Genomic DNA, 56,172 nt, shown 5'->3' on the forward strand with positions numbered 1-56,172 from the left:
GCGCGGTCTATCGCGGCGCGCCCGCCGCCCTCGATCCATCCTGCGCGCCGGCCGTCGCCGAGAGCGCCGCTGCGGTCGCCCGGATCCTCGCCCGGGGCGAGCCGGTCTACGGCATCAATACCGGATTCGGGAAGCTGGCGAGCGTGCGGATCGACGCCGCCGACCTCGCGACGCTCCAGCGCAACATCGTGCTCTCCCACGCCGCCGGCGTCGGCGAGCCGAGCCCCGTGCCGGTGGTGCGCCTGATGCTGGCGCTCAAGCTCGCGAGCCTGGCGCAAGGCGCCTCCGGCGTGCAGCCCGCCACCCTCGACCTGCTGGCCGCGATGCTCGCCCGCGACGTGATCCCGGTGGTACCCTGCCAGGGCTCGGTCGGCGCCTCGGGCGACCTCGCGCCGCTCGCCCACATGGCGGCGGTGATGATCGGGGTCGGCGAGGCCTTCACCCCGGCGGGACGCCTGCCCGCCGCCGAGGCGCTGGCGGCGGCCGGCCTCGCGCCGGCCTCGCTCGGGCCGAAGGAGGGCCTGGCGCTCCTCAACGGCACCCAGTTCTCGACCGCCAACGCGCTGGCCGGCCTGTTCGAGGCCGAGACCCTGCTGCGCACGGCCCTCGTCGCCGGGGCGCTCGCGACCGACGCGGCGCGCGGCTCCGACGCGCCGTTCGATCCGCGCATCCACAGCTTGCGCCGCCACCGCGGCCAGATCGAGACCGCCGCGGCCTTGCGCGCGCTGATGGCCGGCAGCGCCATCCGGGCCTCGCACCTCGTCGGCGACGAGCGGGTGCAGGATCCCTACTGCCTGCGCTGCCAGCCGCAGGTGATGGGCGCCTGCCTCGACTTGTTGCGCCAGGCCGCCGACCTGCTCGCGACGGAAGCGAACGGCGTCTCCGACAACCCGCTGATTTTTTCCGAGACCGACGAGGCCCTGTCCGGCGGCAACTTCCACGCCGAACCGGTGGCCTTCGCAGCCGACATGATCGCCATGGCGCTCTGCGAGATCGGCTCCCTGTCCGAGCGGCGCATCGCCATGCTGGTCGATCCGGCGCTGTCGGGCCTGCCTGCCTTCCTGACCCCGAAGCCGGGGCTGAATTCCGGCTTCATGATCCCGCAGGTGACGGCCGCGGCCCTGGTCTCCGAGAACAAGCAGCGGGCGATGCCGGCGAGCGTCGATTCGATCCCGACCTCGGCCAACCAGGAGGACCACGTCTCGATGGCCGCCCACGGCGCCCGCCGCCTCCTGCCGATGGCCGAGAACGCCGCCGCGGTGGTGGCGATCGAGGTCCTGGCCGCGGCGCAGGGCTGCGACTTCCACGCGCCGCTGACGTCCAGCCCGGCCCTGGAGGCGGTGCGGGCGCGGCTGCGGGCGGAGGTGCCCCATCTCGACGACGACCGGCATTTCCACCCCGACATCGCAGCGGCGCTGGCGCTGGTGCGGGATGGGAGCCTGGTCGCGGCGGTGGGTGACATGCCGTTGCCGGTCCTCGGCTGAGCATCCATTCAACCCACGAGCGCAGTCTTCATAAGTATCCTCCTCCTCGCGACCTCATCCTGAGGTGCCGGCCGATCGAAGATCGGTTGGCCTCGAAGGAGGAGTCCAGATAGCTCCGAGACTTCTGGAGCCCTCCTTCGAGGCTCACTTTGTTCGCACCTCAGGATGAGGTTGCGGGTGGGATGAGTCAGACAACGATCGAACCCCCTCCCGCCCGGAGCCCCTTCCCATGACCCGCATCGACAACGCCCGCATCGTCCGCGCCCCCCACGGCACTGATCTCACTGCGAAGAGCTGGCTCACCGAGGCGCCGCTGCGGATGCTGATGAACAACCTCGATCCCGATGTCGCCGAGCGGCCGGGCGAACTGGTGGTCTATGGCGGCATCGGCCGGGCGGCCCGGGACTGGGCGAGCTTCGACCGCATCGTGGCGGCGCTGAAGGATCTCGACGATGACCAGACCCTGCTGGTCCAGTCCGGCAAGCCGGTCGGGGTCTTTCGCACCCACGCCGACGCCCCGCGGGTGCTGATCGCCAACTCGAACCTGGTACCGCACTGGGCCACCTGGGAGCATTTCCACGAGCTCGATCGCAAGGGCCTGATGATGTACGGCCAGATGACCGCCGGGTCCTGGATCTATATCGGCAGCCAGGGCATCGTGCAGGGCACCTACGAGACCTTCGTCGAGATGGGCCGCCAGCATTACGCCGGCGATCTGTCGGGCCGCTGGATCCTGACGGCGGGCTTAGGGGGCATGGGCGGCGCGCAGACGCTCGCCGCCACCATGGCGGGCGCCTCCTGCCTCGCGGTCGAGGCGCAGGCCTCGCGCATCGAGTTCCGCCTGCGCACGGGTTACGTCGACGTCCAGGCCCGCGACCTCGACCATGCCCTGGCGCTGATCGAGGAATCCTGCCGCACCAAGACCCCGCGCTCGGTCGCGCTGCTCGGCAACGCGGCGGAGGTCTTTGCTGAACTCTACGCCCGCGGCGTGCGCCCCGACTGCGTCACCGACCAGACCTCGGCCCATGACCCCGTCAACGGCTACCTGCCGGCGGGCTGGACGGTCGCCGAATGGGAAGCGAAGCGCGAGACCGACCCGGCCGCGGTGGCGGCGGCGGCCAAGCGATCGATGGCGGTGCACGTGCGGGCGATGCTCGATTTCCACCGCGCCGGCGTGCCGGTGGTCGATTACGGCAACAACATCCGCCAGATGGCGCTGGAGGAGGGCGTCGAGGACGCCTTCGCCTTTCCGGGCTTCGTGCCGGCCTATATCCGCCCGCTCTTCTGCCGCGGCATCGGGCCGTTCCGCTGGTGCGCCCTCTCGGGCGACCCGGAGGACATCTACCGCACCGATGCCAAGGTGAAGGAGCTGCTGCCCGACAACCACCACCTCCATCGCTGGCTCGACATGGCGCGGGAGAAGATCCGGTTCCAGGGCCTGCCGGCGCGGATCTGCTGGGTCGGCCTCGGCGATCGCCACCGGCTCGGCCTTGCCTTCAACGAGATGGTGCGCAAGGGCGAGCTGAAGGCGCCGATCGTCATCGGCCGCGACCACCTCGATTCCGGCTCGGTCGCCTCGCCGAACCGCGAGACGGAGGCGATGCGCGACGGCTCCGACGCGGTCTCCGATTGGCCGCTCCTGAACGCGCTCCTCAACACCGCGTCCGGCGCCACCTGGGTCTCGCTCCACCATGGCGGCGGGGTCGGGATGGGCTTCTCGCAGCATGCCGGCATGGTGATCGTCTGCGACGGCAGCGAGGCGGCCGACCGACGCCTGGAGCGGGTGCTGTGGAACGACCCTGCCACCGGCGTGATGCGCCATGCCGATGCCGGCTACGAGGATGCGGTCGCGTGTGCCCGGGAGCATGGGCTGGATCTGCCGTCGCTGGTCTGATACCGCCGCGCCTTCGAACGGGCGCGTTCGAAGGCGCCAGGCAAGCCCGAATGGGCGCCGGCGCTGATGCGCCAGTCGCCTTCGCATCGACATGTCGAGGCGAAGGCACGAGGGTATGAGAGCGTCTTCGACGGTCGTTGCGGTGATCGGACAGGTCACATGGTTGTCACTCCGTGAGTGCCTTTCCGATTGCGAAGGCCGCAACGCCGAGTGCGGTTCTATCCTGCTCGTGACCTCATCCTGAAGGGCCGGCCGATCGAAGATCGGTTGGCCTCGGAGGAGGGCTCCAGAAGTCTTGCAGCGATCTGGAGCTCTCCTTCGAGGCTCCCGTTGGTCCCACGTCAGGATGAGGTGGGGGCGGGAAAGAAGGATCGCCCGAGATATCGACGTTCCGAACATTAGGAATAGCGTGACCTGATTGCTATCCACGAACCGCCCGAATGGCGCTCGGCGTACTTCGGGAACTCCGCGACTCACCCGCTTCGAGTGTCGCTGGAGGCTTCATGGCCGGCGAGGTCGTCGTACGCTCGAATTGTCACTTCCGGTTCCCGCGTCGCCCGTCTCGTGCCCGCCTGATCCACACCCTCACTGTCCGGGATTGCGGGGAGACCGTGCATGACCGCTGCCCCGCTTGCTCGTTCTCCCCGCTGTCCCCGATGTACGTCCTCTTCTCGCCGGAGCCAGTTTCATCGTTCCGGCGATACCGCGCAGCCGGTGACCCGCAACCCTGATCGCGACGATCAAGCCACCCTCCCCTCCTGCGGCGACGGCCCGGATCGCCCATCCGGCCCATCACCTGTCGCCGGGGCGTACTTCACGAACGGTCCACCATGGCGAGACGCCTCTCCGTCCCGACGTTGCGCATCGCCGTCCGGTCCCATCGCCACCTTGAATCCGCTCGTACGATGCGAGGTCTGACGAGTCGAGATCGCGATCCTCCACCCCGGAGAGTCCCACAGGAAAGCTTTCTCGAGTCGAGTCCAGCTTGGCCACCTCGTTTCGACAGATGCCGTGGCTGCCTGATTCGTTCCGATGAGTCCCGTCGACTCCTGTGGGTGCGCTGTGGACCCTGCCTCGACTCGCGACTGTGAGCTCCGACTCGGGCCCGGACTCGTCGTCCGGCTTTTCCCCAGAATGCACCGCTTAGAGTGTTACAGGAATCTTTATCGATTTAGGCGCTCCGGCGGCGACGATTCCTGGAACTCGCCCAAATGCTTAATGCCGGTGGGCCGTTCCCGATGTGCCGAGGATTCGTCCCCGTTGTACCGCGCGTCCTGTCCCCGAAGTACCGTGCCGGCGTTCCCGATCGCACGGTGCCTGTTCCCGAAGTGCCGATCTCACCCCCGGGCGTTCCCGAAGTGCCGACTCCGGCCGAGTCATTCACAGGGATTCCGGGGATTTCCCCTCGGGCTCAGCCCTCTCGCCCGCCGTCTTCCTCGTACATCGGGAACGGGCGGGCCTGTGGATCAGTTGGCGTCGCGCACGAAGCGCTCGGCAAACCCCAAGAAGGCGCTCTCGTAGTTCTTCGGCTCCCGGTTCGCGTCGCCCTCGAGCCAGTGGTCGAACTCGGTCTTCAGCCCGTACACGTCCCAGCCCGGATGGGCCTTACGGCACAGCGCGATCGTCTCGTCGGAGAGGTGGCGGAAGAGCGGCAGCGCCGGCGCTGCCTTCGGCTTGCGTGTGCGTTTCGGCTTCGGGGCCGCTTCGACCAGCACCTCGTCGGTGACGAGGTCGCGGCGGATCATCCGCAGGTGCGGCTCGCCGCGCTCCTTGTCCTCGAGCCGCAGCACGAAGCCTGGCAGCTCGTCGGCCTTGGCGATCTTGGCGATCTCGAACTTGAACCGGCGATAGGTGCCCTCGGCGCCCGACTTCTCGAACAGGGTCGGCAGGCTGATGGCGAAACCCCCCTCCCCTGCCCCGCCGGCATGCTTGCGCGCGATGCGGTAGAGCCAGCGCTCGCGCCCGCCGGTGATGCCGAAATAGGCCGGGTCGATGGCGAGCACGCCGCCATCCATCAGCACCCCCTCGTAGAACCAGTCCGACAGGGTGATCGACATGCCGCGGCTGGCATTGGTCTCCTCGTCGATCGTGTCGTCGAACGAGTCGATCCAGCTGAACTGGCGCTCCTTGCGCTTGGCCTTCTCGGCCCGGATGTTGGTGCGCACCGAGGTCGATTGCAGGCGAAACAGCGCGTCGCGCAGGAGCTTGTACTGCCGCCCGCCGGTCTCGCGGCCGATCCCCTTCAGGAGGTCGTAGGGCATGAAGTGGAGCTTGCGCGGGATGTCGTTGCGGCCGCGCTTCTTCATCTCGCAGATCGTCGAGGCGGCCCAGATCAGGATGTCGGCGTCCCAGATCGTCGCCATGCCGTAGGCCTGGTTCGGCAGCACCCGCACCCAGACCGAGCCGTCGGGGCTGGTATAATCGATCTCCTTCAGGCGCTTCTGCTTGGCGATCGAGAAGAACGGCCGCTCCATCGTCTCCCGCTGGTCGCGGAAGTGCACGAAGGGCACCACCATGTCGATCTGGTCGTTGCGCCGATGGCTCATCGTCACGCCCGTGTCAGGCCCGTGGCCGGCGCGCACGGCTCCCGTCGCGCCGTGCCGCCCCCTGCCGCCCTGCCGTTTCGAATCCACACGCTCATGCCGAGGAGGCTAGGAGCCGCCCGCCTTCCAAATCGTGGACGGAACAGGGTTTTCGGATGTCGTCCCCGATCCTCTTCAATCGCGGTTAACGCAGAATCCGGGAGGGCCGCACCGGAACCTCCCCCGCCGACCCGCCGTTCTCCCGCAACAGCCAAGCTCTCCCCGAGATTCCGCCATGCGCCTCGCCCTCGCCGCCCTCCTCCTCGCCACCGGCGTCTCCGCCGCTCACGCCCAGGGCACCGCCCGCGGGGCGCAGGACGGCGCGGCGCGGGGCGAGGCGATCGCCGGGCCGGTGGGCGCGGTGGTGGGCGGCGCCATCGGGGCCGCCGTCGGCACGGCGAACAGCATCCTGGGCATCGACCGGCGCGAGCGCTTCCGCATCTACGCCGCCGGCGAGCGCCGGCCGTCCTTCCGCCACGAGGGGCCATTGCGCGTCGGCACGGTGCTGCCGCCCGAGGGCGTGATCTACTACGACGTGCCGCCGGAATTCGCCCTCAAGGGCTACAACTACACCATCGTCAACGATCACCCCGTGCTGGTCGAGCCCGGCACGCGCCGCGTCGTCGAGGTGATCGACTGATCCGACCGACGAAAGCGTGGACCACCCGCGAACGACCGTGACGCGGGGGCCGTGTTCGAGCTAAGAGCCGGGGTCGAAGCCCCCGGCCCGGAATGTCCCGCCCTCCCGACCCGCTGAACGCCGCGTGCGACCCCGACCGCCTCGCCGCGCTCGAGGCCTACGCCATCCTCGACACCCTGCCCGAGCAGGGGTTCGACGATGTCGTGCGCCTGGCGAGCCGGCTGTGCGATACGCCGATCGCGCTGGTGAGCCTGGTCGCCGGCACGCGGCAATGGTTCAAGGCCCGCACCGGCTTCCCCCTCCCGCAGACCGATCTCAGCCGCTCGGTCTGCGCCCACGCCCTGGCGCAGCCGGATTCGCTCCTCGTCATCCCGGACCTGACCCAGGACCCCCGCACCCGCGACAACCCGCTCGTCACCGCCAATCCCGGCATCCGGTTCTATGCCGGCGCACCCCTGCGCACGCCGGAAGGGCACGTGCTCGGCACGCTCTGCGTGATCGACTACGTGTCCCGGCCGGCGGGCCTTGACGCCGCCGAGGCCGACGACCTGCGGGCGCTCGCCCGGCAGGTGACGGCCCAGCTGGCCCTGCGCCGGGCGGTGGCGGACCAGGAGGCGGCCCTGCGGACGGCGCGGGCCACCGAGGAGCGCTACCGCCGGGCGGCGCAGGCCACCAGCGACGCGATCTGGGACTGGGACTTCGCCGCCGACCACGTGCTGTGGAACGAGGCGCTGGAGGCCGCCTACGGCCACGCGCTCTCGGACGTCGCGCCGACCGGCGCGTGGTGGATCGACCACATCCATCCCGACGACCGCGCCCGGATCGACGCCTCGATCCACGCCGTCATCGACGGCACCGGGACGGTCTGGAGCGACGAGTACCGCTTCCGCCGCGCCGACGGCACGTTCGCCCACGTCTTCGACCGCGGCTCGGTGATCCGCGCCGAGGACGGCCGCGCGGTGCGGATGATCGGCGCCATGCTCGACCTCACCGAGCGCCGGCGCGCCGAGGCCGACCGGCGCGAATCCGAGCGCCGGCTCGACCTGGAGCGCGGCCTGCTCGAAGCGGTCTTCCGGCAGGCGCCGGTCGGCATCTCGGTCGCCGGGATCGGGCCGGGCGCGCCGAACCTCGTCAACGCCCGGGCCGAGGCGATCCTGGGCCACGGGCTGGGCGTGCCCGGGCTCTCCCGCTACGAGTCCTTCCGCGCCGTGCATGCCGACGGGCGCGCTTACGCGCCGGACGACTACCCGTCCCTGCGCGCCCTCCGCGACGGCGCGATGGTGACCGGCGAGGCGATGCGCTACCGCCACGCCGCCACCGGCGCCTTGCGCCTGCTCGAGGTCTCGAGCGCCCCGGTGCGGGACGAGGACGGGGCGATCCGGGCGGCGGTCACGGTCTTCCTCGACGTGACCGAGCAGCGCGAAGCCGAGGCGGCGTTGCGCCGTCTCGCTCTCGTCGCCGAGCAATCGAGCGACTTCATCGCCATCGCCGACGCGGAGGGGGCCATCGACTACGTCAACCCGGCCGGCCGGACCCTGGTGGGCGTGAGCGAGGCAGCGGCGCGGGACGCGCGCCTGACCGACTTCTTTTCCCCCGAAGACCTGCCCTTCGCCGAAGGCACGATCCTGCCCGCGATCCGGGCCGGCAGGAACTGGAGCGGCGAGTTCCGCATGCGCAACCTCGCCACCGGAGCCGTGGTGCCGGTGCGCTACAGCCTGTTCCCCCTGACCGGGCCCGGCGGGGCCTTCGAGGGCTTCGCGGCGGTGAGCCACGACATCTCGGCCCGCAAGGCGGCGGAAGCGCAGCAGGAGATTCTCAACCGCGAGCTGAGCCACCGGCTCAAGAACACCCTGGCAATGGTGCAGGCCATCGCCGTGCAGACCCTGCGCAACGCCACCGACCCGGCGGCGGCCCGCGAGGCGCTGGTGGCCCGGCTGGTCGCGCTCGGCAAGGCGCACGACATCCTGCTGACCGGCGCGGGCGAGAGCGCCTCCCTGCGGGCGGTGCTCGAGGGCGCGCTGGCGATCCACGACGACGGCCGGCTCGGCCGCTTCCGGCTCACGGGGCCGCCGGTGCCCTGCGGGGCACCGGCGGCGCTCTCCCTCGCCCTGATGGCGCACGAGCTCGCCACCAACGCAGTCAAGTACGGGGCCCTGCGCACCCCTGACGGCCACGTCACCCTCGACTGGACGGTCACCGACGCCGCCGCGCCGGTCCTGGCCCTGCGCTGGCAGGAGCATGGCGGTCCGCTCGTGACGCCGCCCGCCCGCAAGGGCTTCGGCTCGCGCCTGATCGAACGGAGCCTCGCCGGCACCGTCGACGGCGAGGTCGCCACGCATTACCCGCCCGAGGGGGTGGTGTGCACGCTGACGGCGCCGCTGGCGGAGCTGCGGCGCGGGGAGTGAGGGACGGCCTCCCTGTTCGAACCAGTTCGAAGAGCCAACAGGCCTGTCCCACCCTCGACCTCATCCTGAGGTCGAGGGTGGGAGCAGACACCATCTCGGCATTGTTGAGATCGGGCGTCAGGGCGCGTGTTCAGAACCGCACCACCTCGCTCCCGTTCACCGCCCGCACCATCCCGCTCGGCCGCCCTCCCGTCCCGGTGAGCGCGAGGTGGCGGTCTCCCCCCGGCGCCAGATGGAACCAGTTGTCGGACGGGCGCCCCACGCCGTCGAGCACCACATGCACCCCCAGGGCGTGCCGCTCGGCCGCGACCCGCAGCACGAATCCGTCGCCATCCTGGTCGAGCGCGGCAGAGAGGCCGATCTCCCGCGGTGTCGCGTCCCGACCGGCCGGAAAGTGGAACGCCTCGGCGAGGGGCACCCCGTCGGCACGGTCGAGCCGCAGATGCGCCAGCGCATGCGCCGCCGGGCCGAAGCGGTAGGCTACGGTCGCGTCGAAGAAGCGGCCGAGCAAGGCGGCCGAGGATAGCGAGACCGCCGCACGGGGCTTGAGCGACAGGGTCCGCTCCGCCTTTGCGGCGACCTTGCCGATGGCGCTGGTGAAGGTCAGCGTGAGGGCGACGTCGAGGCCGTGCGCGGTCTCGTTCAACAGGTGGACGTGGAGGCCGTTCAGCCCCTCGTCCGACAGCACCGCCTGCACCGGCCGGAAGGCGCGCTTGAGGGCGTACCAGGCCGATTTCGGCCGCCCAGCGACGTCGAGCACGCCCCAGCCCGCCCCCGGCGCGACGTCGTGGATGAGCCAGACCAGGCCGCCGGCGGTGATCGAGCCGGTGCGGCGCCACTCGGCGAAGGTCGCCTCCATCACCTCGGCGACCGCGGCGCGACCGAGCGTCAGGTAGCGCTCCGGATCGTCTCGGCGCAGGGTTTCGGGATCGATGCCGTAGAGGGTGCCGACATAATGGTCGCGCACGCCCTCGAAGTCCCAGTCGGCGCCGCGGTCGCGCGGGACGCCGAGGCCCCAGGCGGGCTCGCGCGGGTCGGTCAGCCCTGCCTCGCGCAAGGCCACGGGTTCGGGCACGTTGGCGAAGGCCAGGCACTCGGAGGCGAAGCGCACCTCGGCGCGGCGTGCATCCTCGAACGGCCGGCCATAGGCACCGACGCCGTAATAGTGGGTCACGCCCGCGTTGGTGGAGAACGGCAGGTCGCCGCCCGAGGGCGAGTTCGGCACCACGACGAGGTCGGGCCGGCGCGCGGCGACACCCTCGCGCAGCATCGCCTCCACCGCCGTCGCCCGCCAGACCGATTCGGGAAAGCCCAGCATCGCGGCCTGCTGCTCGACCTCGCTGCCGCCGCCGACGACGCAGAGCGAGGGCGAGGTCTGGAGCCGGTCGAGGAGGTGCGCGATCTCGGAGTCGAGCGCCGTGCGGAAGGCAGGATCGTCGACGGGATAGTCGAAATTGGCCAGCATCAGGTCCTGCCAGACCAGGATGCCGAACTCGTCGCAGAGGTCGTGGAAGGGTTGCGCCTCGTAGAGCATCGTGCCGCCGACCCGCAGCATGGTCATGCCGGCCTCGGCGGCGAGCGCCAGGAGCGGGGCGTAAGCCGCGCGGTCGCCCGGCAGCCCGACGAGGTCGGGCGGGGTCCAGCAGGCGCCGCGGCAGAAGACCGGCACGCCGTTGACCGCGAGGCTCAGGCCCTCCGCGAAGGGGCGGGCCTGCGTGATGGTGCGGAAGCCGACGCGGCCGAGGTCGAACGTCGCAGCCCCGGCCTCGACCGCGACGGCGTGCAAACGCGGCTCGCCATGCGTGTGCGGCCACCACAGCGCGATGCCCGGCAGCGCGAGCCGGCCCTCGAACCGGCCGGGTGCGGTCTCGGTGAGACCGAGCGCGCGGCCGTCGCAGTGCAGAGTGACGGGACCGCCGGCATCCGGAAAGCTCAGGCGAACGGCCAGGATCCCTGTCCCGTCCTCGACGCTCGCCCGCAGGTCGATGTCGGTGGGCCGCCCCCCCTCCCCTCTCCGGGTGATCGGCCGGTACGGGCCGACGGCGTCGACGCTCGGGCACCATCCCGGCATGAAGCCGAGCAAGGTCGTGCGGGCGTGGCGGAGCGATCCGGGGGTGGCGAGCTGGGGCCGCCAGCGGCCGCGCTTGTGCGGCCGGGCGAGGTCCTGCGCCAGCGAGCGGAAGGCGAGCGCGAGGCTGTGGGTGCCGTCGAGGTCGACCGCGACCTCGTGGGCCAGGAACATCGAGCGCGAGGCGAGCAGGAGCCTTCCGTCGAGCCAGACCTCGCAGAGCGTCGCCAGGCCCTCGAAGCGCAGGATCTCGCGGCCCTGGCCTTCGAGCTGCGTGCGGTACCAGATGTCCGAGCCGTGCAGCGGCCTCGGCTCGCGGTCCGACCATCGGCCGGCGGCGCGCAGGGCACCCGCGGCGGTGCCGGGCACCGGGGCGGGGATGAAGCCGGTCAAGGTGTCGAGGTCGCCGGGCTCGGCGCAGGCACCGGGTCCGCTCACGATCATCTCCCACGGACCGTCGAGGGTCCGGTCGACGGTCCGCAGAAGGGCCATGCTGTCGCCAGTGTCCGCTTGATGAAATTGGTCAAGAATATCCCACCCGCGACCTCGTCCTGAGGTGTGAGCGAAGCGACCCTCGAAGGAGGGCTCCGGAGAGCGCTGATACCGCCGCACCTTCGAACAGACGCGTTCGATGGTGCAAGGCAAGCCCGAATGGGCGCCGGCGCTGATGCGCCGGTCGCCTTCGCATCGACGCGTCGATGCGAAGGCGCGAGGGTATGAGACTTCCGGAACTCTCCTTCGAGGCCGCTGCGCGACACCTCAGGACGAGGTCGTGGGTGGGAGTGGAAGAACAAGCGGGCTCTCAGCCCGTCGCGAGCGCCCGGTCGAGGGCGGCGAACACCGCCGCGTAGGTCGCCTCGGCGGACGACAGGCGCTCGGGCAGTCCCGTGAGCTTCCCGCGGGCGAAGGCGCGGGCGAGCTGGAACTGGAACGCCTTGGCCTCCTGCGCGAGCCGTGTTGCCGCCTCCGCCGCCTCGCCGAACGGCCCGGCTCCCGCCTCGGTCAGCCAGGCGAGATGGCTGCCCAGAAGCTCGAAATTCGCCCCGAGCTGGCGCGTCGTGTTGAAGGCGTAGGCGTGGAAGGCGGAGAGCGGACGCTGCACGAAGGCGTCCTCCTTCGCCGCCAGAGCCTCGCGGAAGGCGCTGACCGGATTGCGCTCGGGCGCGTGGGCGCGGTGCCGGCGCAGCAGCGCCAGGGCGGCACCCGGCAGTTCAGGCCCCGTCAGCGCCGGACCGCACGGCTTCACGAACTCGGCATAGGGCAGGAGCCTCCCCCTCGCGAAGACGCCGTCGTAATCGGCCCCCTCGAGCTGGAAGCGCCCGGCATTGTGGATGTAGTCGAGGAAGCGTTTCTCCGGATCGAGGGCCAGGATCGCGATGGTGGTCTTCGAGGCCTCGCGCCCGTAGGTGGTGCCGGCCGTGTCGGGCAGGTAGAAGGCGTCGACCTCGACCAGGACCGGAAGCCCGCGCACCGCCTGAACTTGGGCGTGGCTCTCCAGATTCTCGTAGAGTGCCAGCTCCAGGATCTCCAGGCCGTAGAGCGCCTCGACGTCGGCGGCCTTCGGCTTGAAGAACGTGAACTGGTCGCCCTCGAAATCCTGCCGCAGGGTGAAGCCCAGCATCGCTTCCGGCGCGAGCCCGCGCAGGTGCAGCAGCTCGATCCACAGATCGACGTAGCAGTTCGTCTCCGGCCAGGTCCGGTCGGGGGCGTGGAGCGCGTGCGGGACGTAGCGGGGGGCCGCGGACGTCTCCGTCCGCGGCGCCTCGATCGGAAGGGCGAGGGCGGCCGACATCGCGGCCTCAGCCGAAGAGCTGGGCGCGGACATCCGCCGGCCAGGCGTCGAGGTCGAGGCCGTGGTGGCGCAGCAGCGCGAGGGTGATCCGCTCCAGGCCGAAGCCGACGCAGGCCGTGTGGGCGACCGAGCCGTCGGCCTGATGGATGCCCCATGTCGTGCCGAAATGGTCCTGGTGGTAGTTGAAGCTGAGGCAGGCGGTCGGCTTGTCCTCGCTGTTGACCGGCACGTTCAGCTCGAACTTCAGCGCCTGGGCGCGCTGGTTGTTGGCGAGCATCTTGCCGGCGCGGCCGAAGAACGGATCGTTGGCCGGGTCGATGGCGAGCGGGAGGCCGAGATCGCTCATCATCGTGGTGCCGCGCTGGAGCCACAGCTCGCGGAAGGCCAGCACCTGCTCCGGCGTGCCCATGCGGACGTATTCGCGCATGCGGAAGAGCTGCATGCGGGTCGGCTCGAGGGAGGGCTCGTGCCGGAAGCAGTAGGATTGCAGGTCGAACAGCAGCCCGTCCTCCGGCAGCCGGCCGCGGGCGGCGGCGACGGGGTAGAGCGGGTAGCAGGCGGCCGGCGTGAGCACGATGTCGGTCGCGGCCTGCTTGGCGGTCCAGTCCTCGCCGGCGTCGAGACAAGCGAGCAGCCGGGCGTGGTCGGCCTCGTTGCCGCAGAAGCTGTGCACCGTGCCGGCGAGGTGCGGGAAGCCCTTGAGATAGCCGCTGCGCTCGAAGCTGGAGCGGGCCATGCCGGGCGGAAAGCGCAGGGCCTCGGCGCCATCGGCTCCGCCGATGCGCGAGACCAGGCGGTCCAGGGCTTCGACCACGCTCTCGAAGGCGCCGGAGCGGCCGTAGAGCCCGTCGACCCCGGTCCGGATCAGGAGGCCGCGGTCGAACAGGCGGTCGAGGAACGAGCGCGGCTCGGGGGCCGCATCGGTGAGCGCCTCGTCGGCGACGGGCAGGAGATCGGAGGAGAGGCTCTGGTCCATCACGCGCTCAGGAGCTTGCCGCTGCCCTTCTGCACCAGCAGGAGGTTGGCGGTGTTGGAGAGGATGCGGTCGTTGCTGATCATCAGCGGCGCCGAGAGGACGTCGCGCAGCTGCCGGCCGAGGCTGAACGGGGTGCCGTTCTTGTAGCCGGCGATGCCCACCACCGAGAGGGCGCGCTGCACGATGTCGACGGCCTGAGCCGAGACCGTGGTCTTGACGTTGTTGAGCATGATCGAGAAGCCGATCGCGCTGAGCGCGTCCGGGTCGCCCTTGGCGGCCTCGTAGCGCGCGAGCCCGGCGACGACCGTGCTCTTCATCGCCTGGAGCGCGTTGGCGGCTTCGGCGAGACGGAGCGCGCCCGGAGGCACCTGGCCCGGCTTCTTGCGCGCCTCGCCCTGCACGAAGGCGCGGGCGCGGTCGACCGCGTAGCTCGCGATTCCGAACCACACGCTGCCCCAGAGCAGGTGGGAGGCGGCGAGCATCGATTGCGCGGCGATCTCCGCGAAGGGCTTCTGCAGCACCTGGGCGAGCGGCAGACCCTCGGCCTTGAGCAGGAAGCCGTCGCTGCAGGTGCCGCGCATGCCGAGCGTGTCCCACACGCTGGTGCGCTCGAGCGTGATCTGATCGGAGAGGAGCGCCACCAGCACCTGGTCAGAGGTCGCGGCCTCCTTGTGGCGGCGGGCGGTCGCCAGAATCAGGTCGGCCTGCGCGCCATAGGAGATGACGCTCGCCTCCTTGGTCAACCGGAAGGTGTCGCCCTCGGCCTCGACCGCGCAGAGGCTGTTGCGCAGATCGCCGCCGATGCCGGCCTCGGTGGTCGAGGAGGCGATCAGCAATTGCTCGCTTGCGATCCGCTCCATCAGCGTGCAGTGCCAGGCGCTATCGAGCCCGTGGGTGACGAGGCTCGCGAGCTTGATGTGGTGCATCGCGAACACCATCGCGGCGGCCGAGCAGGCGCGCCCGAGGATGGCGCAGAGCTCGGCGATCTCGCTCATCGAGGCCCCCTCCCCTCCCAGGGAGCGAGGCACCTGGATCCCGAGCAGTCGCTCGGCCTTGAGCGCGGCGACCGCCTCGGCCGGGAACCGGCCCGCGCGGTCGACCGCGTCGGCATGGCGCGCGGCTTCCTCCGCGACGCGCTTGGCCCGCGCGTCGAGGGCGCCCGCCGCGGCGGCCGCCGCGGCGGGCAGAGCCGCCGCGACCTCGACGTGCACGTTCATGCGGCCTCCTGCCGGGCGAGACCCGCGACGGTGTCCCGGATGATGCGGATGGTCGAGAACGAGCGCCGACCGAGGGCCGAATCGGGAAACTCGATGTCGAACCGCTCCTCGAGGGCCAGCATCAGCTGCACCGAGCCGAAGGAATCCAGGCCCTTCTCGAACAGGTCGTCGTCGTCAGACAACCCGTCGACCGCGCCCTTCAGCGATTCCAGCGACTTCAGCACGTCCCGGATGTCGGAGATTTCGACCATGAGGCACCACCTTCCTGTATGAGACAAGCTTCTCATCCGGCAGACGAGAATGCAATCTCGGACGCAAGTCTTGGTAAATTTTCGAGTGTCTATTTTAGGGAAAGATTTGATCCACTGCGGGGCGGGCCGGTCGATCCGAGCGGATATGGGACACTCAACTCCGAACAGCTTAACGGCTGGCAAACCGCCGCGCGGACGCTGGGACAGGATTCCGTCAAGCTTACGGATTTCCCGGTGGGGATTAGGCCTTTTGCTTCGTAGGATCCCGCGCCGCCGCGATCCGGCGGCGCGCCATGACCGGTGTGACGTCACGCCTGTGCTCCGGCGTCGATGCGGACCCTAGCGCCGGCGGGACGCGCGATGAAGCGGTCGGCGCCGCCCTCCTTCGAGGTAGGCCGTATGCCCGTCCGGAGGGCCCGCTTCCGCTTCGGGTGGAGCGGAAGCCCCCTACCCTCCCCTGCCGGAGGCCTCCGCCCTGGGGCGCCCCTGGCGCCGGACGCTTGCGCAGGGCTTGCGCCGGTGGCGCGGCCGCGATTGCGAATCGGGGCGGAAACGCGCCAATTGCAGCTTGAACGCCGAACCGGCGAATTTTCTGCAAACAGGGCAAGCGAGGATGAATCAGCACACGCCGCCGCAACCCCCCGCCCCGGTGGCGCCCGCCGCGATGATCGGTGCCCACGCCGCGACGCTCCGCGAGCAGCTGCAGGCGATCTCCTCGGGCCTGTTTCCGCCTACCGCCGCCAAGGGGCTGCGCCGCTTCACCTCGACGGAGGCCGCCCGGATCATCGGCGTGACGGCGTCGCGCTTGCAGCAGCTCGCCGCCGACGGGCTCGGGCCGCAGCCGGAGGTCTCGGCCAACGGGCGCCGCTCCTACTCGCTGGCCGATATCCACGGCTTGCGCGCCTATCTCGACGAGAACACGCGGGGCGGCCGGCGCTACCAGCCGCGGCGGTCCGCGTCCGAGCACCTGCAGGTCGTGGCGGTGGCGAACTTCAAGGGCGGCTCAGGCAAGACCACCACCACCGCCCACCTCGCCCAGGCCCTGGTGCTGCGCGGCTACCGGGTGCTCGCCATCGACCTCGATCCCCAGGCCAGCCTCTCGGCCCTGATGGGCGTGCAGCCGGAGCTCGATGTCGGCGCCGACGAGACGCTCTACGGCGCGATCCGCTACGACGACGCGAAACCCCTGCGCGACGTGGTGCGACCGACCTACTTCACCGGCCTCGACCTGGTGCCGGCCAATCTCGAATTGATGGAGTTCGAGCACGAGACGCCGCGGGCCTTGAGCCGCCGTCGGGCCGGCGAGCCGCTGTTCTTCGACCGGGTCGCCCACGCGATCGAGGCGGTGGCCGACGATTACGACATCGTCGTCATCGATTGCCCGCCGCAGCTCGGCTACCTGACGCTCTCGGCGCTCTGCGCCGCGACCTCGCTGCTGATCACCGTGCATCCGCAGATGCTCGACGTCGCCTCGATGAGCCAGTTCCTGGCGATGACCGAGGACCTGCTCGGCGTGGTGGCCGAATCCGGCGGGCGGCTGCAATACGACTGGCTGCGCTACCTCGTGACCCGCTACGAGCAGCAGGACGCGCCGCAGACCCGCATCGTCGGCATGCTGCGCACCCTGTTCGAGGACGCCGTGCTGACCGCGCCGATGCTGAAATCCTCGGCGGTGTCCGATGCCGGCCTGTCGAAGCAGACTCTCTACGAGATCGGCCGCGAGAGCGTGACCCGCTCGACCTACGACCGGGCGCTCGAATCGCTCGAGGCCGTCAACGGCGAGATCGAGGGCCTGATCCGCCGCGCCTGGAGCCGCCCATGAGCCGCAAGTCGAACCTCGACGCGCTGTTCGGCGCCAAGCCGCAATCGAAGCCCGCCACCTCCCCCGAAGCGCCGCCGGCGCCGGCGCCGGAGCCGGAGCCGTTTGCAGCTGCAAACCCCAATCCCCCCGAGCCCGAGTTTGCAGCTGCAAACCCCCGCGCCCAGGAGTCCCGTGTCCTCGAGCGCAGCCGCAGCGGCGCGGTGCGGGCGATGAGCAGCACCCTGCGCGGACTCGCCGCCCGGGCCGACGCCGCGGCGGAGATCGAGGCCGGCACCGTCGTCGTCGAGATCGAGCCGGAGCGGATCGACGATTCCTTCATCGCCGACCGGGTGGCGGATGCCAACGATCCGGGCCTCGCCGCGCTGGTCGAGAGCATTCGCGAGAGCGGCCAGCAGGTGCCGATCCTGGTCCGGCCGCACCCGGAAGTGCCCGAGCGCTACCAGGTCGCCTATGGCCGACGCCGCATCCAGGCGGCGCGGCGCCTCGACCGGTCCGTCCGCGCCGTGGTGCGCCCGCTCACCGATGCCGAGTTGGTGGTGGCGCAGGGCAAGGAGAACCTGGAGCGGCAGGACCTGAGCTACATCGAGCGGGCCTTCTTCGCCCTGCGGCTCGAGGAGCACGGCTTCCCCCGCGCCACGATCACCGCCGCGATGGGTGTCGGCAAGGGCGATCTCTCCACCCTGATCTCGGTGGCGCGCACGGTGCCGGCGGAGATCGTCCGGGCGATCGGCCCGGCCCCGGCCGCCGGACGGCCGCGCTGGATGCTGCTCGCCGAGCGGATCAAGGCCGCCCGGCCCGGCCGGGTCGCGAGCCTTCTCGCCGATGCCGGCTTCCAGGAGAGGCCCACCAACGAGCGCTTCGCCGCCGTGCTGAACGCGCTGGCACCCCCTGCCGCGAAGCCGCCGGCGCCGCAGGTGTGGAGCGACGAGGCGGGCCGCGGCATCGCCCGGATCGAGCGCAGGCCCGACCGGGTCGCCCTGTCCTTCGACGAGACCCTGGAGCCCGGCCTCGCCGATTACGTCCTCGATCGGCTGCCGGAGATTCTGGCCGCCTACCGGGCCGGCCGCGCCAGACCCTGACGCCGTCACTCCGGCTCGAAGGCGGTGATGATCGGGCACGGCCCGGTCTCGCTCGCTCCGCAGGCCCGGGCGAGACGCTCGAGCGCATCACGGGCCGCACGCAGCTCGGCGATCCGGGCATCGAGGGCGTCGATGCGGAAACGGGCGAGTTCCCGCGCCCGGGCCCGGTCCTCGCCGGCATCGAGCGCGAGAAGCTCTGCGATCTCCTCGAGGGTGAAGCCCGCCCCTTGCGCCGAGCGGATGAAGCGCAGGCGCCGGATCTCATCGGCCCCGTAGCGCCGGATGGCACCCGCCCGCGCCGGCACCGGCAGCAGGCCGCGCCGCTGGTAGTAGCGGATCGTCTCGACCCCGACGCCGCCGGCGCGGGCGAGACCGGCGATCGTCAGGTCGGACGACATCGGGAGGGACATGGCTTGACTCCGTAGCACGGTACGGATGCTACGCCCTCGGCCTCCCGTTGGCACGAGACGAGATCGCCCGATGAGCACCTTGCCCGCCCGCACAGCCACGCTCTACCGGATGGAGACGGACAGCCATGTCTGTCCCTACGGCCTGAAGGCCCGCCACCTGCTTCGGCAGGCCGGCTACACGGTCGACGACCGCCCCCTGACCAGCCGCGAGGCGACCGACCGCTTCAAGGCCGAGCACGGGGTGAAGACCACGCCGCAGGTCTTCATCGCCGGCGAGCGCGTCGGCGGCTACGACGACCTGCGCCGCCGCCTCGGCGAGGCGGTGCGCGATCCGAACGCGGTGAGCTATCGCCCGGTCGCCGCTGTGTTCGGCATGACGGCCCTGATGGCCATGGCGGCGAGCCAGGCCGCCTACGGCACGCCGCTCAGCGTGCGGGCAGGCGAATGGTTCATCGCCTTCAGCATGTGCGTGCTGGCGATCCTCAAGCTGCAGAACGTCGAGACCTTCTCCAGCATGTTCCTCGGCTACGACCTGCTTAGCCGGCGCTGGGTGCCCTACGCCTCGATCTACCCTTACGCCGAAGCGCTCGCCGGCCTCCTGATGGCCGCCGGGGTGCTGACCTGGATCTCGGTCCCGGTGGCCCTCGTCATCGGCGGGATCGGCGCGGTCTCGGTGTTCAAGGCGGTCTATCTCGACCGGCGCGAGCTGAGATGCGCCTGCGTCGGCGGCGGCAGCTACGTGCCCCTCGGCTTCGTGTCGCTGACCGAGAACCTGATGATGGTGGCGATGGCCGTGTGGATGGCCGCGACGGCCCTCTGATCATCGCGGGGGAACCATCAGGCGGGAGCGACGATGGACCCGAGAGATCCATCGTCACGAAGATCCGCTCGCATCGAGGCCCACCATGCGCCACACCCTCCTGATCCTCTCCCTCCTGGTACCCGCTGCCGCGACGGCCCAGACCGCACCCGATCCGGCCCCGGCGGAGGGGCGCCAGGTCTGCGAGGCCAAGGCCGACCAGAACGGGATCACCGGCGACAACCGGGCGACGTATCTTCGCGAATGCGAGGCGGGCGAGCGCCTGGTGCGGGGCGACGCGCCGCGCTGAGGCGAACGGCGGCAGGCCCGGCGCGTTGGTTGTCGCACAGGCACTCGCCGCGGAGCACCCGATGACCGATTGGAGGCCCATCGATCGCGCCCCCCAGGATGGGCGCTGGATCATCGCCATCCACCGGGACGAGCCGGACCGGCGCGCCGTGATCCGCTGGGATCCCGGGCGGGTCGGGGACGGCCGACCCTGGCACGTCGCCACCACCGAGTACGGCTATGCGCCGGACGCGTTCACCCACTGGACGCCGTTCCCGGACCCGCCGGAGCCAGGGCAGGGGGCCTGACCCGTGTCATGCCGCCCGACGCCACGGCCTTCACTTTCGGGGAACTCGTCGCCCGCCTCGGCGCCGCGACCTTGTGCGGTCTGCTGCTCGGCCTGGAACGGGAATGGCGGGCCAAGGATGCGGGCCTGCGCACCCACGCCCTCGTCGCCTTGAGTTCGGCCGTCATCACCACCTCGGCGCTCAGCCTCTACGCGGCGGTGCGCCGGGAGGGTGGGGACGCCGACCCGCTCCGGGTCATCCAGGGATTGGCACAGGCGATCGGCTTTATCTCGGCCGGCACCATCTTCGTCGCTCGCCGCAACGTGAGGAACCTGACCACCGCGGCGAGCCTCTGGTTCTCGGCCTCCACCGGCATCGTCGCCGGGGCGGCGCAGTTCACCCTGCTCGCCGTCGCGATGGGGTTCGGCCTGACGATCCTGATCGTGATGAAGCTGTTCGACCGCGTCGGTCTGCAGGGCGGCGAGGAGCGGTGACTGGCGCCCACCCGGCGCGGGTTTCGCGTCTGCCAAACGGGTTTTGCAGGCGGGTCTTGCCCTATTGGCCGGGTTGCGCGGCCCGGGTCGGCATGGGACAAAATAACAAGCACCGCCGCGATGGCGTCGCGGCGGTGCTCACCCTCGACGAGGGCCTTCCTCCCCAGACTTCGGGCCGCTCTCGAGGGCGACCTGTTTCGTGTCTGTGATCACAGTGGTACCCGTCGATTTGCGCCCGCACAAGCACAATTGTGCGTCATTCGCGGGCATCTGGCATTTTGATGCGCAAACGGCGGGGAGGGGAGGGGGCCTGCGCGCCCCATCCCGGATCCACCCTGACGGCGCGCGAGCCGGCCGTCAGATCGGATGCGCCGCGTGCCCGGTCGGCTCGCGCCGGCTCGTCTTCGGGCCGCCGGCCTCCGGCCGGATCCGCACCGGCACCGATTTCGCCGCTGGCGTCCCCGACTGTACGTCGTGGTGCGAGAGCGCCATCAGCGGGTTCATCTCGGGGTAGTAGGCCCCCAGGCACCCGTCCGGCAGGGAGAACGGCGTCACCGTGAGGCCGGTCACTTCCCGGGCGATCCCATCGCCGGCATCGCTGACGAGGGAGACGACCTGGCCCTCGCGCAAGCCCGCCCGGCGGATCTCGCCCGGGTTCATCAGGAGCACGTCGCGGGTGCCCTCGATCCCCCGCAGGCGGTCGCTGTAGCCGTAGATCGTGGTGTTGAACTGGTCGTTCGAGCGCATGGTGATGAGCCGGTAGCGGCCGGGCTCGTCGTCGAACCCGGTGGCCGACATCACCTGGGGTGCGGTGAACTCGGCCTTGCCGCTCTCCGTCTTCCAGATCCGCTCGCGCGCCGAGTTGCCGCGGTAGAAGCCGCCGGGGATCCAGAGCCGGTCGTTGAAGTCGTGGAACTCTTCCCGGTAGGTCTTGGCGATCTCGTCGCGGATCAGCCCGTAATCGCCGACCCACGCGTCCCACGTCACCTTCGGGTTCGGCGCCAGCGTCGCCTTGGCGATGCCGGCCACGATCGCGACCTCGGACTTCAGGAAATCGCTCGCCGGGGTGCGGCGCCCTTGCGAGCCGTAGATGCAGCTGAACGTGTCCTCAATGCTCACCGCCTGCGGCCCGCTCGCCTGGCGATCCTCCTCGGTGCGGCCGAGGCAGGGCAGCAGGTAGGCGATCTCGCCGTTGACGAGGTGCGAGCGGTTGAGCTTGGTCGCGACCTGCACGGTGAGGCGCATGCCGGTCCAGGCCTTCTCCATCCGGTCCTGGTCGGGGATCGCCCGCACGAAGTTGCCGCCGAGCCCGATGAAGCTGCGGATCTTGCCCGACAGGATGCCCTCGCAGGCCTCGACGGTGTTGACGCCCTTCTCACGCGGCGGCTCGAAGCCGAACTGCTCAGCGAGCCGATCGAGGGGCACCAGCTCCGGCTTCTCCGAGATGCCGACGGTGCGCTGGCCCTGCACGTTGGAGTGACCCCGCACCGGCGACACCCCGGTGCCCTCGCGCCCGATATTGCCCTTGAGCAGCAGCAGGTTGACGACCATCGCGACGTTCTCGAAGCCGTGCACGTGCTGCGTCAGGCCCATGCCGTAGAAGGCACAAGTACGCTCGGCCTCGACGTAGACCTGCGCGGCCGCCTCGATGTCGGCGCGGCTGATCCCGGACTCGCGCTCGATCTCCTCCCACGGCGACGCCCGGACACGCGCCTCGAACGCCTCGAGCCCAGTCGTGTGCTGGGCAATGAAGTCGACGTCGAGGACGCGGGTGCCCCGCGCCTTGGCGGCGTCGTCGGCGGCAAAGACGTGCTTGCACAGGCCGAGCATCACCGCGATGTCGCCGCCGGGCCGGACCTGATGGTACTGCGTGCTGATCTGCGTTGCCTTGCCGGTCAGCATCTCGATCGGGCTCTGCGGGTTGGTGAAGCTCTCGAGCCCCCGCTCGCGCACCGGGTTGAAGGTGATGATCTTCGCGCCGCGCTTCGAGGCTTCCTGCAGCGGGTGCAGGAAGCGCGGCGAGTTGGTGCCGGTGTTCTGGCCGAAGAAGAACAGCGCGTCGCATTTCGACAGGTCGTCGAACACGACCGTGCCGACGCTGGCGCCGATCACCTTCTTCAGGGCCACCGAGGTCGTCTCGTGGCACATGTTGGAGGAATCGGGCAGGTTGTTGTTGCCGTAGAGACGGGCGAACAGGGCGTAGAGATACGAGGTCTCGAGGCTGGCCCGGCCGGAGGAGTAGAACACCACCGATTTCGGATCGAGCAGGCGCAGCTCCGAGCCGATCTCGCGAAAAGCCTCGTCCCAGCCGCAGGGGACGTAACGGTCGCTCGCGCGGTCGTACCGCAGCGGGTGGGTCAGGCGGCCCTGCTGCTCGAGGTCGTAGTCGCTCCAGCCGCGCAGCTCGGTGAGCGTATGCTTGGAAAAGAAGTCCGGCGTGCAGCGCCGCGTCGTCAGCTCCCACAGGGTCGCCTTGGCGCCGTTCTCGCAGAACTCGAAGGGATGATAGTTCGCCGGCTTCGCCCAGGAGCAGGACACGCACATGAAGCCTTTCGGCTTGTTCTGGCGAAACAAGGTCTCGGTGGCGAGCGGCGTCGCCCATTCCTTGCCGAACACCTCGGCGATGCCGCGCACCGAGCCCCAGCCGCCGGCCGGGCTGTCGTAATGGACCGTGTTCTCCTCGACCGACATGCTGGCTCTCCCGTACGGCAGGCGAAGGCTCGCCGCCGACAAGGAACCCGCAGGGAGTAGGAGAAGTTCGCGGGGAGCGGCCTCAGCCGCCCTGGGCGTTGCGCCGCAGCCGCACGAGGGCCCGGTCGAGGGCGCCGAGGAAGGCGGAGCGGTCCTTCGGGGAGAACGGTCTCGGCCCGCCGGTCACCGCGCCCGCCTCGCGCAGGGACTGCATCAGGTCGCGGGTGGCGAGCGCCATGCCGACGGAAGAATCGGTGAAGGCCTTGCCGGTGGGGCTGAGCACGCTGGCCCCGGCCTTCACGCAGCGGCTCGCCAAGGGAACGTCGGCGGTGACGACGACCGCCTGCGGCCCGGCCCGCTCGGCGATCCAGTCGTCGGCGGCGTCGAGCTTGTCGGAGACGATCACCCGCTCGATCCACGGCTCGCGGGGCACGTTCAGGAAGGCGTTCGCCACCACCACGACATGAGCGCCGTGCCGCCCGGCGACGCGGTAGACCTCGTCCTTGACCGGGCAGGCATCGGCGTCGACGTAGACCGTGATCGCCGGCGTGGCAGGGCCGGTCATGGCGTCAGCTGCCCGGGTTGAGGAACAGGCTGTCGAATTCCGGCGGCGCGTAGTCCCGGCCGGTGATGTCGGTGATGACGACGTGGTCGTGGCCCTCGGCCTCGAGTTCCTGCGCCTTCTCCAGGGCGTCCTCCGGCGAGGTGCGCTGGTGCGAGAGCGGGCCGTTGGCGGTGTGGGCGGTCACGACGAGATGCATTGTCATCCTGTGGCAGGCGGGTCTCGGGCGCTTATTGCACGATCGCCTGCGACGCGGCGAGCACCCGGGGCAGGGGAGGGGAGCGCGGCGGCCCGGCGCTGGAAGGGGGCTGACTGCCGGACCGCCGCTCTCGCCGCCCCGGCATCAGCCGGTGCGGCCCGGCCAGGGTCGTGGATGAGGGTTAACGGTGTGTTGACGGGGCGGCATGCGGGAGAGCATGCGAGCCCTCCCCCTGCGAGGCAGGGTTCGGGCGCACCGCCCTTCGCCCGAAACCGTGTCACGCCGCCGTGGCGGCCACCACCTGCCCGGCCTCGGCGAGCGCCGCCTCGTAGACGGCGACGTAGCGCGCCGCGACGCTCGACCAGCGGTAATCCGACAGGTCCTCCGCGCCGCGCGCGATCTCCCCGCGCTCCAGGCGATCATAGGCGCCGCGGATCGCCCCGGCCGCCGCTTGCGCGTCGGCGAAATCCGCCAGCGTGATCGAGGGGTGGCGGTCCTTGAGCCAGGCGAAGGCGTCGTTGGGATGGGCCACCGTGACGAGGCCGGCGCTCAAGGCTTCGATCAGCGCGATCCCGAATCCCTCGTACTGCGAGGCCGAGACGAACAGGCTCGATTGCCCGATCAGCCCGCGGACCGCCGGGGCGTCGAGGCCGGTATGCAGCGTCACCGCGCCAGAGAGGCCCAGGCGCTCGATCTCGGCGGTGAGCGCTCCTACCGTGACGTCGGACGGCACCCCGACGATCCGCAGCCGCCAGCCGGCACCGTCGGCTTTCAGGGCCTGCATGGTCGCGAGCAGGCGGTCGAGGCGCTTGTTGTGGGCGAATCGCCCGATGGTTAGGAGCGCACGGCGAGGATCTGGCGAGGCGGCGCCGGCGAACTTCTCCAGGTCGACACCGTTCTGGATCACCGCGACGCCGCCGGGCGTGATGCCGTCGAACAGCCGGGCGTCGCTCTCGCTGCAGGCGACGATCGCCTCGTAGCCGCGCACGCTCATCCGGGTCGGGCCCTCGAACCAGAGCTTCTTCAGCCGCGAATGCGCGCTGGTGTGGAAGAAGCCCCCGTGGGTCGTCGCCACCATCGGGCGGCGGTGCAGGGGCCTGGCGAGCGCGAAGGCGTCGAAGAAAAAGTCGATGGCGTGGACGTGGACGAGGTCGGCGTCGCCGAGGTGCCGGAACACGGAAGGCGCGACGGGGTAGCGGTGCGAGCCGAAGAACGGGATCCGCTCGATATCGATCCCCTCCAGGCGCTCCTGCGCCGGCAGCCGTGCGTCGGGCTGCGAGAACAGCCGGTCGAGGGTCAGTACCCGCACGCGGTGGCCGAGGCGGGCCTGCTCGCGGGCGAGGTTGGCGACGAAATCCTCGAGCCCGCCGCGATTGGGCAGGAACTGGCGGACCACGTGCAGGATCGAGAGGGGCGCGGCGGAATTCGGCAAGGGACTCACCATGGGGCTCACGATGGCGCTCACGGCTCGCAGGAGGGTTTGGCCCGGGCGGCGGCCTGGATCGCGCTCACCACGGGGGCGGTGGCTCCGGCGGGATCGAGCCGCAGGGGATAGTCCGGCGCCCACAGGTCGCCGGCAGCCCAGACGGTCCAGCCGACCCAGGCTTGCGGGTTCGCGTTGACGTGGCGCAGGATCGCCGCCAGGCGCTCCGCGCAGCCGCGGTTACCGGGAGCCCCGATCTCGCCCAGGAAGGCGCGGCGCCCGTTCTGCGCCAGCCAGCCGGTCAGGCGCTCTACCGCCTGCAGGGCGTCGGCGCCCCGGCTGCACTCGGCGTGGGTGCCGGAATAATCGGCATCGAGGTACTGGTGCACCTCGTAGGCGAAGTTGTTTCCAGGATCGATCGTGCCGAGCATCACCGCGGCGTTGTTGCCGGTCGGCAGGTCGGCGGTCCAGCTATGCGCGCCGGTCCAGCCCGAGCCTGGCACCAGCACCAATTGCTTGGCGCCCACCTCCCGGATCGCCGCGATGGCGGCGTTGGCGGCGGTGAGCCAGCGCTCGGCCGGGATGTCGTGCGGCTCGTTCATCAGCCCGAACACCACCGAGGCATCGCCCCGGAAGTGGCGGGCCAGGCGCCGCCAGACGTCGGCGAAGGCCTCCGGCGTCACCATCTCGGTGCCGATGCGCGCCTTGCCGTAATAGGCGTAGTTGTGCAGGTCGATCACCGTGCGCATGCCGCTTTGCGTCGCAGCCGAGACCGCGGCTTCGAGGCGGGCGAGCTCCTCCGGATCGAGCGGCTGGCGCAGGGCCGGCTGCAGCCGCTCCCAGCGGATCGGCAGCCGCATCGCCGTCAGCCCCAACTCCGCGAAGCGGCCGATCGTCGAGGCCGAGGGGTAGAGATAGTCGAAGCCGTAGCGCCCCGGCACGGTGCCGAACTCGGCGCCGCTGATGTTGACGCCGCGCAGGCAGGTGGGGGCGGCCGCGGCGGGGGCCGACGGGAGCGCCAGGATCAGGCAGGCGAGGGTGAGGAGACGGCGCATCTCATTCCGCCGCGTGCGCGGGAGCTTGGGGGAGGGCGGGGGGAACGGCCTGCGCCGGGAGCCAGGCCCGGCGGGTGAAGAAGGCGGTCGCGCGGCTGTCGATGTCCCAGTTCGCCCGCACCCAGCGGGCAAGCACCAGGTTGATGACGATCGTCCAGCCGACATTCGCCACCGCGACGCCCATGATGCCGAACGGCACCGCCACGAGGCAGAGCAGGACCGCGTATCCGGAGTACAGGACCGCGTTGCTGATCAGGATGTAGCGTTCGCCGCCGCCGATCGTCAGGAGCGTGGGGCCCGGGCCGAAGAACGCGCTCACCACCGCGGACAGGCTGAGCACCATCAGCACGTCGGTGTGCGCGGCGAAATCCGGCTTGAACAGGGTGAGCGCGAAGGGCGCGCCGACCGCCATCACCACCGCGCCCACCGACGAGATCGTGAAGCTCGCGAGCGACAGCCGGCCGATCAGGCGCTGCGCCCCATCCCGGTCGCGGGCCTGGAAGTGGCTCGCGATCATCGGCATGCTGACGGTGTCGATCGCCGCGCTCGGCAGGTTGATCAGCGTGGCGTAGCGCAGGGCGACGAAGTAGAACGCCGCCTGCTCCATGCCGAGAGCCGCGCCGACGATCACGGTCTCGAGGAAGGCTGCCGCCGCCACGATCACGTTGTTGGCGGTGAAGAGCAGGCTCTCGCCGCGCCAGGTCGGCGCCTTCTCCGGGTGCCGGAACCCGCCGCGCCAGGAATCCCAGCCGTGCAGCCCGGCGAGGTGGCGGATCTGGTAGAGCGTCATCACCAGGAGCAGCCCCAGCACGATCTCCATCGCGACCGTCGCGCCGCTGAGAAGGCCGGCGAGCGAGGCGCCCCAGAGCACCACCGAGCAGGCGCCGCGCCAGATCACCTCGCGGGGCAGCAGCGCGAGCCAGATCCGGCCGTGGACGCGGAAGTAGTTCTGCAGGTATTCGGAGAGGGCGAAGACCCCCGCGAAGGCGCAGGCGAGATGGAGCCGGTGATAGGGGTCGGGCAGGGATTCCTCGGCGACGAAGACCACTGCGCTCGACGCGAGCATCAGCCCGATCGCGGCCGTGACCCAGCCGAGATTGTAGCGCACCAGCGCGTCGTTGTGGGCTAAGACGCCGTCCCGCGCGCGGTAGTGCTTCAGCACCAGGTTCTGCTGGCCGAACGCCGCGATCAGCCCGAGCCCGCTGCCGAACGTGAACAGGAACACGTAGACGCCGTACTCGTAGGTCGTGAGCAGCCGGCTCGCGACGAGCAGCATCAGGAAGCCGAGCACGGCGCTGGCGATCCGGGCGACGAAGGCCGAGGCGAATTGCTGCGAGCGGCCCGATCGGCGCAGCCGCGCGACGAGTGTCAGCATCGTGTCCGTCGCCTCATCGATGGCGCGGGGTTCCGGCCCGCCGCTCCTGATCCCGGGGTAGCAGCCATCCCCTATCGGGACTTTAACGCGATCTCTCGTACCCACGGCGAAAGCCGCAAAATCATCGCAGCGTTCGGCCTGGGACTACAAGCTTAGCCATTCGCAACGGCCCCGATACGGCCTTGCCGGCATTCGCCCAATCCATCGTTAACCCTGCGCTGAATTAAGGCTGCATCTCGGGTGGGGGAGGCTGCATTCACTTTGCGCGGGGTACGACCGGCCGGTAAATCTTCATCGATCCCGGCGATGGTCTTGCCTCGACACGGATCACCTCAACTCCAACCGGAAGCGTCCCATGCCTGACCGCGCCCTCGACACGGCGCCCGGAGCCGCGAGCGTCGACCGTCTCGACCTCGAGGGCGTCAGCGTCAGCGACCTCACCCGCGACGAGCTGTTCGGCCGCCTGCGCGACGCCCTCGACCGACGCGCGCAGCTGTGCCTCGGCTTCTGCAACGCCAACATGCTGCTCAAGGCCCTGTGCACGCCAGCCTATGCCGCGTCCCTGCGCGGCTTCCTGCTCGTCAGCGACGGGCTCGGCATCGACCTGTGCTCGGCCCTGTTCCGCGGCCGCTTCTTCCGCCAGAACCTCAACGGCACCGACCTGATCCCGGCCTTCCTGGCCGCCGAGACGGCGCCGCGCACGCTGTTCCTGCTCGGGGCCAGGCCCGGCATCGCCGAGGCGGCGGCGCGCAACCTGGCGCTGCTCTATCCCCAGCACAGGGTCGTCGGCGTGCGCGACGGCTACTTCCCGGCCGGGGAGCTGGAGGTTGTGCTCGCCGGGATCAACGCCGCCTCGCCGGACATCCTGCTCGTCGCCCTCGGCAATCCGGGCCAGGAGACGTTCATCGCCGAGCACGCGCACCGGATCGACGCGCGCGTGCTGATGGGGGTCGGCGCCCTGCTCGACTACGCTGCCGGCGCGTCGGTCCGCGCCCCTGCGGCGTTCCGTCTCGTGCGACTCGAGTGGCTGTTCCGTCTTCTGCGCGAGCCGCGCCGCCTCGGGCGGCGCTACACCGTCGACGTCGTGGTCTTCGTGGCCATGATTCTCCGGCTGCGGCTCGCGAGCCTCAGCATCCTGCGCCGGAGCGATCATCGGTTCGGCGACGAGAACGATGCAAAGACAAGAGCCTGAGCAGCGTTGCGCCAGGCAGATCTGCTGACTGCGCGGCCGCCCCTTCCGCCTCGTCCGCCGGCCGGGGCGGAAGGGGCCGGCACGTCGTAGATAATTCGGCAAACTTGAAGACCTAGAACAGTCTACGCGGGCCACGGGATCGGGCGCTGCTCGGCTGACAGGAAAAGGAAGTGTGCAGATGCTGACCGACGGCGCGGGCAAAGAGCTCATCGGGGGGGGCATGGCAGGGCCTATCGCGGCGGAGCCGGTCCCCGTCGTGCTCGGCGACGCGTTCGGCTGGTACAGCCCGGGCGCGCGCCGGCGCGGCGTGCTCCTGTGCGGCACCTTCGGGTTCGAGCAATGGTGCGCCTACCGCTCGTGGCGCGAACTCGCCGCGATGATCGCCGGCGCCGGCTGTCCGACCCTGCGCTTCGACTATCCGGGCCAGGGCGATTCCCGCGACCCGGCGGACCCGGAGATTCCCGCGGCGCTTGCTGCGATCCGGGCCGGCATCGCCTACCTGCGCGAGCAGGCGGGGGCGGAGGAGATCGTGGTGGTGGGCCTGCGCCTCGGTGCGACCCTCGCGGCCCTCTCGGGCGGGAGCGTCGACCGGCTGGTGATGCTGGCGCCGTTCCTTACCGGCAAGGCCTATCGCCGCGAGATGGCGATGCAGTCGCGGCTCATCGACATGATGCCCGACCGCACGCCGCTCCCGCAGGAGCCCGACACGCTGATGGTCGGCAGCTTCCTCCTCGGGTCGCAGACCCTCGCCGACCTCGCCCGGCTCGACCTGATGGCCCCGGAGCGCGCCCCAGCGCCGCGGATCCTGATACTCGGACCGAAGGTCGACACTCTGGCCGAGCGCTACCGGGCGCTCGGGAGCGCGGTCGAGACCGGCCCGCTCCCCGATCTGACCCAGCTCGTCTCCGACCCGCTCTTCCCCCGCACCCCCGGCCAGACCTTCGCGCTGGTGCGCGACTTCGCCGTGGCGCAGGCGCCCGCGCCGGTCGCGCCCTTGTCCGCGCCTTTGCCCGCGTCCCTGGCGTCGTGCCGGCTCGCCGACGCGGCGTGGCAGGAGGAGGTGTCGCAGTTCGGCCCCGGCCTCGTCGGCATCCTGTGCCGGCCGCGAGGGCCGTGGAGCGGCGGCACCGTGCTGATGGTCAATTCCGGGCGCAATCCGCGGGCCGGGCACGGCCGGCAGACGGCGCGGCTCGGCCGGCGGCTGGCCGAGGCCGGCATCGCTTCGTTCCGCTTCGACCTGCGCGGCATCGGCGACAGCGCCGAGCGTCCGGACGGGTCCCTGCCCCTCTACACGGTGGACGCGGTCGCCGACGTCCAGGCTGCCCTCGGCCACCTCGAGGCTCGGCAGCACACGCCCTGCGTGGTCCTCGGCGTCTGCAGCGGCGCCTTCCTGGCCTTCCAGGCGATCTGCCGGGACGAGCGCCTCTCCGCGGCGGTCCTGGTCAACCTCTACTGCTTCGACGTCGAGCCCGGCACCGACATCGAGACGATGATCCGCGATTCCTTCCGGGGGGAGGTGAGCTATGCGGAGCGGGCGCGGCAGGGTGACCTCTGGCGTCGCATCCTCGGCGGCGAGCTGGGCGTCGGCAAGATCCTGCGGGCGGTGGGGCGCGACGCCCGCGCCCGCGTGACGGCCTGGACGGCGCGCATCCCCGGCCTCGCCCCGGGCGGCGAGACCGTCGCCCGGCGCTTGTCGAGGCTGCGTCGCCGCGGGGCGCGGATCCACCTGGTCTATGGCCAGGGTGATCGGGGCATCGCCGCGCTCGCCGCCAATCTCGGCAAGTCGCACGAGGGCGCGGCGCGCAAGCTCGGCTATCCGGTCACCATCCTGGACGGCGTCGATCACAACCTGAGCAGGGCGGCCGACCAAGAGCGGCTCTTCGCGATCGTGAGGGACGCCGTCGAGGACGCGCGGCGCTCCCGGAATCCGGAGCACGAGGCTGGTCTGGCGATCCGTCCGCGCGACGTCCCCGACCCGGGCGGTCCCCCTTCGGCCCCCGTCGCGGCGGTCCGGGCATGAGCAGGGTCGGCACCATCGACGGTCCGGAGGCCGCGCGCGCGACCCTCGTCGTGACGGCGAAGCCGGGAGCGCGCTGCGGCGTCTCCGATTACACGGAGAAGCTGCGCACGATCATCAGCGAGCGCGGCCTCGACGTCAGGGTGGAGCGTCTGCCCACCTGGTCGTTCCAGGGATTGCTGCGGGTCTGGCGTCAGGGCGGCGCCGGCCGGCGCTCGGTCGTGCACGTGCAGTACCCGTCGATGAATCTCGGCCGGTCGCCGGCCGTGGCCCTCGCCCCGCTCCTGATCGGCGGCGCCCGCCTCTACCTGACCCTGCACGAGTTCACGATCTTCAACCGGGTCCGGAAATGCTACTTCCTGACCTTTGCCCTGTCGCGGGCCACGGTGATCTTCTCGAACGAGTTCGAGCGGCGCGCCTTCGAGACGGCCTTCCCGTTCCGCCGCTGCCGCACGATGGTGGTGCCGATCGGGTCGAACATCACGGTCGGCCGGCCAGCAGTCCCCTCCGAGGCACGCGAACCGACGCTCGTCTATTTCGGCCAGATCGGCCCGGACAAGGGCCTCGAGGCGTTCCTGGCGGTCTCGGAACGTCTTCGTGCCGGAGGCGAGAGCCTCGCCATCGTCGTCATCGGATCGCCGTCGGGACCCGATTGCCCGGTCTTCCGGGACGTGTCCGCGAGGGCCGATCAGCTCGGCATCAGGCTGGTCCTCAACGCCGAGCCGGAGCAGGTCTCCGACGAGCTGTCCCGGGCGCGCGTCGCCTTCCTGCCCTTCCCCGATGGCGTGAGCGAGAAGCGCGGATCGGCCCTCGCCTGCCTGGAGCACGGCCTGGTGGTCGTCACCACCCACTCGGCCAAGACGCCGGACTGGCTGCGGGCATCGACGGTGCCCCACGTCTCGGTCGAGGAGACGGCGGCCGCCCTCCGCACCCTCGTCTCGGCGGATGGTCACCGAGCGGCCGTCGCCGGCCGTGACCCGGATGCCTTGCGGGCGCGCACCTGGCCGAGCATCGCCGAGCGGCACCTCGCGCTGTACGGCCTGGCGTGAGGGCGGCGTGACCGGCGCAGCGTCCCGGGTATCGTGGGTTGCGTCGGGTCTCCCGTCGCGATCGCGTTCCGCGTGATCCCTCGGGGTCAGAGCCCGGTCACCGCCGCGAAGGTGCGGCTCAGGCTCTGCCACACCTCCCTCCCGTACATGATCTCGCTCCCCGGCGGCGGCCGCGAGAAGTCGTAGGTCGGCGCGGCCCGGAAGCGCTCGGGACCGAACCCGAACAGGGTGAGATTGGGGGTCTGACTGCGGTGGCAGGCCAAGGCCGCCTCCTTGCGGCGGGCCGCCTCAGGCGTCAGCGGGACGACGATCTCCGGAAGGTCTGGGTCTTCGAGGAAGCGCCCGGTGCGCAAAGTGCCGTTCACCTGGTGATAGCTCGTGAACTCGAGCCGCGCCGGCGCGTGGCTGCCCTGGCGCGCGAGGCGCGCGCAGGCCTCCTGCACCGCGAAGGCCGCCGCGTCGTGGTCGAAATGGCCCCCCTCGTAGGGGTGGGTCAGGACGGCGTCGACGCAGATCAGGTCCTCGACCAGCCGCTCGACCACCACCGCCAGATGGTCCGCCAGCCGCCCGTCCGGGATCTCGTAGAAGGCCTGGCGGGCGAGGCGGCCCTCGACCAGCACGGCGAGCGCGTCGACGAGCTCGCCGCGCCGGGCCGCCGCATAGGCCCGGCGCGTCGGGAAGCCCGCATTCGCCGCGAAGGCCGGATCGAGCGGCGCCCCATCCGAGATCTGCAGCAGGGTGAGGTCCCGCAGGTGGACCAACACCCCGCCGAGGCCGATCGTCTCGTCGTCCGGATGCGCCGTGACGACCGCGACCGCCAAGTCCAGGGGCTGGCGCGCCGCCAGCCCGTGCAGCACCCGCTCCCGGGTCGTGGCAGGGTCCATCGTCATCGCGGTTCCGTTAGAAAAGTCATGGCTTCGCAGGGCCGGGCTGGTCGCCGCCGTCGAGGCGGTAGCGAGCGAGGTCGGCCAGGCCCGGGCGGGTCGCCTTGCCGGACCACGCATCCGCGATCGACCCGATATCGACGGCGACGCCGCCCCGGGCGGCGATCTCGTGGCAGTAGAGCTTGCCCAGGTAGCCGGCCGCGACGAGCCAGAGCACGCCCGTCCAGTCCCGGTTCCGCAGGCGCGTCGTCACCCGCCCGAACGCGTCCGGGTAATGGGCCCCCGGCATCCCGGTCGCGCCGATGATGGCGGCGAAGCGCTTCTCCTCCGGCACGAGCAGGGCGGCCGCGACGCGGATGCCGGGCCGGCGCATCAGCGCGGCGGCCAGCGCCGGGTGGCAGGAGATCAGGCCGATCGGGTGGCCGGCCGTCGTCAGGCGCTGCAGGGCGCCCGAGAGGTGCAGGTCCAGGTGGATGTCGTGGGTGCAGAAGGACGTGTCGCCACGGTGCAGCAGCGGCGCCACGTGGCGCAGCACGTTGGTGCAGGACGGCACGCCGTCAGGGCTGGCGATGCCGTATTCGTGCCGGATCCGCTCCGGGTAGGTCACGCCCACCACCGAGGCGGCCGGGATCGTCGCCAGGAAGCGCTCGCGCAGGTCCAGGAAGTCCCGCCGGTCGATCAGGGCGTCGGTGCCGAACCAGGTCCGCAGGATGCGCTTGCGGTTGCGGCGGTAGAGGCTGCGGAAGCGCCCGCCCTCCTCGTCGGGGTCGCTGATCCAGGCGCCTTCGCCGTCGCCGAGCCGGATCAGCGAGAAGGGCTGCCGCCCGGCGAGCGCCGCGCCGATGCGCGCCTCCACCGACGCGGTGTCGAGGTGGCGCGGGCTCGAGCGGACCGCCATGGCGAGCCGCATCGCCTCCGCCTCGGGATGCTGCCGCAGATAGGCGAGGAGCTGGTCCAGCCGCTCCACCCGGCCGGCCTGGTCCGGGGTGGCCGGGAAAGCCGACAGGCAGGTTTCCGCCTCGTCGAGCCTCCCTGCGCCGGCGAGCTGGCGCACGGACTGGACCAGCGTGAGGAGGTTGCCCGGATCCGCCGCCCGCGCCCGCGCGAAGTCGTGCGCGGCGCCCGATCCGTCGCCCGCCCGCCAGCGCAGGATCGCGCGCTCGCGCCAGCCGTAGGGCAGATGGGGAAACAGCCGGCACAGCTCCGCCATGATCGCGGCCGCGCCGAGGATATCGCCGCGATCGCGCAGAGCCTCGGCCGCCCTGACCGCCGCGACGGGGTCGGCACCGGCCCGCGCCCAGCCGGTGCGCGATGCCCCCCGCGGCTTCAGCGCGGCCCCCGTCATGGCGCGCCGGTCGGGGCGAGGCGGGACACACTGAAGGTGCGCACGCTCATGGCGCGTCGCCCGCGATCTTCTCGACCTCGAACACGAAATGCGTGCAGAACAGGAGCCGGAGCAGGTTGATGGTCCGGATGTCGAGGCCGAGCCGGCGCCCGGTCTCGATCAGGCTGCGGTGGACGACGCCGTCCGGTCCCATCATGCCGTTGAACGGGGTGTCGTCGCTCGCCGTCAGGGTGATCAGCAGGCGCCGGAGCAGGAACACGAAGGCGTCGTGCTTCGGCTCGACCCGGGTCAGCCGCAGACCGGCTCCCTGCGCCGCGATCTTCAGGCCGTAGGGCGTGAAGTTGAAGGTGCCGTAATCCTGCATCTGCTCCAGATAGGCGATCTGCCCGATCAGCTTGCCGCCGGGGCGCAGCACGCGGGCGATCTCGCCGAAGCTGAGATCGATGTGCTGCACGTGGTGGAGCACCACCATCGCCCAGACCACGTCGAAGTCCCCGTCCGCGAAGGGCAGCACGCGCCCGTCGTAGAAGCGCACGGCGTCACCGAGGCGCGCCACGTCGTCCCGGACCGTGGCCGAGACGCTGTCGAGGTAGTCGACGCCCTGCCACGCATAGCCGAGCGACTCGATGAAGGGCCGGCTGTGCATCGCCCCGCAGCCGAAATCGAGGAGCCGCGCGCCAGGCCGGAAGGCGGCGGCGAGCAGGTCCTCGGCTGAAGCCGCCTCCAGGCTGTCGCCGTTCACGGCCGGGCCGACCTCGTGGTAGAAGGAGCCGTCCATGGCGAGCGTCGTCGCCCGGTCGGTGATTCCGGCGATCAGGCGTTCGAGCAGCGCGTCCAGGGTGTCGGGCACCGGCTCCGGCGGCGCGACCGGCACAGGGTCCGGAACCGCGACGGGCGCCGGCGCGGGCCCGCCGCGGTCGGGGTCGAGGATCCGCGCGAGGGCGCGGCGCAGGGCCGTGAGGCTGAGGCGGGTCGATGCGTTCGTCACGGCCGTCGGCTCCGGAGGGCTTCGATCATGGTGCGGTACTCCTCCGCGACCGCCGCGGGCGCGTGCGTGTCGCGCAGGCGACGCGCCGCCGCCGCGCCGAGCGCGGCGCGCCGGTCCGGCGCGGCGACGAGCGCGGCCAGGGCGGTCGTCCAGGCCTCCCGCCCCGAGGCGAGCTGGACATCGACCCCGTCCTGCAGGGTTTCGCGGTGGGCGGGGGTGTCGCCCGCCAGCGTCGGGATCCCGAAGCGCGCGGCGGCGAGCCAGCTTGTCGGCGCCAGGCAGGAATCGGCCTCGCTCCCGTCGGCCGGAACGAGGTTCAGGTCGCTTCCCCGCAACGCCTCGTCCCAGTCCGGGACCGGCCCGGCTTGAGTGATGCGGTCGGCGAAGGGCGCGAAGGCGTCGTCGAGCAGGGCGAAGCCGGCCGTCGTCAGCCTGGCCCGCGGCTCCAGCCGCAGGACGTGCAGCAGCGCCGCGCCCGTCGCATCCGCCGCGCTCACGGTCCGCGATCGCGGCGCGTAGAGGAACAGGCGGATCCCGTCACCCGTCGCGGGCGAGCGCGCCCCCGGCATCGCGACGTCCCGGACGACGAAGCTGCGGCCCGTCGCGACGATCCGGTCGAGATGCCCGGCCAGCGCCCGGGTCGGCGCGAGGCCGTGATCGCAGAGCGCGGCCGCCCCGCGGTAGAGCGCCACCCCGAAGACGAGATCCTCGTGGACCCGCTCGCCGATCCGACCCTCGAAGGCCGCCAGCGGCGGCGGCGCGTGGCGCGGGTCGATCGTCAGCTCGTCGGTCTCGTACAGGGTCGGGACGCCGAGCCGCCGGGCGCGCACGAGGGCCTGGACGACGGTGGGCCAGGCCGGCATCCGCACCACCACGGCGGCGTCGGCCGCAGGCAGCGCCTCCTCGAAGGCCCGGACCGTACCGAGATCGAAGACCCGTACGGCATGGCCGTAGAGGTCGATCGATCGTTCCAGCCGGCGCCGGGCGCTGGCCGGAAGGCTGTCGGCCAGTACCGCGACGAAGGGCTCGGGCGACGGCTCCCGCGTCCCGGCGGGCAGGCAGGCGGCCGACAGGTCGGCTACGCCGCGGATGGCTTCGGCGAGACAGGCATCGCCCTCCTCCCGGCGTCCTTCCGTGTAGAGCGCCCGCGCCGCGCGGCTGCGCTCGGCGAAGTAGCGTTCGGCACCATCGCGGACGAGGGCGTCCCCCACCGGCGCGGGCACCGGGCCGGCGAGCGCCCGAGGAAGACGGGCGAAGAGCCGCGGCCAGGCGGTACGCGCCGCCGCGGCGGTCACGAAGCCGCGCAGGGCGGCCTCGTCGACCGTGCCGCGGGCCAGCAGGTTGTCCAGAAGGCCGTCATAGACATCGAGGGCGGCGCTCCAGGCGCCGGCGCGGCCATAGGCCTCGGCGAGCCGGGCCTGCGTGGCGGGGGAGGGCTCCAGCGCCGCGGCCAGCTCGTAGGCCCGGATCGCCGCGGGGTCGTGACGTGCGGCGAAATGATCCCCGACGGCGGTCAGGAACGACGCCGCGTCCTCGCCGTAGGGAGCCGGTCGCCGGTCTCGGCGAAGCCCTCGCGCAGGAAATGGGCGAGGGCCGCCCAGCGGTGGGCAGCGGTGCGCGGGTAGAGGCGCGTGTAGAAGCGCCACGGGAACGCGGCAGGATAGGCCCTCAGGGACAGGCCGAGACGGCCGAGATGCGCCGCCTGATGACCCGGGTCGCCCTCCGGTCCGCCCTGCGCCTGCCAGGCGGCCTGGCAGGCCGCGTCGTCGGCATGGGCGAAGGCCGGATGGGTCTCGCGGAAATGATCCGGATCGAAGCCCGCCACCTGGTCCGGCCGGTAGGCGAGGCCCGAGACCTTGCCGATCGTGCCGTAATGCCGGCGGATCTCGTGGTCCGACAGGTCCCGGACCTCCGGGTTGCGGTCGCGATAGCCTTGCGGGCTGAAATCGGCCGGCAGGCTCGGGGTTTCGCGCGCCGCCGCTCCGTCGGGTCGCCGCTGCTTCGTCTCGGCGTGATCGGCGGGAAGTCCGGTGCCGACCCGCGGCGTATCGGAACCGTTCGGGCCGTGATGAGAATTTTCGCTTAAAATTGTGCTCGATTTGTTGGGGAGATCGCGATCGTTACCCGGTGTTGCCGGGCGATTGCTGCGAAGCAGGTGAATATTTCTTGTTATATTCTTGAGTAGTTTCATGCTTCGTCGCACAAGATTTACGCCTGCTGAAAGTAAAAACTTGCCGACTTGCTGGCTTGCGATCTGCTCGCTCTATCAGGCCGAGGATAGTCTGTAAAGTAACGAGGGTGTGGATGGCGACTTGTCGCCTGGTCGAGATCGAGGAAGAGACTGTCGTGCAGTTAAGATGAGACAGTGATCGCGTGTTCGTGCAATCCACGATTGCGGTTTCGTGCTGCACTCATCGTGATGCGCGAGGGATCCGCTCTCCTCGTCCAGTTGCCGCCGGCCCGGCGCGAAGTTGTGCCGACGGACGAGGGCTGTTCGCCGATCCGCGATCTCGCGCGATCCGGCAGCCGGAGGAGGGCGGGCCGGCGATGACCTGGGTCGACGTCTATGGGTCGACGTCTATGGGCTGACGACGATGGTTGCGAATGACGTCCGTTAAGGCATCGCCGGCGGGCCGGACGGCGCGCTGCGCTCAACGGAGGCGAGCGACGGCGAGGCCCGCCCCGCAAATCCGTCCCGGTCTTGTCGCGCCGCGCTACCCCGCGCGGGAGAGGAGGGCGGCCTCGTCCGCCGCACCGGTCCGCTGCAGGAAATCCGGGATTGCCTCCCCGAACACCTGGTCGGCCGCCGCCCGGTCGTCCGCCGCCACAGCCGCCGCCAGGCGGTCGAGCCAGGCGCTGAGCTGGGCGCGGTCGGCAAAGACGGGTTTTGCCGCCATCACCCCGTCGATGCCGGCGAGGTTCACCATCGGCTCGTCGCGGGCGAACAGGATCTCGTTCAGGCGCTCGCCCGGGCGGGCCCCGGTGACGACCACGTCGATGTCCTCGCCGGGCTCGAAGCCGGCGAGGCGGATCATCCGCTCGGCCAGGTCGCGGATGCGCACCGGCTGGCCCATCTTGAGCACGTAGACGGCGGCGCGCTGGTCGCCGGCCCCCGGGTCGCGGGCCTCGCGGTCGGCATGGGAGGCGGCGGTGAGCACGAGGTCGGCGGCCTCGCGCACGGTCATGAAGTAGCGCACCATGTCGGGATGGGTGAGCGTGACCGGACCGCCGCGGGCGATCTGTGCCTTGAACACCGGCACCACCGAGCCGACCGAGCCCAGCACGTTGCCGAAGCGCACCGCGACGAGGCGGGTCTCGCCGGCCTCGTGACCGGCCTCGTGGCGGCCGGCATCGAGGGCCTGGGCGTACATCTCGGCGAAGCGCTTGGTGACGCCGAGCTGCGACACCGGCTCGATCGCCTTGTCGGTCGAGATCATGACGAGCGCACGCGCGCCCGCCGCCAGCGTCGCGTCCGCGACGTTGACCGAGCCGAAGACGTTGGTCTTGATGCCCTCGCTCCAGTCGCGCTCCAGGTAGGGCACCTGCTTGAGCGCGGCGGCGTGGAAGACGTAGTCGGGCCGGAACTCCTTCAGGACCCGAAACAGCCGGTCGCGGTCGCGGATATCGGCGATGACGCCGCTCACCCCCTCGCGGCCGGAGAGCCCGGGGCGGCTCAGGACCCCGTGCAGGGCGGGCTCGGAACTCTCGAGCACCAGCACGGCGCTCGCCCCGAAGGCGACCGCCCGGGCGCAGATCTCCGAGCCGATCGAACCGCCGCCGCCGGTGACCACCACCCGCTGCCCGGTCAGGAAATGCTCGAGCCGCGGCCGGTCGATGGCGACGGTCGGGCGCAGCAGCAGGTCCTCGATCTCGATCGGGGCGAGCTCCGCCCCGCGGCCGGCGTCGCCGAGGCTCGTCACCCGGGCGAGCGGCAGGCCGAGGCGCCGCGCCCGGGCGATCAGCGCCTCGGGCTCGGCCTCGGGGGCGAGCGCGCTCGGCGTCGCGACGAGGCGGCGGATCGGCACGCCGCGGGCGCCCAGGCCGGCCACCACCTCCTCCAGGTCCGAGACGGCGCCGAGCACCGGCACGCCGCGCATGGTCTGACCCTGCTCCTCGGCGCGCGGCGAGAGGATGCCTTTCGGGTCGAGCTTGCGCACGGCGCCCGATTCGATTGCGCGGAGCACCACCTCGATGTCGTGGCCGCGGCCGATCAGCAGGGTCGGCGTGCTGGCGGCCCGCGCCAGGCTCTGGCGCGAGCGGCTGTATTTCAGGTAGCGGAACGCCAGCCGCGGCCCTCCGAGCAGGAAGACCTGCAGGACGAAGTAGAGCCCGATGGCAATCTTGCCGAAGAAATAGATGCCGAACGCGACCGGCGAGACCAGCACGTAGTCGAGCACCAGGAGCAGCAGCGTGAGAACCGCCACCGCCCGGACGATGTTGGCGAGATCCGGCAGCGAGGCGAAGCGCCACTTGGTCCGGTAGAGCCCGAAGGCGCGGTAGACCAGGCCGGCGCAGGCCACGAAGGGCGGCAGGAGCACCGGCAGATGGGCGAGCCGTTCGGTGAGCAGCGGGCCGTCGAACCGGATCACGAAGGTGAGGAGCACGGCGAGGGCCGTCGCCACGAGGTCGTGGACGATGATCGTCGCGGTCTTGAGGATCTGTCTGCGCATCGGGAGCCGGGCGCGGTATCGGCCGGAGCTTCCGCGGTGTCAACGCGGCGAGGCCGCCTGGTTTCTCAAGGAGCGGGATTTGCCAAACGCCGCCGCTCCGCCATCTGGGCATACAGTCAGGGAGCATCGCGGGAGCGCGGTGCCGAGAGGGAGATCCCCGCGCCGCATGCCCAGCCTCGCCTTCTACGGCTCCAGCCTGCTCTCCGCCTATTGGAACGGCGCCGCCACCTATTACCGCGGCCTGATCCGCGATCTCGCCGGCCGGGGCTGGCGCACCACCTTCTACGAGCCCGACGCCTTCGAGCGCCAGCAGCACCGGGACATCGACCCGCCGGACTGGGCCGAGGTGGTCGTCTACCCGGCCACCGAGGCGGCGGCCCGCGGCGTGATCGCCGAGGCGGCCAAGGCCGACGTGGTGGTGAAGGCCTCGGGGGTCGGGGTGTTCGACGACCTCCTGCTCGAGGAGCTGGCGCGGACAGCCCGGCCCGACGCGGTGCGGTTGTTCTGGGACGTCGACGCCCCGGCGACGCTCGCCGAGATCGGCGCTGCCCCCGACCACCCGATGCGTCGGATCCTGCCGGATCTCGACCTCGTCCTCACCTATGGCGGCGGGCCGCCGGTGGTGGCGGCGTACCGGGGCTTCGGCGCCCGGGACTGCGTGCCGATCTACAACGCGCTCGATCCCGACACCCACCACCCGGTGCCGGCGCAAAGCCGGTTCTCCGCCGACCTCGCCTTCCTGGGCAACCGGCTGCCCGACCGCGAGGCGCGGGTGGAGGAGTTCTTCCTCAATGTCGCGGCTGGCCTGCCGGAGCGGCGCTTCCTCATCGGCGGCAACGGCTGGGAGTGGCGGGCGCTGCCGGAGAACGTGCGCCGCATCGGCCACGTGCCGACGGCGGACCACAACGCCTTCAACACCTCGCCCCGGGCCGTGCTCAACATCGCCCGCGATTCGATGGCGGTCACCGGCTGGTCGCCGGCGACACGGGTGTTCGAGGCCGCCGGCGCCGGCGCCTGCCTGATCACCGATGCCTGGACCGGTCTCGAGATGTTCCTGGCCGAGGGCGAGGAAGTGCTGGTCGCCCGCGACGGGCGCGACGTCGCCGCCCATGTCGAGGCGCTGACGGAGGAGCGGGCGCGGGCGATCGGGGAGGCGGCGCGCCGGCGCATCCTCGCCCAGCACACCTACGCGCGCCGGGGCGCCGAGGTCGACGCGCTGTTGCGCCGGGCCCTCGCCGCCCGCCGGGAGGCCTCCGCGTGAGCCGGCCTCTCGACCTCGTGGTTCTGGGCTTGAGCCTGTCCTCATCCTGGGGCAACGGCCACGCCACCACCTACCGGGCATTGCTCCGGGCCTTCGCCGCCCGCGGCCACCGGGTCACGTTCCTGGAGCGCGACGTGCCCTGGTACGCGGCCCACCGCGACCTCGCGGATCCCGGCTACTGCGACCTCGTGCTCTACGGGGATCTCGCCAACCTCGCCGACCTGACGCCGCGGTTGGAGGCGGCCGATGCCGTGATGGTCGGCTCCTACGTGCCGGACGGGGTCGCGGTCGGCGAGATGGCGACCCGGATCGCGCGGCGGACGGGCCGTGTCGCGGCCTTCTACGACATCGACACGCCGGTGACGCTGGCCAAGCTCGCCCGCGGCGACCACGAATACCTGACGCCGGACCTGATCCGGTCCTACGACCTCTACCTGTCCTTCACCGGCGGCCCGACGCTCGCGCGGCTGGAGCGGGAATACGGGGCGCCGATGGCCCGGGCGCTGTACTGCTCGGTCGATCCGGAGCATTACGCACCACGGACAGGCCCGCTCCGCTACGACCTGAGCTATCTCGGCACCTACAGCCCCGACCGGCAGCCGACCCTGGAGCGGCTGCTGATCGAGCCCGCCCGCCGGGCGCCGCGCCTCTCCTTCGCTGTCGCCGGGCCGCAATATCCGGACGGCATCGACTGGCCCGCCAACGTGGCGCGCCTCGACCATGTCGGCCCGGCCGACCACCCGGCCTTCTACGCCGCCAGCCGCTACACCCTGAACGTCACCCGCGCCGACATGATCGCCGCCGGCTACAGCCCGAGCGTGCGCCTGTTCGAGGCCGCCGCCTGCGGCACGCCGCTGATCTCCGATGCCTGGGACGGGCTCGACACCGTGCTGACCCCCGGCCGCGAGATCCTGGTAGCCGCCGGGCCGGAGGCGGTGCTGGCGGTCCTGACCGACCGGGACGAGGCCGCCCGGACGGCCAGGGCAGCGGCCGCGCGGGCCCGGGTCCTCGCCCACCACACCGCCGCCTGCCGGGCCGCCGAGCTCGAAATCGCCTTGCGCGAAGCGGGGGCTGGCGGCGTCCGCGCCGCACCCTAAAATACTTACACCCTGTATCGCAACGAGGCGCAGGAGCGACGCGTTGTGTGCGGGTGCGGATCCGGGAACAAAGATCCCGGATCCGCGGCGCGCCGAAAGGGCGCCCCGGGTGCTTCCGCCCGGCCAGCCTGAAGAGGATCGACCGCATGAGACACCGCGAGAGCACGCTCGTCCTGGTCGCCGGCGGGGCGGGGTTCCTGGGGTCTCACCTATGCGATCGATTGCTGGCCGAGGGGCACGAGGTCGTCTGCCTCGACCATTTCGGCACCGGCCGGCGGCGCAACCTGCGCCATCTCGAGCGCGAGCCGCGCTTCGACCTCGTCACCCACGACGTGGTCCAGCCCCTGCCGGCCCGGCTGCGGCGCCAGCGCTTCGCGCGGATCTACAACCTCGCCTGCCCGGCCTCGCCGCCGCATTACCAGGCCGATCCGGAGCACACCTTGCTCACCAGCGTGCTCGGCACCCGCCACCTGCTGCTGGCGGCCGAGGAATCCGGCGCGCGCCTCCTCCAGGCCTCGACCTCCGAGATCTACGGCGACCCGGAGATGCACCCGCAACAGGAGGGCTACTGGGGCCACGTGAACCCGACCGGCCCGCGCGCCTGCTACGACGAGGGCAAGCGCGCCGCCGAGACGCTCTGCGCCGACTACGCCCGCGCCGGCCGCGTCGCGGTGCGGGTGGCCCGCATCTTCAACACCTACGGGCCGCGGATGCGCGCCGATGACGGGCGGGTGGTCTCGAACGTGATCTGCCAAGCGCTCGCCGGCGACGACATCACGGTCTACGGCGACGGCAGCCAGACCCGCTCGTTCTGCTACGTCGACGACCTGATCGACGGGCTCTACCGGCTGATGGAGCACGGGGCCGAGGCGCGCGACATCGGCGCGGTCAATCTCGGCAATCCGGTCGAGCTGACGGTGTCGGACCTGGTGCGCCGGGTGCTGGCCATGACCGGCTCGTCCTCCGCCGTGGTCAACCACCCGCTCCCGGTCGACGATCCGCGCCGGCGCCGGCCCGACATCACCCGCGCCTCCGAGATCCTGGGCTGGGCGCCGCGAGTGCCGCTGGAGCAGGGCCTGCGCGCCACCGTGATGTGGTTCTCCGACGAGGCCGAGGACGGCCCGCGGGCCGCCTCGCGGCCGGTTCTCGACGTGCCGGCGGCGGTGGTGGCCTGACGCCCCGGTCCTCCCGCGTTGCGGGCCGGCCTGCCCCTGAGCTAAGCCGGCTCCGACCTCGCGCGGGAGCCCGTTGCCATGCAGACCTTCGACTCGGACGGCGTTTCGATCGCCTATATCGACGTCCCGCCGAAGGAAGGCGCGGCCGATCCGATCCTGCTGATCCACGGCTTCGCGTCGAACCACATCGTCAACTGGGTCAACACCTCCTGGGTGCGGACCCTCACGGGCGCCGGGCGGCGGGTGATCGCCCTCGACAACCGCGGCCACGGCCGCAGCGGCAAGCTCTACGACCCCGAGGCCTACGGCTCCGACCTGATGGCCGAGGATGCCCGCCGGCTCCTCGACCACCTCGGCATCCCCCGCGCCGACGTGATGGGCTATTCCATGGGCGCGCGGATCACCGCCTTCCTGGCGCTGGCTCATCCGGATCGCGTCCGCTCGGCGCTCCTCGGGGGCTTAGGGCTCCACCTCGTCGAGGGGAGGGGGCTGCCGGCCGGCATCCCGGAGGCGATGGAGGTTCCCTCCCGCGACGACATCACCGACCCGACGGCGCGGATGTTCCGGGTCTTCGCCGAGCAGACCGGCAGCGACCTGCGCGCGCTCGCCGCCTGCATGCGCGGCTCGCGCCAGACCCTGTCGCGGGCGGAGGTCGCCCAGATCGAGGTCCCGGTTCTGGTGGCCGTGGGCACCACCGACACCGTGGCGGGATCGGGGCCGGCGCTCGCCGCCCTGATCCCGGAGGCCCGCGCCCTCGACATCCCCAACCGCGACCACAACCTCGCGGTCGGCGACAAGGTGCACAAGGCCGGGGTGCTGGAGTTCCTGGACGCGCGGCCCTGACGGGGGACCCGCCCGCGACCTCGTAACGAGGGTCTATCCGATCATTCCTGAGGTTATCGACGCCCGCTATGTCGTTCCGGGGCCCGCCGAAGGCGACAGCCCGGAATCCGGAACCGCTGTGGCGGTCCAGAAACCTGAGTGCCTGGATTCCGGGATCCGCTGCGCGGACCCGGATTGACGATGGAGGGCTCGAGTTCCGTCGATCAATGTTCGAGGGCGCGAACGGGATTGAACTTCAGGAAGGCGCCGAAACCGGCTCCGAGACGACCGCCTCGCCCCGTCGGCATCAAGGGGCTTTCCGCGTCGTCATCGCCTGTGCGAGGATGGGCCGCCCGCCGGGTACGGCTTCCGACCTGATTGATTGGGCGCAAATAAATCATGGATGCCGTATCGCCCCGACGGCGTGCGCGCATCCAGGGAGGACGCCATGTCGAGCGACGCCAACAAGGACCTCGCCCGCGCCTACTTCAAAGCCTTCCTCGAACGGGACGAGGCGTGGTGGCAGCGGCACATCGCGCCCGAGTTCGTCCGCCACGATCCCGGCCTGAACTTCGCGGTGCGCGGGCCGGAGGGCGTGGCCCGGCTCGGCGAGGTGCTGCATGGCGGCGTCACCGAGATGACGCTGCCGATCGACGAGGTGATCGCCGAGGGCGACCGGGTGCTGGTCCGCCTGCGCTTCCAGGGCCGCCATACCGGGGACCTGATGGGGCTCCCCGCCAGCGGCCGCAAGCTCGACATCGCGGTGATGGACCTGTTTCGCATCGTCGACGGGCGCCTGGTGGAGCACTGGGCGCTCCTCGACAATCTCGGCCTCTTGAAGCAGGTCGGCGCCCTCCCGGCGTGAGACCCCGTTCCCTCACCCTGGGAGATCCCGCATGTCCACGCCGCAGATCATCCTGCACCACTACGCCTTCTCGCCCTACGCCGAGAAGGTCCGCCTCGTCCTCGGGCTCAAGGGGCTCGATTGGGGCTCGGTCGACGTGGCGATGATGCCGCCGCGCCCGCTCCTCGATCCGCTCGCCGGCGGCTACCGGCGCATCCCGGTGCTGCAGGTCGGAGCCGACATCTACTGCGACACCCACGCGATCCTGCCGGCCCTGGAGCGCCTGGCACCGGAGCCCAGCCTGTATCCGGGCCTCGCCCCCGCGCTCGCCGAGGGCCTGACCTACGGCCTCGAACGGGACCTCTGGCTCGCGGTCATCGGCATCACGGTGCACTTCGCCGGCGACCTGCCCGAAGCCTTCCTGCGCGACCGGAAGGACGATTACCTCTACGTCGACATCAGCCACGCCGCGATGGAACCGGATTTCGCCCGCAACGCCCAGCGGGTCGCGGCCTGGACCTCGTGGCTCGCCGAGGCGCTGTCGGATGGCCGTCGCTTCCTCGCCGGGGACCGGGCCGGCGCCGTCGATCTCGCGCATTACCACCTGCTCTGGCTGATGCGCGGCGGCGAGCGGGCCGGAGCGGTCGACCGGCTGCTCGGGCTCGAGCCCATCCTCGGCTGGATCGAGCGGGTCGCCGGCCTCGGCCACGGCCGGCCGCAGGCGATGAGCGCCGAGGCAGCCCTGGACGCGGCCCGGGTCGCCGAGCCGGCGCCCGTCGCGCCCGTCAACGCGGCGCCGGACCTCGTCGCGGCGGCGCCCGGCGACGCCGTGACGGTGAAGCCGGACGACTTCGCCCGCGTGCCGGTCGAGGGCCGGCTCGTCGCCGTCGAGCCGGGCCGCATCGTCATCCGCCGCGACGATCCGCAGGTGGGGGCGCTGCACCTGCACTTCCCGCGCGCCGGGTTCACGGTGGCGAAGGGCTGACCGTCATTTTCAGGTTCACCCCTGATCAGTCGAACAGACGGAACTGAAACCTTCCAGGTCATTCCGGGCTCCCCTGCGCATCAGAGCCCGGAACGACACCGTGGATGTCATGATCGGCCGAGCCAAGTCGACACGCCCTCCATCGTGGGGCCTCGGTCCGGGCGAGGGCTTCATCGTCACCGGTCGCGCCCGGCCGGTTCGCTGCGATCGGTCACTCCACCACAGGTGCGATGCAGGCGCCCCGGCGATCTCCCGTAAGGTCGGCGCCCCCGAGACCCCATGACGCGGTGAACGCGAATGGAGTGGCCGCAACGGAAGCGGCGCCTATCTGCGTCGGCGTACCGTATGGCCGATTCGGGTTCGGGATGAATGGTCGTTATCCAAAGTCGGTGCCGTGGGCGGATCTGTCCCTCACCCGACGTGACGGTCTCTCTCCTATACCCAGTACTAGTATAAGACGCCGTACGGGCCCATCACGCGATTTTCGAGCGACCGCCTCGCCCGGTCGAGGCCGTGCGCTCGCCCATCACGATCGCCCCGCGCGATCGGCACAGAAGGATCGACGGCGTGGAAACCTATACTGACGTCCTCTCCGGTAAGTGCCCCTTCGGCGGCGACCGCGTCGGCGGCGCCTTCACCACGCCGCCCACCCTGGAGGAATGGTATCCCGACCGTCTGCGCGTCGAGATGCTGCACCAGAACGGGCCGCAGGCGAACCCGCTCGGGCCCGACTTCGATTACCGGGCGGCCTTCGCATCGCTCGACTACGAGCAGCTGAAACGCGACATCAAGCAGTTCCTGACCAGCTCGGTCGCGTGGTGGCCGTCGGATTACGGCAATTACGGCCCGCAGATGATCCGCATGGCCTGGCACTCGGCCGGCACCTACCGCATCGCCGACGGGCGCGGCGGCGCCGGCCAGGGACTGCAGCGCTTCGCGCCGATCAGCAGCTGGTGGGACAACGGCAACACCGACAAGTCCCGCCGCCTGCTCTGGCCGATCAAGCGGAAATACGGCAGCGCCCTGTCCTGGGCCGACCTGATGGTGCTGACCGGCACCTGCGCCCTCGAGATCATGAACTTCCCGACCTACGGCTTCGCCGGCGGCCGCGAGGATGCCTGGGAGGCCGACAACGCCACTTACTGGGGCCCGGAGCTGTGGGACCCGACCAACGTCAAGTCGTTCGACGACATGGTCAACCGCGACAAGCGCTGGCGGGGCCAGAACGGCGATCCCGATTACGACCTCGAGCAGCCGCTCGCCGCGTCGCACCAGGCCCTGATCTACGTCAACCCGGAGGGGCCCTACGCCAACGGCGATCCGATGGGCTCGGCCCGCGACATCCGGGTCACCTTCACCCGCATGGCGATGAACGACGAGGAGACCGTGGCGCTGATCGCCGGCGGCCACGCCTTCGGCAAGAGCCACGGCATGGTCAAGGCCGACCGCATCGGCCCGCCGCCGGACATCGCGCCGATCGAGGCGATGGGCCTCGGCTGGCACAACCCTGTCGGGACGGGAGCCGCCGAGAACACGATGACCAACGGCATCGAGGGCTCGTGGACGCCCGATCCGACGACCTGGGACAACACCTACCTCGAGAACCTGTTCAAGTTCGAATGGAAGCAGGTGCGCAGCCCCGCCGGTGCCCTGCAATGGACGCCGATCGACCCGGACGCGCCGCGCACGCCCGACGCCCACATCCCGGGCAAGAGCCATCCGCTGATGATGATGACCAGCGACATCGCGCTCAAGACCGACCCGGTCTACCGCGCGATCTGCGAGAAGTTCCTGTCCGACTTCGACTACTTCACGCTGCAATTCTCCAAGGCGTGGTACAAGCTCACCCACCGCGACATGGGCCCGAAGGAGCGCTACGTCGGGCCGGAGGCCAAGATCGAGGACGATCTCATCTGGCAGGACCCGATCCCGCCGGTCGACCACCCGCTCGTCGACGAATCCGACATCGCCGCCCTGAAGGCGGAGATCTTGGGGAGCGGCCTGTCGGTCTCCGATCTGGCCTTCACGGCGTTCTCGTCGGTCGCCACCTACCGCAACAGCGACAAGCGCGGCGGCGCCAACGGCGCCCGTCTGGCCCTGGCGCCGCAATCCGGCTGGACCGTGAACCGGCGCACCGTGCCGGTGATCGGGCGCTTACGCGGCATCATGGCGGGCTTCAACGGCCGGGCGGCCGGGGGGAAGAAGGTCTCGCTCGCCGACTTGATCGTGCTCGGCGGCTGCGCCGCGGTCGAGCAGGCGGCGAAGGCGGCCGGCGCCGCCACGCCGGTGCCGTTCATCCCGGGCCGGATGGACACGACCGACGCGCTGACCGACGCCGAGAGCTTCGAGTGGCTGAAGCCCGTGGTGGACGGGTTCCGTAACTACATCGATCCGTCCTTCGGCGAGATCACGCGAGGCCGCGTCGCCCCCGAGCAGGTCTTCCTCGACAAGGCCAACCTCCTGGCGCTCACCGCCCCCGAATGGGTGGTGCTGACCGGGGGCCTGCGGGCGCTCAACCTGAACCACGACGGCGCGCGCCACGGCATCTTCACCGACCGCGTCGGCGTGCTGACCAACGACTTCTTCACCGTGCTGACCAGCATGGACTACGCGTGGAAGAAGGCGGACGAGGCCGGCCTGACCTTCACGCTCGAGGATCGGCAGAGCGGCGAGACCACGTTCACGGCGACGCGCTGCGACCTCGTCTTCGGCTCGAACCAGCAGCTCCGGGCCATTGTCGAGATCTATGCCGGCCGCGACGGGCAGGAGCGGTTCGTGCGCGACTTCGTCAAGGTCTGGCACAAGCTGATGATGCTCGACCGTTACGACGTGAAGCGTAACGAGGCGGGGATGACGACGGCGGCGTGAGCGGGTCGCCGTCCGTATGACGTAAATCCCCTCTCCCAGGCGGGAGAGGGGATCCCGCGACTGTCGTTCGACGGGACAGTGTCCGACGAGTACCGATACAGATCATCTCAGGGCGCCCTCATCTTCGGAATCGCGCTCCGCAATCGCGAACAGCCCCGGTTCGACAGCGGCCAGGCCCGCTCGTCCCAGTCCCGCCGGATCCGGTGGCAGCCCGCCGGCAGGGCCTCGGCCGAGGGGCCGACGGGGCCCCACGGAGTGACCACAGGCAGGCCGCCCGCCCAGCCGTCCTGAACGGGCCCGGCCGGGCAGCCGAAATGCGCTCCGGCCCGGGCCACCGCATCCGCCATCGCCGCCGCATCCGCCGCGCGCACCGGCTCCGCCGCCGCCTCGACCGAGGCGATCAGGCCGCCGACGCGCGCGACCTGGCTCGCGTCGAGGGGCAGGCTCTCGGACGTCAGGTCGTCGAGGTGGAGGAGCAGGACGATCCGGCCCTCGGGCACCGGATCGGCCGGCGCCAGCGGCACCTCCCGGGGCGGCATCCCTCCCTCGAGGGGGCGGCCCCCTCGTCGAGGCCGGCGGGATCGTGGCGCCCCTCGGTGAAATCCCGGATGTTGTCACGTCGCGCCAGATAGGGCCTGCCCCGCGTGTGCAGGCCCGCGACCCAGCGCCAGGACAGGGTGTTGCTCGCCGGGTCGCCGTCGAGGAGGCGGCGCAGGAAGAATTCCGCGCCGAGTTCCCAGGGCAGGCGCAAGCTGAAGATCCAGATCGAGGCGAACCACATCCGGGCGTGATTGTGCAGCCAGTTCTCCTCGACGAGCTGCGCTGCCCATTCATCGAAGCCGTCGACGCGCCCACGCCTCGGGATGGGTCTCGAGATGACCCTTGAAGTCGGTGCGCCAGAATATCTCGGAGACGAATTTCTCCGCGCCGCTCTCGCCGAAGGCCCGCACGCCCGCGCGGGCGACCTTTTCCTCGGTCAGCAAGCGGCGGCGCAGGTAGGACGACAGGGCCGCGGTCGTCGGCGTCGCCGCTCGGCCGCGATCGGTGTTGCGGGCGGCGGCGTAGTCCGCGCCGGGGCCGGCCAGGAAGGCGGAGAGCGCGTCGAGGCCGATCGCGCGGGTCATGACGGAGGAGGAGGGCATGACCCGAATCTAAGCCTCATTCGCCGCCGTGGTGAGCGGTTCGGCGGTAGACATGATGCGAAAACAGGAGCCTCAGCAACGGTGCGTCACGCCATCTTGCTTAGGCCGCCGGGTCGGTCCGGCAGGGGAGGCGACCGCCTCATCCGGACCATGAGCGGATCGGTCGCGGGGGACCTACGGCTCCCCTGGCAGGGCCGACGCCTCCAGGCGCCGGGCGGTGCGGCCGAACAGGGCTTCCCGCAGCCGCAGGGCATCACCCCGGGCCAGGGTCTCGGCGAGGCGGCGGCGCAGGTCGGCGCAGGCGAGGGGGTGAGCGGGAGGCGGCGGCGCGGCGGTCGGTACGATCGGCGCCGGCCCGGCGAGCGCCCGGTCGAGGAGGGCGCGCAGCCGAGCGACGCCGCCTGCACCGCGGCGGGCCGGCAGCGCCTCGGCGGCGGCCAGGAGGTCGCCGTCCCGGCCGATGCCGAGGCAGGCCTCCTCGCTCCCGCTCGCCGCCATGGCGTCGAGGAGGAGGCGGCCGAGGGCCGCGAGGGTTGCGTCGTCCGCGCCCGCGAAGGCCGCCCGCAGCGCGCCCGCCGCCCCGGCCCGGATGAGATCGAGGCCGTCGCTCTCGCTGCGCCCCTGTCGGTAGGACTCGCGGTAGCGGGCGGCGATGCCGTCGAGCACCCCCGGCCGATGTGCCGCGAAGGCGGCGAGCAGGTCGACGGCCCGGAGCGCCGCCGCCCGGGCGCCGCTCAACGAATCGTCGTCGTCGAGGGTCGAATCCGGCAGGTCGCCCGGGCCGACCACCCCGGTGACGACCCCGGCGGCGCGCAGGCGGTCCGGATCCGGGATCCAGATGTCGCGGGACGGGGTGGCGAGGGCCTGGTCGACGAAGGCGGGCTCCAGGCCGGCGGCGAGGTAGCGGCCGCGCTCCTCGCTCGCATCGACCGGGATCATCTGCCCGAACAACCCGGGCTCGTAGGGGGCGTGGAACCCGAGCCGGCTGTCCGTCACGATCAGTCGCTCTCGCCCGCGCACGAAGGCGAGGGTGCAGGCCGAGACGCAGTAATCCGGCACGTAGGTGGACAGCCCCCGCTCGGCGACGAGCTCGCCGACCGCCACCCCTTCGTCGACGAGGCCGCCGTCGCTGGTCAGGTGCAGCCGCGTCACGCCCGGATTCGCATCGAGCAGGCGGCGCAGGTGCGCGGCGGTGCCGTCGTTGAGGTCGCCCCACAGCCGGACGTCGCGCCCACCGGGGCCGAGGGTGACGCGGGCCGGCGGGCCGTCGGGAGCGGTCTCGAGGACGGCTTCGAGGTTGCGCGACAATCCTCCGAAAGCGGGGGTCAGGGCGCCCGCCACCCCGGCGAGTCCGAGGCACGCCAGCACGACACCGGCCCAAACGCCGGCACAAGCGCCGGTCCATGCCCGGCCCCGCCGCACACTCGCTCCCGCCATTCCGGTCCCCCATGCCTTGCTGGGCTTGGCCCCTTTTGTGCTTGACCCCAGTCAGCCACATCGCCGCGGCGATGCGAAGACGTTGAGGTGCAGGCAAGGATCAGCAAGATCCAGGCCGAACTTGGGCCGGAGGATGGTTCGTTTCGCCAATGGGTCTCACGGCGGAAACAGTTCTCGTCGGGGAGGAGACGCGGGAGAAACTTGCGCTCTGGTCCGCGCCACCATGTCGCGGCCGTGGGATTGCCTCAATCCTTCAACGGATCGTGGCCCCAGTTCATGAGGGAGTAGCGCCAGCGCGAGGTTTTCACGTCCTCCTTCGGCCCGCCCTGGGCGAGGTGGCGTTTGACGTAGGCGACGACCTTGCGCATGTCGGCGTAGTCGTCGTCGGTGAGATCCGCCTTCTTGGTATGCTTGATCTCGACGATCCGGCGTCCCTGATGGTGGCCGACCGATTCGCCACCCTTGGGCCCCTCCTTCTTGGCGCCGTCGCTCCAGCCGACCGACTGGCTCTCCTCGGTGTCGAGCCATTTCTCCAGTTCGCCCGGCGCCATGTTCACCGCGTCGCGGAAGGCTGCGTAGATCTCCTCGTGGTCCGCCGCGTCGGCTTCGGTCTTCTTGCTCACGCGTCCTCTCCTTCACGATCGAGTCGCGCATCAACGTCACGGAAGGCTCGGCGTTCGTCGCGTGACGGCGGATCGTCGAGACGGGGACGCTGGCTGGCGCTAGGGTCGGGCGCCCGCCATCCGGATGCGTCCACCATGACCGAGACCGACGAACTGCTCTACGAGATCGATGCCGAGGGCATCGCCCGCATCACCCTCAACCGGCCGCAGGCGCGCAACGCCCTGACCTTCGCGATGTACGAGCGCCTGCACGGCCTCAGTCTGGCGATCGACGCCGATCCGGCGATCCGCGCGGTGGTGATCCAGGGGGCGGGCGGGCGCGCCTTCGCGGCCGGCACCGACATCGCGCAGTTCCGCGGCTTCTCGACGCCCGAGGACGCGCTCGCTTACGAGCGCTTCATGGACCGGGTGCTCGGCGCGCTCGAGCGTTGCGCCAAGCCGACCATCGCGGCGATCGCCGGGGCCTGCACCGGCGGCGGGGCGGCGATCGCCGCGTCGTGCGACCTGCGCATCGCCACACGGGACGCCCGATTCGGCTTCCCGATCGCCCGCACCCTCGGGAATTGTCTGTCGGTCGCCAACCTGCGCCGGCTCTCGGCGCTGGTCGGCGCCGCCCGGGTCAAGGAGATGATCTTCACCGCCCGCTTGGTCGAGGCCGAGGAAGCCTGGGCGATCGGCCTGGTGAGCGAGGTGGTGGAGGATGCGGCCGCGCTCGCGGAACGGGCGACCGACCTCGCCCGGCTGGTCGCTGGCCATGCCCCGCTGACGCTCGCGGCCACCAAGGAGGGCCTGCGCCGGGTGCGTGATGCGGCGCCGTCCGAGGCCGGGGACGACCTGATCCTGCAATGCTACACGAGCGCGGATTTCCGCGAGGGGATGGAGGCCTTCCTGGGCAAGCGCCCGCCGCGATGGACCGGGCGATGAGGGTTGCTCTCTGCGCGTGCCTGGCAGGACTTCTGGCCTCTCAAGGCACCAGAGTTCGGCGACACTTCATGGTGGCATTTGCATTCGCTTGGCCGCGTGAGATGCCCCACGATTAGCTGGCATCTGCAATGGAAGCCCCGAATGCTCGGCTTCCTCAAGGATTGAGGCCGACGGCGCTGGGCGTCGTCGGCGCGGGCCGGGGCGCGGCGCCGGATTCGAGACGCGCCGCTGCGCGGCGCATCGCGCTCAGTGGATCGACTGGTCCTTGCGCTCGTTCTGGGCGAGCGAGGCCTCGTAGCTCTCGGCCTGCGCACGGGTCAGACCGCTAACGAGCATGAGCGTGCCGCGGTAGACCGTGTAGGTGCCGTCCTGGGTGGGCTTGACGCGAATGACCTGGGACATGCGCTGGCTCCCTTGCGCGAATCACGACTGATTTTCTTGGATTTGAACGTGACGTTAACGAATCGGCGGGGTCGCGCAAGAGGGGGAACCGCGAAACCGCCGGCTTCTCGACACGATCTTGACCAAAGTACAGTCAGCCGAGGAAGGGCGCCGCGCCGTCTCCTCGCACCGGACCGGCAACGTGCCGGCCCACTCCGGGATCCGACGTTGCCGGCTTCGGATCTTCGAAAAAATGCCGCAGGGGGAGGTGGGAGGCAGTCGGGCTCAGGATGGCGAGCGGACGCTCGAGACGTGGATCGTCGGCGCGGTCTGGGCGGACGGCGCCAGGATCGGAGCCTTGCCCGGGAGGGTCCACCAGCCGACCGCCGAATGCACCGCCAAGGTGAGGCAGAGGAGGACCAGCATCGAGACCGCATGACGGGCCATGCTTGGCTCCGCCGGGGTCGGCGTGGGCTCGCGCCGCGAGGCTGAAGCGCAATCCAGAGGCTCGGGCTCCAGCGGGAGGAGCGAACCATAATAACCGGCGGGCTGGCCGGCCGGGCGGTGGAAGGGTCCAATGCTGAACATCGGCGTCTCCTGTCGAGGCCCCTGCGACGGAGGGCTATCGGAACCGCCCAAAGTTAACAGCTGCTGAACAAGACGCTAGCCCTGATCACGAAACCGTGAAGGAGGCACTTGTACACCGCCCGTTCAGGATCCCAGCCAGGATGGCGGCGCGACTGCCGCTCCTCAAGGCCGCCCTTCGGAGGGGGCCGCGAACAGCTCCGGATGCCGCAGGCGCAGGGTCTGGGCGAGGCAGAGCGTCTTCATGTCGGCGACCTCGCCCCGATCGGCCATGGCAGCGAGTTCCGCGAGCCGGACCTCCACCACCTCGATGCTCTCGTGCTCCTCCGCCAGGCCGCCGCCGGTACCCTCGCGGTCGGTGGCCCGATAGGGGGCGAGGAAGAGATCCATCCGCTCCGTCGAGAGGCCCGGCAGAGACCAGACCCGGCCGGCGGGCTCGAGCGTCGACAGGCGCAGGCCCACCTCCTCGAAGGCCTCGCGCCGGGCACAGGCCTCCGGGTCGTCCTCCTCGCGCAGGCCCGCGGGCGCCTCCAGCACCGAGGCGGTGCCGTCGACGAAGCAGGGCGGCGTGCGGAACTGCCGCACGAGCAAGGCGACCCGGCGCTCGGGATCGTAGGGCAGCACGGCCACGGCGGGTCCGTGATCCTCCACCTCGCGGCCGATCCGGCTGCCGTCCGGCATCTCCACCTCGGCCACGAGGTAGCGCGCCCAGCCCTCGTAGACCGTGCGCGTGCCCAGGATCCGCGGAGGTGCCATGCTTGCCATGCTGCGCGGCGGGGTCTCGTCTCGGCTCACGCGGTACTCTCCTCGGCATCGTCGGGCCCGGCGCCGCGACGGATCTCGAAGGTCAGGATCCCGCCGTCGCGGAGCATCCGGTCGAGATGGTCGCCGCGCTCGCGCAGCAGGTTGGGGATGTCGATGGCGGCCATCGGGTCGGTGCAGCGCACCGACAGTCCCTCGCCGGGTGCGAGGCCGCGGAGGGCCTTGCGCGTGTGCAGGACCGGCAGAGGGCATTTGAGCCCGCGCAGGTCGAGGTCGTGGTGTCGCATGGTCGCTCGGATACAACTCGCCGTCGACCGGTTGAGCACATCCGGCGCCGACGAGAAAGCCCGGCGCGGGGGCGTCCCGCGCCGGGCTTCCGTCACTGCGGCTGGTTCGGCCGATCAGTAGCCGTAGCCGTAATAGCCGCCATAGGCCGGGTAGCTGTAGCCATAGGACGGATAGCCGTAGCCGTAGCCGTAGCCACCGACCGGGGCGTAGCCGCCGCCGTAATAGCCGCCATAGGCCGGGTAGCCGTAGCCGTAGGACGACGCAGATCCGGCCGCGATGGCGCCGCCGATGATGCCCAGGGCCGCGCCGGCCGCCAGGGCGCCGCCGGCGCCGATGCCGCGGCGATAGCCGTAGCCGCGGTACCCGTAGCCGCGATAGCCGCCGTAATAGCCGCCGCCGCGCCAGCGCACCTGGTCGACGGTCGCGCCCGAGCCGGCGATGGCCGCCGAAGTGGCGGCCGGCAGCGGGGCGGCCTGCGCCCCGACGGTGCCGGCGGTGAGGGCTGCGGCGGCGCCGGCCGCGAGGGCGAGGGTGGTGATGCGCGACATACCAATGTCTCCGATCATGTGAGGACCAAGCCTCGTAGGCCTCAAGAACGGCCAAGGGCCGGCCTCTGTTCCAAGATTCGGAGCGGATTGACGGACCGTCAATCGGTAGCGGCTACGCTTGTGCTGCGCGGGGCGTGCGGTCGCATGCGGCTCGATTGGGCGGTGCGACCTGGATAAGCTTGAGCATGGGCCGGGGCGCTGCACCCTGCCGCTCGTTCGACTGTGGGACGACGCGGGTACCTGCCGGTGCCGGTTCCATGGGCTCCTGCAGAATTCACGTCCCCTGCGTCATCCTGGGTTCCGCTGCGCAGCCCCGGGATGACGTGGAAGGTGTCACCTGACCTGCCATAACCGGAGTGGACGAACCCTCAGAACGCGCAAGCCGCGAAGGCCGGGTCGACCGAGCGGTTCCACGGCCCGTCATAGAGCGCGAGCAGGTCCTCGGCCCGGCTGCGCGAGGCGGCGATGGCCTGGAGCGGGGCGAGGTAGAGC

At 71.1% G+C, this 56,172-nt stretch carries 51 protein-coding genes (2 of these 51 running past the window's edge); 21 read left to right on the forward strand and 30 right to left on the reverse strand.

Annotation, left to right across the window (positions count from 1 at the left end):
- On the forward strand, nt 1–1,484 hold the 3' portion of the coding sequence (hutH, locus tag MFF64_RS03200; protein ID WP_099898745.1) for a histidine ammonia-lyase. The gene continues 52 nt to the left of window position 1, outside the view; 1,484 of the gene's 1,536 nt are visible here — the last part of the coding sequence; the start codon falls outside the window, past its left edge; the stop codon is at nt 1,482–1,484.
- 229 nt (nt 1,485–1,713) lie between these two features.
- Complete coding sequence (hutU, locus tag MFF64_RS03205; RefSeq protein ID WP_099898747.1) at nt 1,714–3,378, forward strand: urocanate hydratase; 1,665 nt, start codon at nt 1,714–1,716, stop codon at nt 3,376–3,378.
- Nucleotides 3,379–4,844: 1,466 nt separating this feature from the next.
- Here hutU and MFF64_RS03210 read toward each other — a convergent pair.
- On the reverse strand, nt 4,845–5,924 hold the full coding sequence (locus tag MFF64_RS03210; RefSeq protein ID WP_099898753.1) for a replication initiator protein A: 1,080 nt from the start codon (nt 5,922–5,924) through the stop codon (nt 4,845–4,847).
- Nucleotides 5,925–6,195: 271 nt separating this feature from the next.
- On the opposite strand from MFF64_RS03210, the gene MFF64_RS03215 reads away from it, so the two are divergent.
- Nucleotides 6,196–6,600: a DUF1236 domain-containing protein gene (locus tag MFF64_RS03215; RefSeq protein ID WP_099898749.1), complete on the forward strand. Its 405-nt coding sequence runs from the start codon at nt 6,196–6,198 to the stop codon at nt 6,598–6,600.
- Nucleotides 6,601–6,692: 92 nt separating this feature from the next.
- Nucleotides 6,693–9,005 (forward strand): PAS domain S-box protein, encoded by a 2,313-nt coding sequence (locus tag MFF64_RS03220; protein WP_238189546.1) that lies wholly within the window; start codon nt 6,693–6,695, stop codon nt 9,003–9,005.
- A 130-nt stretch (nt 9,006–9,135) separates the two neighbouring features.
- Here MFF64_RS03220 and MFF64_RS03225 read toward each other — a convergent pair whose 3' ends face one another.
- From MFF64_RS03225 to MFF64_RS03245, 5 genes are all read right to left on the reverse strand, one after another.
- Nucleotides 9,136–11,565: a glycosyl hydrolase 2 galactose-binding domain-containing protein gene (locus MFF64_RS03225; RefSeq protein ID WP_099907232.1), complete on the reverse strand. Its 2,430-nt coding sequence runs from the start codon at nt 11,563–11,565 to the stop codon at nt 9,136–9,138.
- A gap of 310 nt (nt 11,566–11,875) precedes the next feature.
- Complete coding sequence (locus tag MFF64_RS03230) at nt 11,876–12,865, reverse strand: DUF1839 family protein (protein WP_099907234.1); 990 nt, start codon at nt 12,863–12,865, stop codon at nt 11,876–11,878.
- A 7-nt stretch (nt 12,866–12,872) separates the two neighbouring features.
- Nucleotides 12,873–13,841, reverse strand: a complete 969-nt coding sequence (locus MFF64_RS03235) for an amino acid--[acyl-carrier-protein] ligase (RefSeq protein ID WP_099907236.1) — start codon at nt 13,839–13,841, stop codon at nt 12,873–12,875.
- Nucleotides 13,841–15,028, reverse strand: a complete 1,188-nt coding sequence (locus MFF64_RS03240; RefSeq protein WP_425324408.1) for an acyl-CoA dehydrogenase family protein — start codon at nt 15,026–15,028, stop codon at nt 13,841–13,843. The genes MFF64_RS03235 and MFF64_RS03240 overlap by 1 nt, the downstream gene beginning before the upstream one ends.
- 26 nt (nt 15,029–15,054) lie before the next feature.
- Nucleotides 15,055–15,309: an acyl carrier protein gene (locus MFF64_RS03245; protein WP_099907240.1), complete on the reverse strand. Its 255-nt coding sequence runs from the start codon at nt 15,307–15,309 to the stop codon at nt 15,055–15,057.
- 613 nt (nt 15,310–15,922) lie between these two features.
- Between MFF64_RS03245 and repA the strand changes: the two genes are divergently transcribed.
- Both repA and repB read left to right on the forward strand, forming a co-directional pair.
- Nucleotides 15,923–17,131, forward strand: coding sequence for a plasmid partitioning protein RepA (gene repA / locus MFF64_RS03250; RefSeq protein ID WP_099907242.1), 1,209 nt, complete (start codon nt 15,923–15,925; stop codon nt 17,129–17,131).
- Entirely contained in the window at nt 17,128–18,210 is a 1,083-nt protein-coding gene (gene repB, locus MFF64_RS03255) for a plasmid partitioning protein RepB (protein WP_238189555.1), read from the forward strand. Before repA ends, repB begins: the two co-directional genes overlap by 4 nt.
- 5 nt (nt 18,211–18,215) lie before the next feature.
- On the opposite strand, the gene MFF64_RS03260 is transcribed toward repB, so the two are convergent.
- Nucleotides 18,216–18,620: a MerR family transcriptional regulator gene (locus MFF64_RS03260; protein WP_207768091.1), complete on the reverse strand. Its 405-nt coding sequence runs from the start codon at nt 18,618–18,620 to the stop codon at nt 18,216–18,218.
- 70 nt (nt 18,621–18,690) lie between these two features.
- Between MFF64_RS03260 and MFF64_RS03265 the strand changes: the two genes are divergently transcribed.
- The 4 genes from MFF64_RS03265 (at nt 18,691) to MFF64_RS03280 (ending at nt 20,488) form a co-directional block, all read left to right on the forward strand.
- The gene (locus MFF64_RS03265; protein ID WP_099902856.1) at nt 18,691–19,440 is read left to right on the forward strand and encodes a MauE/DoxX family redox-associated membrane protein; all 750 of its coding nucleotides are present in this window, start codon (nt 18,691–18,693) and stop codon (nt 19,438–19,440) included.
- Nucleotides 19,441–19,525: 85 nt separating this feature from the next.
- Entirely contained in the window at nt 19,526–19,729 is a 204-nt protein-coding gene (locus MFF64_RS03270; RefSeq protein WP_099902858.1) for a hypothetical protein, read from the forward strand.
- Nucleotides 19,730–19,790: 61 nt separating this feature from the next.
- Nucleotides 19,791–20,015 carry a hypothetical protein gene (locus MFF64_RS03275; protein ID WP_099902860.1) on the forward strand — a complete coding sequence of 75 codons (225 nt, stop codon included), beginning with the start codon at nt 19,791–19,793 and terminating at the stop codon, nt 20,013–20,015.
- An 8-nt stretch (nt 20,016–20,023) separates the two neighbouring features.
- On the forward strand, nt 20,024–20,488 hold the full coding sequence (locus MFF64_RS03280; protein ID WP_238189557.1) for an MgtC/SapB family protein: 465 nt from the start codon (nt 20,024–20,026) through the stop codon (nt 20,486–20,488).
- Nucleotides 20,489–20,845: 357 nt separating this feature from the next.
- Here the strand turns inward: MFF64_RS03280 and MFF64_RS03285 are convergent, their stop codons facing one another.
- The 6 genes from MFF64_RS03285 to MFF64_RS03310 form a co-directional block, all read right to left on the reverse strand.
- Nucleotides 20,846–23,179 (reverse strand): FdhF/YdeP family oxidoreductase, encoded by a 2,334-nt coding sequence (locus MFF64_RS03285; protein ID WP_099902966.1) that lies wholly within the window; start codon nt 23,177–23,179, stop codon nt 20,846–20,848.
- Nucleotides 23,180–23,261: 82 nt separating this feature from the next.
- Entirely contained in the window at nt 23,262–23,744 is a 483-nt protein-coding gene (locus tag MFF64_RS03290) for a YaiI/YqxD family protein (RefSeq protein WP_099902097.1), read from the reverse strand.
- Between the two features lie 4 nt (nt 23,745–23,748).
- Nucleotides 23,749–23,940, reverse strand: a complete 192-nt coding sequence (locus MFF64_RS03295) for a hypothetical protein (RefSeq protein WP_099902099.1) — start codon at nt 23,938–23,940, stop codon at nt 23,749–23,751.
- Nucleotides 23,941–24,217: 277 nt separating this feature from the next.
- Nucleotides 24,218–25,384, reverse strand: a complete 1,167-nt coding sequence (locus tag MFF64_RS03300) for a glycosyltransferase family 4 protein (protein ID WP_099902101.1) — start codon at nt 25,382–25,384, stop codon at nt 24,218–24,220.
- Nucleotides 25,385–25,401: 17 nt separating this feature from the next.
- Nucleotides 25,402–26,418: a glycoside hydrolase family 5 protein gene (locus tag MFF64_RS03305; RefSeq protein ID WP_238189560.1), complete on the reverse strand. Its 1,017-nt coding sequence runs from the start codon at nt 26,416–26,418 to the stop codon at nt 25,402–25,404.
- Nucleotide 26,419: 1 nt separating this feature from the next.
- Nucleotides 26,420–27,793: a lipopolysaccharide biosynthesis protein gene (locus MFF64_RS03310; protein ID WP_099902471.1), complete on the reverse strand. Its 1,374-nt coding sequence runs from the start codon at nt 27,791–27,793 to the stop codon at nt 26,420–26,422.
- Between the two features lie 355 nt (nt 27,794–28,148).
- On the opposite strand from MFF64_RS03310, the gene MFF64_RS03315 reads away from it, so the two are divergent.
- The 3 genes from MFF64_RS03315 to MFF64_RS03325 all read left to right on the forward strand — a co-directional run bounded on the left by MFF64_RS03315 (nt 28,149) and on the right by MFF64_RS03325 (nt 32,051).
- On the forward strand, nt 28,149–28,985 hold the full coding sequence (locus MFF64_RS03315) for a WecB/TagA/CpsF family glycosyltransferase (RefSeq protein ID WP_099902932.1): 837 nt from the start codon (nt 28,149–28,151) through the stop codon (nt 28,983–28,985).
- Nucleotides 28,986–29,205: 220 nt separating this feature from the next.
- Nucleotides 29,206–31,005, forward strand: a complete 1,800-nt coding sequence (locus MFF64_RS03320; protein ID WP_238189562.1) for an alpha/beta fold hydrolase — start codon at nt 29,206–29,208, stop codon at nt 31,003–31,005.
- The gene (locus MFF64_RS03325) at nt 31,002–32,051 is read left to right on the forward strand and encodes a glycosyltransferase (RefSeq protein WP_238189563.1); all 1,050 of its coding nucleotides are present in this window, start codon (nt 31,002–31,004) and stop codon (nt 32,049–32,051) included. The genes MFF64_RS03320 and MFF64_RS03325 overlap by 4 nt, the downstream gene beginning before the upstream one ends.
- Before the next feature lie 86 nt (nt 32,052–32,137).
- Here MFF64_RS03325 and MFF64_RS03330 read toward each other — a convergent pair whose 3' ends face one another.
- The 6 genes from MFF64_RS03330 to MFF64_RS03355 form a co-directional block, all read right to left on the reverse strand.
- Nucleotides 32,138–32,941 (reverse strand): PIG-L deacetylase family protein, encoded by an 804-nt coding sequence (locus MFF64_RS03330; protein ID WP_238189566.1) that lies wholly within the window; start codon nt 32,939–32,941, stop codon nt 32,138–32,140.
- 19 nt (nt 32,942–32,960) lie between these two features.
- The gene (locus tag MFF64_RS03335) at nt 32,961–34,280 is read right to left on the reverse strand and encodes a tetratricopeptide repeat protein (protein ID WP_238189568.1); all 1,320 of its coding nucleotides are present in this window, start codon (nt 34,278–34,280) and stop codon (nt 32,961–32,963) included.
- A gap of 46 nt (nt 34,281–34,326) precedes the next feature.
- A complete protein-coding gene (locus MFF64_RS03340; protein WP_238189570.1) occupies nt 34,327–35,268 on the reverse strand; it encodes a class I SAM-dependent methyltransferase in 942 nt (313 codons plus the stop codon).
- Complete coding sequence (locus MFF64_RS03345) at nt 35,265–36,131, reverse strand: glycosyltransferase family protein (RefSeq protein ID WP_309296440.1); 867 nt, start codon at nt 36,129–36,131, stop codon at nt 35,265–35,267. The genes MFF64_RS03340 and MFF64_RS03345 overlap by 4 nt, the downstream gene beginning before the upstream one ends.
- Nucleotides 36,132–36,781: 650 nt before the next feature.
- On the reverse strand, nt 36,782–37,459 hold the full coding sequence (locus MFF64_RS03350) for a hypothetical protein (protein ID WP_238189572.1): 678 nt from the start codon (nt 37,457–37,459) through the stop codon (nt 36,782–36,784).
- 523 nt (nt 37,460–37,982) lie between these two features.
- Complete coding sequence (locus MFF64_RS03355; RefSeq protein ID WP_238189574.1) at nt 37,983–39,938, reverse strand: SDR family NAD(P)-dependent oxidoreductase; 1,956 nt, start codon at nt 39,936–39,938, stop codon at nt 37,983–37,985.
- A gap of 166 nt (nt 39,939–40,104) precedes the next feature.
- Here MFF64_RS03355 and MFF64_RS03360 point away from each other — a divergent pair, with 166 nt between their 5' ends.
- The 7 genes from MFF64_RS03360 (at nt 40,105) to katG (ending at nt 48,990) form a co-directional block, all read left to right on the forward strand.
- On the forward strand, nt 40,105–41,199 hold the full coding sequence (locus tag MFF64_RS03360) for a CgeB family protein (protein ID WP_099902418.1): 1,095 nt from the start codon (nt 40,105–40,107) through the stop codon (nt 41,197–41,199).
- A complete protein-coding gene (locus MFF64_RS03365; RefSeq protein WP_238189577.1) occupies nt 41,196–42,296 on the forward strand; it encodes a CgeB family protein in 1,101 nt (366 codons plus the stop codon). Before MFF64_RS03360 ends, MFF64_RS03365 begins: the two co-directional genes overlap by 4 nt.
- Nucleotides 42,297–42,442: 146 nt before the next feature.
- The gene (locus MFF64_RS03370; protein WP_099907046.1) at nt 42,443–43,471 is read left to right on the forward strand and encodes a UDP-glucuronic acid decarboxylase family protein; all 1,029 of its coding nucleotides are present in this window, start codon (nt 42,443–42,445) and stop codon (nt 43,469–43,471) included.
- Nucleotides 43,472–43,549: 78 nt separating this feature from the next.
- Nucleotides 43,550–44,314: an alpha/beta fold hydrolase gene (locus tag MFF64_RS03375; RefSeq protein ID WP_099907048.1), complete on the forward strand. Its 765-nt coding sequence runs from the start codon at nt 43,550–43,552 to the stop codon at nt 44,312–44,314.
- A 427-nt stretch (nt 44,315–44,741) separates the two neighbouring features.
- Nucleotides 44,742–45,158 carry an ester cyclase gene (locus MFF64_RS03380; RefSeq protein WP_099907050.1) on the forward strand — a complete coding sequence of 139 codons (417 nt, stop codon included), beginning with the start codon at nt 44,742–44,744 and terminating at the stop codon, nt 45,156–45,158.
- Nucleotides 45,159–45,189: 31 nt separating this feature from the next.
- Nucleotides 45,190–46,122, forward strand: coding sequence for a glutathione S-transferase family protein (locus MFF64_RS03385; RefSeq protein ID WP_099907052.1), 933 nt, complete (start codon nt 45,190–45,192; stop codon nt 46,120–46,122).
- Between the two features lie 567 nt (nt 46,123–46,689).
- Nucleotides 46,690–48,990 carry a catalase/peroxidase HPI gene (katG, locus tag MFF64_RS03390; protein WP_099907054.1) on the forward strand — a complete coding sequence of 767 codons (2,301 nt, stop codon included), beginning with the start codon at nt 46,690–46,692 and terminating at the stop codon, nt 48,988–48,990.
- 107 nt (nt 48,991–49,097) lie between these two features.
- Here katG and MFF64_RS03395 read toward each other — a convergent pair whose 3' ends face one another.
- The 5 genes from MFF64_RS03395 to MFF64_RS03415 form a co-directional block, all read right to left on the reverse strand.
- Complete coding sequence (locus tag MFF64_RS03395) at nt 49,098–49,529, reverse strand: hypothetical protein (protein ID WP_238189580.1); 432 nt, start codon at nt 49,527–49,529, stop codon at nt 49,098–49,100.
- Complete coding sequence (locus tag MFF64_RS03400) at nt 49,445–49,771, reverse strand: FAD-binding domain-containing protein (protein WP_238189582.1); 327 nt, start codon at nt 49,769–49,771, stop codon at nt 49,445–49,447. The genes MFF64_RS03395 and MFF64_RS03400 overlap by 85 nt, the downstream gene beginning before the upstream one ends.
- Nucleotides 49,772–49,820: 49 nt before the next feature.
- Complete coding sequence (locus MFF64_RS03405) at nt 49,821–50,132, reverse strand: hypothetical protein (RefSeq protein ID WP_238189584.1); 312 nt, start codon at nt 50,130–50,132, stop codon at nt 49,821–49,823.
- A gap of 174 nt (nt 50,133–50,306) precedes the next feature.
- Complete coding sequence (locus MFF64_RS03410) at nt 50,307–51,473, reverse strand: hypothetical protein (RefSeq protein ID WP_238189587.1); 1,167 nt, start codon at nt 51,471–51,473, stop codon at nt 50,307–50,309.
- 341 nt (nt 51,474–51,814) lie between these two features.
- Nucleotides 51,815–52,192, reverse strand: a complete 378-nt coding sequence (locus MFF64_RS03415; protein ID WP_273557137.1) for a DUF3140 domain-containing protein — start codon at nt 52,190–52,192, stop codon at nt 51,815–51,817.
- 135 nt (nt 52,193–52,327) lie between these two features.
- On the opposite strand from MFF64_RS03415, the gene MFF64_RS03420 reads away from it, so the two are divergent.
- Complete coding sequence (locus MFF64_RS03420; RefSeq protein WP_099902169.1) at nt 52,328–53,116, forward strand: enoyl-CoA hydratase/isomerase family protein; 789 nt, start codon at nt 52,328–52,330, stop codon at nt 53,114–53,116.
- Nucleotides 53,117–53,362: 246 nt separating this feature from the next.
- Here MFF64_RS03420 and MFF64_RS03425 read toward each other — a convergent pair whose 3' ends face one another.
- The 6 genes from MFF64_RS03425 to MFF64_RS03450 form a co-directional block, all read right to left on the reverse strand.
- Nucleotides 53,363–53,518 (reverse strand): hypothetical protein, encoded by a 156-nt coding sequence (locus MFF64_RS03425; protein ID WP_165795684.1) that lies wholly within the window; start codon nt 53,516–53,518, stop codon nt 53,363–53,365.
- A 264-nt stretch (nt 53,519–53,782) separates the two neighbouring features.
- Nucleotides 53,783–53,944: a hypothetical protein gene (locus tag MFF64_RS03430; protein ID WP_238189590.1), complete on the reverse strand. Its 162-nt coding sequence runs from the start codon at nt 53,942–53,944 to the stop codon at nt 53,783–53,785.
- Nucleotides 53,945–54,247: 303 nt separating this feature from the next.
- Nucleotides 54,248–54,838, reverse strand: a complete 591-nt coding sequence (locus tag MFF64_RS03435; RefSeq protein ID WP_099899891.1) for an NUDIX domain-containing protein — start codon at nt 54,836–54,838, stop codon at nt 54,248–54,250.
- Between the two features lie 35 nt (nt 54,839–54,873).
- The gene (locus tag MFF64_RS03440) at nt 54,874–55,131 is read right to left on the reverse strand and encodes a sulfurtransferase TusA family protein (RefSeq protein WP_099899889.1); all 258 of its coding nucleotides are present in this window, start codon (nt 55,129–55,131) and stop codon (nt 54,874–54,876) included.
- A 114-nt stretch (nt 55,132–55,245) separates the two neighbouring features.
- A complete protein-coding gene (locus MFF64_RS03445; RefSeq protein ID WP_099899888.1) occupies nt 55,246–55,680 on the reverse strand; it encodes a hypothetical protein in 435 nt (144 codons plus the stop codon).
- Nucleotides 55,681–56,048: 368 nt separating this feature from the next.
- Nucleotides 56,049–56,172 carry the 3' end of a glutamate--cysteine ligase gene (locus MFF64_RS03450; RefSeq protein WP_099899886.1) on the reverse strand. Its footprint extends 1,244 nt past the window's final position, so only the last 124 of its 1,368 coding nucleotides appear in the window; the start codon falls outside the window, past its right edge; the stop codon is at nt 56,049–56,051.

Source organism: Methylobacterium frigidaeris, from assembly GCF_022179185.1.
Classification (GTDB): Bacteria; Pseudomonadota; Alphaproteobacteria; order Rhizobiales; family Beijerinckiaceae; genus Methylobacterium; species Methylobacterium frigidaeris.

What these genes read in the sequence shown, in the direction of transcription:
- hutU (WP_099898747.1), top strand. Translation starts at nt 1,714, where the DNA reads ATGACCCGCATCGACAACGCCCGCATCGTCCGCGCCCCCCACGGCACT.
- MFF64_RS03210 (WP_099898753.1), bottom strand. Translation starts at nt 5,924, where the DNA reads ATGAGCCATCGGCGCAACGACCAGATCGACATGGTGGTGCCCTTCGTG.
- MFF64_RS03215 (WP_099898749.1), top strand. Translation starts at nt 6,196, where the DNA reads ATGCGCCTCGCCCTCGCCGCCCTCCTCCTCGCCACCGGCGTCTCCGCC.
- MFF64_RS03220 (WP_238189546.1), top strand. Translation starts at nt 6,693, where the DNA reads ATGTCCCGCCCTCCCGACCCGCTGAACGCCGCGTGCGACCCCGACCGC.
- MFF64_RS03225 (WP_099907232.1), bottom strand. Translation starts at nt 11,565, where the DNA reads ATGGCCCTTCTGCGGACCGTCGACCGGACCCTCGACGGTCCGTGGGAG.
- MFF64_RS03230 (WP_099907234.1), bottom strand. Translation starts at nt 12,865, where the DNA reads ATGTCGGCCGCCCTCGCCCTTCCGATCGAGGCGCCGCGGACGGAGACG.
- MFF64_RS03235 (WP_099907236.1), bottom strand. Translation starts at nt 13,841, where the DNA reads ATGGACCAGAGCCTCTCCTCCGATCTCCTGCCCGTCGCCGACGAGGCG.
- MFF64_RS03245 (WP_099907240.1), bottom strand. Translation starts at nt 15,309, where the DNA reads ATGGTCGAAATCTCCGACATCCGGGACGTGCTGAAGTCGCTGGAATCG.
- repA (WP_099907242.1), top strand. Translation starts at nt 15,923, where the DNA reads ATGAATCAGCACACGCCGCCGCAACCCCCCGCCCCGGTGGCGCCCGCC.
- repB (WP_238189555.1), top strand. Translation starts at nt 17,128, where the DNA reads ATGAGCCGCAAGTCGAACCTCGACGCGCTGTTCGGCGCCAAGCCGCAA.
- MFF64_RS03260 (WP_207768091.1), bottom strand. Translation starts at nt 18,620, where the DNA reads ATGTCCCTCCCGATGTCGTCCGACCTGACGATCGCCGGTCTCGCCCGC.
- MFF64_RS03265 (WP_099902856.1), top strand. Translation starts at nt 18,691, where the DNA reads ATGAGCACCTTGCCCGCCCGCACAGCCACGCTCTACCGGATGGAGACG.
- MFF64_RS03270 (WP_099902858.1), top strand. Translation starts at nt 19,526, where the DNA reads ATGCGCCACACCCTCCTGATCCTCTCCCTCCTGGTACCCGCTGCCGCG.
- MFF64_RS03275 (WP_099902860.1), top strand. Translation starts at nt 19,791, where the DNA reads ATGACCGATTGGAGGCCCATCGATCGCGCCCCCCAGGATGGGCGCTGG.
- MFF64_RS03280 (WP_238189557.1), top strand. Translation starts at nt 20,024, where the DNA reads ATGCCGCCCGACGCCACGGCCTTCACTTTCGGGGAACTCGTCGCCCGC.
- MFF64_RS03285 (WP_099902966.1), bottom strand. Translation starts at nt 23,179, where the DNA reads ATGTCGGTCGAGGAGAACACGGTCCATTACGACAGCCCGGCCGGCGGC.
- MFF64_RS03290 (WP_099902097.1), bottom strand. Translation starts at nt 23,744, where the DNA reads ATGACCGGCCCTGCCACGCCGGCGATCACGGTCTACGTCGACGCCGAT.
- MFF64_RS03295 (WP_099902099.1), bottom strand. Translation starts at nt 23,940, where the DNA reads ATGCATCTCGTCGTGACCGCCCACACCGCCAACGGCCCGCTCTCGCAC.
- MFF64_RS03300 (WP_099902101.1), bottom strand. Translation starts at nt 25,384, where the DNA reads ATGGTGAGTCCCTTGCCGAATTCCGCCGCGCCCCTCTCGATCCTGCAC.
- MFF64_RS03305 (WP_238189560.1), bottom strand. Translation starts at nt 26,418, where the DNA reads ATGCGCCGTCTCCTCACCCTCGCCTGCCTGATCCTGGCGCTCCCGTCG.
- MFF64_RS03310 (WP_099902471.1), bottom strand. Translation starts at nt 27,793, where the DNA reads ATGCTGACACTCGTCGCGCGGCTGCGCCGATCGGGCCGCTCGCAGCAA.
- MFF64_RS03315 (WP_099902932.1), top strand. Translation starts at nt 28,149, where the DNA reads ATGCCTGACCGCGCCCTCGACACGGCGCCCGGAGCCGCGAGCGTCGAC.
- MFF64_RS03320 (WP_238189562.1), top strand. Translation starts at nt 29,206, where the DNA reads ATGGCAGGGCCTATCGCGGCGGAGCCGGTCCCCGTCGTGCTCGGCGAC.
- MFF64_RS03325 (WP_238189563.1), top strand. Translation starts at nt 31,002, where the DNA reads ATGAGCAGGGTCGGCACCATCGACGGTCCGGAGGCCGCGCGCGCGACC.
- MFF64_RS03330 (WP_238189566.1), bottom strand. Translation starts at nt 32,941, where the DNA reads ATGACGATGGACCCTGCCACGACCCGGGAGCGGGTGCTGCACGGGCTG.
- MFF64_RS03335 (WP_238189568.1), bottom strand. Translation starts at nt 34,280, where the DNA reads ATGACGGGGGCCGCGCTGAAGCCGCGGGGGGCATCGCGCACCGGCTGG.
- MFF64_RS03345 (WP_309296440.1), bottom strand. Translation starts at nt 36,131, where the DNA reads ATGCCGGCCTGGCCCACCGTCGTCCAGGCCCTCGTGCGCGCCCGGCGG.
- MFF64_RS03350 (WP_238189572.1), bottom strand. Translation starts at nt 37,459, where the DNA reads ATGAAACTACTCAAGAATATAACAAGAAATATTCACCTGCTTCGCAGC.
- MFF64_RS03355 (WP_238189574.1), bottom strand. Translation starts at nt 39,938, where the DNA reads ATGCGCAGACAGATCCTCAAGACCGCGACGATCATCGTCCACGACCTC.
- MFF64_RS03360 (WP_099902418.1), top strand. Translation starts at nt 40,105, where the DNA reads ATGCCCAGCCTCGCCTTCTACGGCTCCAGCCTGCTCTCCGCCTATTGG.
- MFF64_RS03370 (WP_099907046.1), top strand. Translation starts at nt 42,443, where the DNA reads ATGAGACACCGCGAGAGCACGCTCGTCCTGGTCGCCGGCGGGGCGGGG.
- MFF64_RS03375 (WP_099907048.1), top strand. Translation starts at nt 43,550, where the DNA reads ATGCAGACCTTCGACTCGGACGGCGTTTCGATCGCCTATATCGACGTC.
- MFF64_RS03380 (WP_099907050.1), top strand. Translation starts at nt 44,742, where the DNA reads ATGTCGAGCGACGCCAACAAGGACCTCGCCCGCGCCTACTTCAAAGCC.
- MFF64_RS03385 (WP_099907052.1), top strand. Translation starts at nt 45,190, where the DNA reads ATGTCCACGCCGCAGATCATCCTGCACCACTACGCCTTCTCGCCCTAC.
- MFF64_RS03395 (WP_238189580.1), bottom strand. Translation starts at nt 49,529, where the DNA reads ATGCCGCCCCGGGAGGTGCCGCTGGCGCCGGCCGATCCGGTGCCCGAG.
- MFF64_RS03400 (WP_238189582.1), bottom strand. Translation starts at nt 49,771, where the DNA reads ATGTGGTTCGCCTCGATCTGGATCTTCAGCTTGCGCCTGCCCTGGGAA.
- MFF64_RS03405 (WP_238189584.1), bottom strand. Translation starts at nt 50,132, where the DNA reads ATGCCCTCCTCCTCCGTCATGACCCGCGCGATCGGCCTCGACGCGCTC.
- MFF64_RS03420 (WP_099902169.1), top strand. Translation starts at nt 52,328, where the DNA reads ATGACCGAGACCGACGAACTGCTCTACGAGATCGATGCCGAGGGCATC.
- MFF64_RS03425 (WP_165795684.1), bottom strand. Translation starts at nt 53,518, where the DNA reads ATGTCCCAGGTCATTCGCGTCAAGCCCACCCAGGACGGCACCTACACG.
- MFF64_RS03430 (WP_238189590.1), bottom strand. Translation starts at nt 53,944, where the DNA reads ATGGCCCGTCATGCGGTCTCGATGCTGGTCCTCCTCTGCCTCACCTTG.
- MFF64_RS03435 (WP_099899891.1), bottom strand. Translation starts at nt 54,838, where the DNA reads ATGGCACCTCCGCGGATCCTGGGCACGCGCACGGTCTACGAGGGCTGG.
- MFF64_RS03440 (WP_099899889.1), bottom strand. Translation starts at nt 55,131, where the DNA reads ATGCGACACCACGACCTCGACCTGCGCGGGCTCAAATGCCCTCTGCCG.
- MFF64_RS03445 (WP_099899888.1), bottom strand. Translation starts at nt 55,680, where the DNA reads ATGTCGCGCATCACCACCCTCGCCCTCGCGGCCGGCGCCGCCGCAGCC.